This is a genomic window from Caulobacter sp. BE264 (assembly GCF_031457805.1).
Classification (GTDB): domain Bacteria; phylum Pseudomonadota; class Alphaproteobacteria; order Caulobacterales; family Caulobacteraceae; genus Caulobacter.
In genome coordinates this window covers 559,065-606,914 of sequence record NZ_JAVDXI010000002.1, presented here as the reverse complement: position 1 = coordinate 606,914, position 47,850 = coordinate 559,065, and the positions used below count along the sequence as shown (strand labels likewise).

Here is a 47,850-nt window from a genome sequence, read left to right as displayed (position 1 = left end):
CCCCAGCGGGGGAGGTGTCCGCGCAGCGGGCGGTGGGGGAAGTGCTGGAACGCCGGCCTCTTCCCCCTCCGTCGTCTCTTCGAGCCGACACCTCCCCCGCTGGGGGGAGGATTTCGCACACGCCGCCGCTTCACGCGATCGCTCGCTGAAGTCATGGAAAGGGCTGCGGAGCGCCGGACATCCGTCTGGAGTGTGTGTGGTGTGTACCGTTTCGACGAAGCCGAACGCTCCGCGCAGCCGTTATCCGCCAGCGTCCCGTCAGGTGGCCCTGTTCAGGCCTTACCGGGACCCGCGCCACCGGTTTCCCGGGCGCGCGACGGTCACTAAACGATCTGCGCCATGGGATTGCACATGGGTACAAACTCCCTCTCAACTACGAAGAGGTTCATGCTCACGTTGCGGCGCTGGAGGCAGCTAACGTCGAATTTACAGGCCATTTCGCTTCGAGTCTTAAGATTGCTCGGGAGCTCGGTTACGACGAACTCTTTGGATTGATGCATGAGTAAACAAAGCATCTATTGTTAGATTTATAATTTACATTGGATGATGCCGGTAGCGAAAATCTAATCATTTGAGGATCAATAAGTGCCCTGCCAATCTCTCGGCGAGACTGCCGGCCAATTCTGGCAATCCTCGGAATCTACTAGATTGTGCACAAAGGCACGAATATCCGTTCGATTGCCCCGCGAACGGAGATAGGTGTCGTGATTATCTTGGTCGCAGAGGCCCATGAGAGGTCCTGCGTTTCATACGGGAGCACCGGCAATGGCCTACACGTTAGATCAACTAACCGCTGCCTACCGGGCCGCCAACAATGGCGTGCAGCCCGACACAGCTGCTTCGGTCGAGCTGCAGGTGATCGCCCACAGATTGCTGACCGGCTGGATCACAGACCAGACCGCCATGTCCTATGTGATCAACAGCGCCGACAACGATGTTTCCGTCGCGGTCCAAGTCTACCAGTTCTTCACCGCCAAAACCCCGACCAAGGCCGGCCTCGACTATCTGGTCAACTCTCCCGCCAACCCAAACGACCTGAACGACCCCTATTACGCGAAGTTCGGACTGGAAGACCGCTACATCAATTTCGCGCTCAACCTCGGCGTTTTGGGTGAAGGCGCCGCCCACTTCAGCGCCGTCTATGGCGGTCTGACCTTCGACGCCTTCGTCACCGCCGCCTACCAGGCCATAATCGGCTCCAGCTACGCCATCGCCGCCGGAATCAACCCCGCCGCCGCCATCGCAGACATCACCAGCCGCAAGGCCAATTTCGAAGCTATCGCCCGTCAGGCCGGCGTGATTGGCGCCACCTCCACTGCGGCCCAGGTCGACATCGCCGTCAAGGCGGCGCTGGTCGGCTATCTGATGGGCGAGGGGGTAAAGGCCGACGTGGGCCTGTACGCCGCCGGCGCTAACAACTTCATCCACGCCCTCGTGACAGGCAACGCCCAGTACGGCGTCGACCTAACCACGGTTTATTCCTCGCTCGGCGGCGGCATGGGCAACAACCACGCCCCGCCGCCGCCGCCGCCGCCGCCGCCGCCCGAGGCGGTAAGCCAGTCTTACATCCTGACCACGGCCGCCGATACCATCACGGGCGGCGGCGCCGACGACACCTTCACCGCCTATATCTCCGCCGGCGGCCCGAACAGCACGCTCAATACGACCGACGTCCTCAAAGGCGGCGGTGGGGCCGACACATTGGTCCTGACAGTGGACGGGGCCGGCGCGGGCGCCTTCCCCGCAGCGACCATCACCGGCATCGAGGGGTTCAGGATCAACGAGACCGGCGGCACGGACGGCGTCTACGACTTCGCCGCTGTCTCTGCTGAGAACTCTGTGGTCAACAACAAGAGTACTGACGCCGTCACCTTCAACAACATCGGCACGGGCGCGTCGCTCAGCATCGTCGGCGACGGGGCGGTCACCAACGGGGCCACCACCTTCACCATGGCCGCGGCCACCGACACCGTAATCCTGAACCTGCAGGGCGGCCTGAAGGGCGGGGCCAACATCACTCGCAACCAGACAGGCGCGGCCACGGTGGTGATCAATTCCACCGGCGGCGCCAATGTCGTCGGCGTAATCGACCTCGACACAGCTACCGCACTGAGCGGCCTCACCATCAACGCCACGACCAACCTGACCGGCGCGCTCGCGGCTGACTACGCGGTCGCCTCCACCCTGACGGTAAATGGCGAGGGTCAGGTCGACCTCTCCGCCGCGACCCTCAGCACCAACTTCAGCCAGATCAGTTCCGCGGCGCAGACGGCGGGCGGTCTCATCGTGAAGGTCGGCGCGCTGACCAAGTTCACCGGCGGAACGGGGAACGACGGCGTTTATGTCGACGCCCTGGTCTATAACAACCCGGCGATCACCGCCGTTGGCGGCGGCGGAACCGACACAGTCCGTTTCACCGATCAAGCGGCACTGACCGCCACCACCGCCCTCTACCTCACCGGCTTCGAGGTCATCGCCCTGGCCGACGACGACGACGGCGCCCTCGACACCTTCGACGCCTCGCTGATGGCTGGGATCCAATCGTTCGTCCTAGGCGCCGACTCCGCCGGCGACGGCTATTCGGTGACGAACCTCAGCGTGGCCCAGGCGGGTGCGATCACCATCAGCGGCGCCCAGACCGTGGCCCCGACCCTTGCCCTGGCCAACGCTGCCGGCGGGACCGACGTGGTGTCCATCACTGTCAACGATGGCCTGGCGGCGGTGAACACCCTGAGCGTGGCCAACCTCAACATCGCTAGCGTCGAGACCGTCAACCTAGCCCTCACCGACAACCTGACGCTGTCCTCGATCGCCGGCCTGACGGGCTTCACCAAGCTCGCGGTCACCGGGGCAGGGGCGCTCAACCTGACGACCGGGGCCCTGGCGGTGAACCCCGCCACGACCATCGACGCCTCGGCGGCGACCGGGACTGTGACCATCAACGCGTCGGCCGCCACAGGCAACGGCCTGACCCTCAAAGGCTCGTCCACCCAGGCCAACACCCTCACCGGCACAACACAGGCGGACACCATCGTCGGGGGGGGAGGCGCCGACATCCTCACCGGTCGTGGAGGCAACGACACCCTCACAGGCGGAAATGGCGCCGACATTTTTGTCGTCACAAACCTTACGCAAGCGGCCAATGGCACGGACAGCTACACCGACTTCAACTTCGGGACCGCAACCACCGCCGTCGACCAGATTCGCGTCGACGTCACCTCCACCACCATCAGATTCGGCACCGCTAGCGGTGGCATCACCGCCGCCTCGGGTACGGAAATCCTAATCTTGGATGTTAACACGTACGCAAACGCCAACGCGGCCCAAACCGCGGCCCGTTCGCTCTTCGGCGACAACGACAACGTCGCCGAGGCCATCGTGATCTGGCAACTTGACGGTGGGGATCTACAACTGTCGACCTATACGGACTTCAGTGCAGACGCGACCGCCAACGGCACTTTGCAAACCCAGATGGTCACCTTCGTTGGCCTGACCCTGGCCAACGCCGCATCGCTGATCAACGCGGGCGACTTCAGTCTGATCTAATCCCCAGATCTCGGCTCTCCCGTCTAAGCGAAAGCCTGAACCCGCCCCTCAAGGGCGGGTTCAGCGTGCCATCAAGCTGGGCGCCTGCCATTACTTGGCCAAGCCCTCCAACACCGACGACATCGAAGCGGCCTTCCAGAAGCGCGAGGGCGACGCGGGCGCGATGATCGACGGTCGCGCGACGTCGATCAAGAATCTGGAGTGGGAACGGATCCACCAAACCTTGGTCGAGACCGAATTCAACATTTCCGAAGCGGCCCGCCGGCTTGGCATGGACCGGCCCACCCTCGCCCGGAAGCTCGAGAAGCCCCGCATCGCATGAGTGTGCTGACCGCAGGCGGTCCAAACGCCAACTGAGCGGAACCGGGGCGTCTCTTGAGACCGACCGGATCTGCGTCGCTGTCTGTGGATAGCGGGTTCGAGCGTGCTTGAGGTGCAGGCGGACGACTAAAGATGCCAGCAGCCCGGCACGCCGAATGTCTTCTTGCCGGAGCGAACGCAAGTTCTGCATTGGCGTATTCCGCCCCCCTCCCTCTACGGGGAAGGAGCGTCCGGTCTTACAGCCGCTTCTTCCGGAACGCCTCGGCCTGCTCGGCCCGCAGCTCGGCGCGCACCCGTTTGGGGGCGGTCTTGTCGACCGCCTCGCCCGGGGCTGTGAGGACCTCGTTGGCGAACTCCAGGTCCATCAGCTTCATGCGCTTGATCTCGTCGCGCAGGCGGGCGGCGGTCTCGAATTCGAGGTTGGCGGCGGCCTCGCGCATCTTGGCCTCCAGGTCCTTGAGCGCGGCCTTGAAGTTGTCGCCGCTGAACGGGCGGTCGTCGGTCTCGGACAGGCCCATCGGCACCAGCACGCGGTCGCCGCGCTCGTAGGGGCTGTTGAGGATGTCCTTGATGTCGCGCTTGACGCTCTCGGGCGTGATGCCGTGCTCGAGGTTGTAGGCGTGCTGCTTCTCGCGGCGGCGGGCGGTTTCGGCCATGGCCCGCTCCATCGAGCCGGTGACCCGGTCGGCGTAGAGGATGACCTTGCCGTCGACGTTCCGCGCGGCCCGGCCGATCGTCTGGATCAGGCTGGTCTCCGAGCGCAGGAAGCCTTCCTTGTCGGCGTCGAGAATGGCAACGAGGCCGCATTCGGGGATGTCGAGGCCTTCGCGCAGCAGGTTGATGCCGACCAGCACGTCGAAGTGGCCCAGGCGCAGGTCGCGGATGATCTCGATGCGCTCGATGGTGTCGACGTCGCTGTGCATGTAGCGGACGCGGATGCCCTGTTCGTTCAGGTACTCGGTCAGGTCCTCGGCCATCTTTTTCGTGAGGACGGTGACCAGGGTGCGGTAGCCCTTCTGGATGGTCTGGCGGATCTCGTCGACCACGTCGTCGACCTGGGAGGCGCCGTCCTTGGACACCGGGCGCACCTCGACCGGCGGGTCGATCAGGCCGGTGGGGCGGATGACCTGCTCGGCGAAGACGCCGCCGGCCCGCTCCAGCTCCCAGGCGGCCGGGGTGGCGCTGACATGGACCGACTGAGGCCGCATGGCGTCCCACTCCTCGAACTTGAGGGGGCGGTTATCCAGGGCCGAGGGCAGGCGGAACCCGTACTCCGCGAGCGTCCATTTGCGGTTGCGGTCGCCCTTGTACATGGCGCCGATCTGAGGAACCGTCTGGTGGCTCTCATCGGTGAAGAGCAGGGCGTTGTCGGGGATGTATTCGAAGAAGGTCGGCGGCGGCTCGCCGGGTTTGCGGCCCGACAGATAGCGGCTGTAGTTCTCGATGCCGGCGCACGAGCCGGTGGTCTCGATCATCTCCAGATCAAAGGTCGTGCGCTGCTCCAGGCGCTGGGCTTCGAGCAGCTTGCCGTTGGCGACCAGCCAGTCGAGGCGCTCCTTCAGCTCCTTCTTGATCTCGACAATGGCCTGCCGGAGCGTCGGGCGCGGGGTGACGTGGTGGCTGTTGGCGTAGACCTTGATCATCTCAAGGTCGGCGGTCTTCTTGCCGGTCAGGGTGTCGAACTCCGACAGGGCCTCGACCTCGTCGCCGAACATCGTCACGCGCCAGGCGCGGTCCTCGTAGTGGGCGGGGAAGATCTCGATGGTGTCGCCCCGGCGGCGGAACGTGCCGCGCTCGAAGGCCTGGTCGTTGCGCTTGTACTGCTGGGCGACGAGGTCGGCGATCAGCTGCTTTTCATCCACCCGCTGGCCGACCTCCAGGGTGAAGGTCATGGCGGTGTAGGTCTCGACCGAGCCGATGCCGTAGATGCACGACACCGAGGCCACGACGATGACGTCGTCGCGCTCCAGGATCGCCCGGGTGGCCGAGTGGCGCATCCGGTCGATCTGCTCGTTAATCGAGCTGTCCTTCTCGATATAGGTGTCGGTCCGGGGGACGTAGGCTTCGGGCTGATAGTAGTCGTAGTAGCTGACGAAGTACTCGACCGCATTCTCCGGGAAGAACGACTTCATCTCGCTGTAGAGCTGGGCGGCCAGGGTCTTGTTGGGGGCCAGGATCAGGGCCGGGCGCTGGGTGCGCGCGATGACCTGGGCCATGGTGAAGGTCTTGCCCGAGCCGGTGACGCCGAGCAGCACCTGGTCCTGGTCGCCGTTCTCGATGCCCTCCACCAGTTCGGCGATGGCGGTCGGCTGGTCGCCGGCGGGCTGGTAGTCGCTGACCAGCTTGAACTTGCGTCCGCCCTCGGACTTGTCGGGCCGCGAGGGGCGGTGCGGGGTCCACAGCGCCGGGATCGCGCCGCCCGGAACCGTGTCCAGCACGAAGGGCGTCGAGACGTCGGAGACGCCGGAGGTGTCGCGAGAAGGCATGGGCCCAAGTTAGGAGCGCGGGTCGTCGAACGCTAGAGCGTGACGCCGAAAGTGGAAGCCGGTTTCGGCGTTAGTCACGCTCTAAGTATATGATTTAGAGCCTTCTTATCGCTTCAAAACGATTCCGTTTTGAAGCGGAAGGCTCTATGGGCCTGCTGACGAGGAGTGGCAGCAGGCTGGCGGCAGACTCCGGCCCTACGCCGCCATGTTGGCGATGTGCTGGCGGTTGATGCGGATGACGCCCAGTTGCTCCAGCGACAGCAGCAGGCGCCACAGCTGCGACAGCTCCAGGCCGAGCGAGCGGCGCATGGCCGGGCTCTCCAGCGCCTTGAGGTTGATGGCCAGGCCCGCGCTGAGGCCGCTGCGCTCGCCGTCGTCGTCCTCCAGCGGTCCCATGCGCTCGACCAGGCCCCGGGCGACCAGGGCCTTGAGGCGGCGGCGGACGGTCTCGCTGGAGACGTTCAGCGCGGCGGCCACGCCCTCGATCGACACCGGGTGACGCTCGTCGCCGGCCTCGGGATCGCTCAGGCCGGCGCGCTGGCTGCTCGGCAGGTGCTGCAGGTTGGCGGCGGCGATCGTGTGGACGATCAGGAACTCCAGCGGGTCCAGATCCATGGCCCGTTGCCGGGCGTCGATCCAGTTGAGGACGAACGTCGTGGTCGTGCGGCGGACGGCGCGGGCGACATCGCTGGGGATCAACATGCGGGGCGTCTCCGAGGGGGGAAGGGCGAGCGGCTCACCAGGGGATGGGCTGGCCGTCATGGGCGAAGAAGCCGCCGCTCTGGGCGGACTCCAGCTGGGACAGCACCTTGAGCAGGCGCTGGGCGGCGTCGTCGGGGGTGAACAGGGTCTTGGGCGAGCGCGCGAACGGCGCGCTGAGATCGGTGGCGACGGTGCCGGGGTGCAGCGCCACGCAGACGGCGCGGGGGCGCTCGCGCTGCAGTTCCAGCGCCTGGCAGCGGATCATCATGTTCAGCGCCGCCTTGCTGGCCCGATAGGCGTGCCAGCCGCCCAGGCGGTTGTCGCCGATGCTGCCGACCCGCGCCGACAGGACACCGACGAGGCTCGGCTCGTCCTTGGGCAGCAGCGGGGTCAGGTGCTTGAGCGCCAGGCTCGGGATGACGGCGTTGACCTCGAACAGGCGCTGCATCGCCGCGGCGCTGACCGAGCGCATGCTCTTTTCCGGCGTCAGGTCGGTGTCGTGCAGCAGGCCCGTGGTGATGAGCAGCAGGCTGAGAGCCCCCCGCTCGCGGACCTGGCGGGCGAGTTCGGCCAGGGCGGTCTCGTCCAGCAGATCCAGCGCCAGGAACGGGGTGCGGGGATCCTCGGGCCAGTCGTCCGGGCGGGCGCGGCCGACGCCGATAACGGCGCTCCAGCCGGGTTCGGTCGCCAGACGCGCCACGAAGGCGCGGCCAAGACCGCCGCTGGCGCCCACGACGACGGCGAGACGTCCGCTCATGTCGGCGTGCTCGCCAGCAGGGCGCCGACCAGCAGCGACCCGCAGGCCACGATCGTCAGGGGAAGGCGCAGCTTGCGATACCAGTCGGGCAGGGTCTGGGCCGTCATGTCCCACACGCCCTGAGCCGCGAGCGCCAGGGCCAGTCCGAGGAGGCCGCCGGACACCATCGCGGGCGAGCCGGCCCCGGCCACCAGGGCCGCGACGCCGAAGCCGATGATCGGCGGGGCCATGGCGATCACCAGGGTGGCGACGTCCGCCCGCGCGCCCAGCGCGGCTTGCGCGGCCCGGACGCCGCCGAGAAAGGCCAGGATCGCGCCGGCGTAGGCGGCCTGGGCGATCCAGGCCGTCCCCGCGGGCAGCAGGCCGGCGAGAAACAGCAGCGGCGGGGCGACGAACGGGATCAGGCCCAGAGCGCCGAGCACGGTCATGGCCCTGGCGGCGCCGACGCCGGCGCGCGGTCCGCTATCGCTGCGGGGCTCGAGGATATGGATAGCGCCGTCCATGGGGCGTCTCCCTCGGTCAAACCTGATCGAGGGTTATTTAGTGTATCGAGTGGTATAAAGAAAGGGCGGCAAACCGCTTAAGGGTTTGCGCTGGCGTCTAGCGCCAGTCGGCGGCCGCCAAGACCGGCTCCGGCGGCTCGTCGGTCCCCCACACAGGCGGTGAGGTCGCGAAGGCGCGTAGGAACGCCCCGCAGGTGCTGGCGATCAGCTTTTCCAGGTTCATGGCGCGCAAGTGCGCGCCCTCCAGCTGGTCCTGGTGCAGGCAGGCCAGCAGCAGCGGGGAGACCAGTTGCAGCGCCGCCATGCGCGGATCGACATCGGCCCGCATCTCGCCGCGCGCGATGTGCAGTTGGAGGCGCGCCTCCAGGGCCTGCAAGGTCGGCTCGACGATATGCTCCAGGGCGGGGCGGCCGTAGTTGGAGTCCAGCAGGCCCTCGGCCAGGCTGAGCGCGAACACATCGCCCAGGCGCACGGTCTTCTCCGCACGCAGCGCGTCGACCAGGCTGCGGGCGTAGGTGTAGATGGAGGCCTCGAAGGGCAGGTCGCTGACGCGCTGGGCGTCGAGGCCGATGCGCCCGCGGCGCAGGCACTCCTCCAGCACCGCCTCGATCACCGCGCGGCGGTCGCCGAAGTAATGGCGCAGGGTCGGCGGCGTCACCTCGGCGGCGGCGGCGAGGTCGCGAAAGCTCGCGCGCTCGCCCCCACGCGCCATCAGGTGGAGCGTCATCTTCTCCAACAAGTCGCGGCGCTTGGCCTCGTGGTCGAGGTCCCTGGCGCCCTTGGTTCTGGACAAGGTGATCGTCCCCTTTCGGCGGGAAGATACGTTCGGCGCCGCAGCCGCGCAAACCTTGGCCCCCTCGAAGCGGTGGAGTAGGGGGCGGTCAGTTGAACAGGCTGACGACCCAGCTCTGCTGGCTGTTGGCGATCGACAGCGCCTGTGCGGCGAGGCTGGCCGAGGCCTCCAGCGCCTGCAGGCGGGCGGACTCGCGCGCCAGATCCGCATCGACCAGATTGCCGACGCCCGTCGACAGCGTGTCGCTCATCAGGCTGTTCTGGACCATCAGTCCGGCGAAGGCTTGCTGCCGTCCGCCGAAATACAGGCCCGCCGCGCGCGTGGTGTTCAGAGCCTGCTCGACCACCTCCAGGATCCCGCCGACATTGGTCCAGTCGATGGTGTCCAGGTCCAACGCCTCGGCCGTCAGCGGCTGCGAGGTGACAAGCTCGGTCCCGCCGTTGGGGTCCGACGCGAAGTCGTAGCCGGTCGCCGAAGAGGTGGTGACGTCGGGCACGGTAAAGCTGGTGGTGGTCGTCGTTGGCCGCACGCTGGCCAGGGGCTGAAGCGCGATCGCATCGACCGCCCACGCCGTGCCGGCCAGACTTCCCGCCTCGTTGAAGCGAAACTCGATGTCGCGGCCGCTGATGGGGCTGTAGTCGAAGCTGAGGATCGAGCGGCCTGACACGGCCGTCCCGGCCCCCACCGTCGCGCCGCCGCCCACATAGGCCTGGCCCGTGGCCGCCCGCCGCGCGCCGCCCTGCCAGATCTCGAGGACGTCCGGCACCCCGTAGGCGTCCAGATAGAGGTCGATACGGCCCGGCGCGGCGCCGCCGTCGCGGAGGAAGGTCTGGGCGGCCACGCCCGAGGCGTTGACGAAGGCGCCCCCCAGGCTGGCCGGGGTCGCCGCCGTGGTCACGGGGTTGTAGGTGGTCTGGCTGTAGGTCACCGAGCCGGTGGTCAGGTTGTCGGCCAACGGCCGCTTGCCGTCGAAGACCGCCTGCAGGGCGACGCGGTTGATCTGGCTGACCAGCATCTTCACGTCAGCGACCAGGGTTTGCTGGGACGGCTCATCGAGAGACGGATCGCGCAGCGCCAACGCCTTCTCACGGGCCAGCACCAGGAAGTCGTGGATCTGCTCTACGCCGGCCGCCGCGACATCCAGAAGCGAGGCGCCTCGCGCCAGGCTGTCATTGACGACCTGGAAGCTGCGCGCCTCGGTCGCCATACGCTTGGATATGCTCCAGGTCGCGCCGTTGTCGCGCGGCGAGTCGATGCGTCGACCGGTCGAGACGCGGTTCCCCGCGCTCGCAAGCCGCGCATCCGCTTCGGACAAGGCCGCAGCGCCGCGCAAGGCGTTCAGACTGACGCCGCCCCCGACCAAATCGCAATTCCCCCGTGAGGCTCGCGTTCCCTCGGCCTCCAAGGTTGTTTTTGCGATGGGCGAGGTTTACGCGGCCTTAACGTCGTATCATCGTTCGTCGACCTTCGGGATGGACGCCGCCGGTCAAGGTTACGGCCGCTCGGCCGGGCGTGAGACCCCCGAGGCTTGATCGCGGACGCGGCGTTCCTTGAGCGCCGCGTCCGCATCCGGCGTGTCAGGTCTTCGCCGGCCGTTTCAGGGCCCGGTAGGCCTCGACGGGCAAGCCGCCGACGCCCCAGTTTTCAAGCGCGATCTCGTCGATGACGACGAAGGTGGTGCTCGGGTCCTTATCCAGCACATCGCTCAGAAGCGTGGTCACGCCTTCGATCAGGCGGGCCTTCTGCTCGGCGGTGACGCCTTCACGCGTCACCTGGATGTTCACAAAGGGCATGGGCTCATCCTTTCTCGATAATCTGGAAGACCTTGGCGATGATCCGCCAGCGGCCGTCCTCTCGCACGAGGGTCAAGAGGTCGACGAAGTCGCGCGCGCCCAGCGTGCAGCGCACCCGAGCGGCGGCGGCGTTGTCGCCGGCGAAGGCGATCTCGTCGATGATGTCCCGACGCGGATCGGCCGAGGCCGCCGGCGGGGTGCGTTCGCGCACCACCTCGAAATAGGTGGGCATGTCGCGATAGAGCGGCGGGGTCTCGTCGGCGGTCGCGTAGATCGCGCGCGGATGAAAGACCTCCGCAAGCAGGTCGACGTCGCAGGCGTAGAGCGCGTCGAAGTACTTCTGGAGAACGTCCTGGACGCCGGCGAAGTCGCTCATGCGGCCTCTCCGGCGGGCAGGAGACCCTCTTCGACCAGCGCGCTGCGGACGGCCGGACGCGCCTGGACCTGGTCGACGAACCGCGCCGTATAGGGCCAGCCCGCCAGGGAGACGCCGATGAAGCGCGTCCAGTTCAGGACCACGAAGAGATAGGCGTCGGCGACGGTGAAGCCTTCGCCCAGCAGATAGCGCCGGCCGTCGGCCAGCTGGCGCTCGACGTCGTCGAGGCGTCGACCCAGATGGGCCTGGGCCTGGGCCTTCTCGTCAGCGCTCATCGCCCGTCCCGAGAACCAGGGCGCGAAGGCCTTGTGCAGCTCCGAAGATGTAAAGGCCAACCACTCCTGCAGCCGGACGCGCTGCAGGCCGCCCGCCGGCGGCGCCAAGGCCCGCTCCGGCGCGAGGTCGGCCAGGTACTGCAGGATGGCCGGGTTCTCGGTGATCACGACGCCCGGGCTGATCTCCAGCGCCGGGACATGGCCCTTGGGATTGATCTGCTTGTAGTCCGCGCCGGTGGCGGTGGTTCCCTTGGCCGTGTCGACGGGAACGGCCGCGAACGGCAGCCCCAGCTCGATCAGGGTGATACGGGCGGCCAGCGAACAGGCGCCGGGCTTGAAGTAGAGTTGCATGGCGACGTCTCCAGTTTGAGTGCCGCCGCGCACCTATGGACACAGGTCACCCTTGCCAACCTGGTTTCCAAGGGTTACCGCGTTTTGACGTTTCCCGGCGGTAACCGAAAGTCCTGCATGGTCCTGAAAGTCCGCAAGAACCGCAGCACGCCGCCGCCCGAGCCCTGCGCCCTCACGGAATGCATGGCCGTGATCGCCGGGGCCTGGGCGCCGAATGTGATCTGGCATCTGCGCGCCGGCCCAAGGCGGTTCAGCGAGCTGCGGGCCGACATTCCGCCGGTGTCGGCCAAGGTGCTGTCCCAGCGCCTGAAGGAACTGGAGGCCAAGGGCGTGCTGTCGCGGACCATCCAGCCGACCTCGCCGCCGTCGGTGGAGTATGCGCTCACGCCGCTGGGCGAGGGCCTCGTCCCGGCGCTGGAGGCCATCGTGGCGGTGGGGCATAAGCTCAAGGCGGTGCGCGCGGGCGCATAGGCGCCTGCGTCAAAAAGCGACATCTCCGCGACCCCGCGCGAAGGGGGCCGCGAACCCCAAATCAAGTACTAAGGCTACCGACGCGAAGTTTGGGGTGCGATCGCAGCGATGGACATGTCTGCAACGGCTCGGGAGATCGCGCGGGTTCGGGCGCTTCTGGATCTGGGCATCCTGGACACGCCGCCTGAGCCGGAGTTCGACGACATCGTCTATGCGGCGCAGGAGGCCTGCCAGGCGCCGATCGTCGTCGTGTCGCTGATTGATGACCATCGCCAGTGGTTCAAGGCCCGACTCGGGATCGAGGTCTGCGAGACCGAGCGGGATGTCTCGTTCTGCGCCCACGCTGTGGCGCAGGCCAGCACGCTGCTCGTGCCGGATGTGACGCTGGACGCGCGCTTCAAGCACAATCGGTTCGTGACCGGTCCGGAGCAGGTCCGCAGCTATGCGGGCGCGCCGATCATCACCGAGCAGGGCGTCGCTATCGGCGCGGTCGGGGTGATCGATCAACGACCGCGCGACTGGACGGCGAAGGAGGTACAGGCTCTCGAACGTCTGGCGCGGATCACCGCGCGCCTGATCGAGATGCGCGCGCGCTGCGAACTCGCGGACGTCCAGGCGCAGCAACTGCTGGACCTGGCGGCCGAGGGCGTGCAGTTCCGGACGATCTTCGCAGCCATGCGCGAAGGGGTCGTGCTCCAGGACCGGACCAGCACGATCCTGCGGCATAACCCCGCCGCCGCCACGCTTCTGGGACTGACCCACGACCAGTTGCTGGGCAAGAGCTCGATCGACAATGACTGGCGGATTGTCGACGCCTCGGGGGCGCCGCTGCCGGTCGAGGCTCAGCCCTCGATGGTATGCCTCGCCACGGGCGAGCCGGTCCTGAACTTTGTTCTGGGGGTGCATCTTCCGGACAACACGCTGCGCTGGCTCAGCGTCAATTCGCTGCCGATCTTCGACAAGGTCGATGAGCCGCCGACCCTGACGGTGACGTCGTTCATCGATGTCACCGAGCTGCGCGCCAGAGAGACCGAGCTGCGTGAGGCGCTTGAGCTGGCCGAGCGCGCCAGTCAAGTCAAATCCCAGTTCGTCGCCAATGTCAGCCACGAGATCCGCACGCCGCTAAATGGCGTGATCGCCCTGGCCTCGGCCTTGCGGCAAAGCGAGCTGAACGATCGCCAGCGGGAGATGGTCGAGATCATCGTCGAGTCCGGGACGACCCTGGAGTCGATCCTCAGCGCGCTGCTGGACCTGGCCAAGATCGAGGCCGAGCGCATGGAGCTGGAGATCGTCCCCTTCGGGATCGAGGACCTGGTGCGCTCGTCGACCGACCTTTTCAAGATCAAGGCTGACAACAAGGGGCTCGGGTTCGACGTTACGGTTTCAGCGCCGCCCGGCGCGCGCTATTGCGGGGACGCCCAGAAGATCCGTCAGATCCTCTGGAATCTGCTGGCCAACGCCATCAAGTTCACCGACGCGGGCGCCATCGGGGTCAGCGTAGAGGTCGAGGGTTCAGACGCGGCCGCACAGACGCTGCTCATCGAGGTGCGCGACACGGGCGTGGGTCTCTCGCCGGACATGGAGCGCGTGCTGTTCGAGCCCTTTATCCAGGGCGACGCTTCGGTGACGCGCCGGTTCGGCGGCACAGGCCTTGGCCTGACGATCTGTCGCGCGCTGGCCCGGATGATGGGCGGCGACATCGAGGCGGTCGCCGGGGCAGAACGGGGCAGCGTGTTCCGGGTCCGACTACCGGTGGCCGCCGCCGAGCCGGAGGTTTCGCCGTCGAGCGAGGGCGAGGCGGATCTCGCCGCCGCCATGAAGATCCTGCTCGTCGAGGACAATCCCAACAACCGCCGGGTGGTCGAGCTCTTGCTGGAGCCGACCGGCGCGGAGCTGGTGATGGCCGAGAACGGCGCGGAAGCGCTGACCCTCCTGGCCGCCCAGGGTTTCGACCTGATCCTGATGGACATGCAGATGCCGGTGATGGACGGCCTGACGGCGACGCGCGAGATTCGCCGCCTGGAAGCGGGCGCAGGCGAGGGGGGCGGGCCCACCCCGATTGTGATGATGACGGCCAACGCCTCGCGCGAACACCGCGAGGCCGCCTTCGCCGCCGGCGCTGATGGGTTCATCACCAAGCCGGTGACGCCGGCCACCCTCTACGCCGGCATCAACACGGCGCTGACGGTGGCGGCCTGAGCCGGGTCAGCGCGGGTCCAGGCTGAGCAGATAGGCCTTGAGGTCGGCGCGCTGGTCGTCGTCGAACTTGACCTGCGGCATGCGCGGGTGAGTCTGGGGCGAGCCCTCTTCCGGCGGGGATGCGGGCGACAGCATGCCTTCCGACAGCACCTGGTCCAGGCGGCCCGGCGGATAGCGCAGATAGAGCTTGGCGAACGCCGGGGCGCCGGGGAGGGGGCTCTTCAGGTCGCTCACGGCGTGGCAGGCGCCGCAGTGGCGCTGGGCCAGCTTCTGACCGTTGACCGCCGAGGCCTGGGCGTTTGCGGTGCTCGCCGCGATCAGGAGGCCCCCCGCGAGAAGGGGGGCGGCGGCGAGTTTGGCGGTCTTGCGCGGCATGGACGAAGCTCCTGTTCGCGCCCAGCCTACGGCAATCCTGGCGATCGGGCAGCGAGTAAGAACACCTACCGGCACGGTTCGGTGACCGCGGTTCGTTCGGCGTTGACTCGCTCAATTACTGTGTGACATACAGTGTGCGTCACACACCATGTGATGCACACTATGTGGCGCACACCGAATGCCGACCGATACGGACATCTTTGAATCGCTCCGCCAGGAGCTGCGGCGAGGGACCCTGATCCTCGCCGTGCTCGCCCAGCTGCGGGAGGAGCGCTACGGCTACAGCCTGCGTCAGGCCCTCTCGACCGTGGGCGTGGAGATCGACGAAGGCGCGCTCTATCCGATGCTGCGGCGGCTGGAGGCCCAAGGGCTGCTGGCCAGCGAGTGGCGCGAGGAAGACAAGCGCAAGAAGCGTTTCTATCAGCTGTCGAGCGAGGGGAGGGCTGTGCTGGTCCGCCTGGCCGACGAATGGCGCGCGATCAACGCCGCCCTGGAGCCTCTGTTGTGACAGCGGCCACTCTCACCAAAGGACCCCATGACATGAGCGATCTGATCGATCGTTACCTCGGCGCTGTCGCCGCCCTGCTGCCCAAGGCCTCGCGCCAGGACATCGTCGCTGAGCTGCGCGACCTGATCGTCAACCGCATCGAGGAGCGCGAGGCGGCGCTGGGCCGTCCGCTGGACAAGCGCGAGACCGAAGCCCTGCTGCGCGAGATCGGTCATCCGATCGCCGTGGCCGGCCGATATGGCTCGCGCACCGCCCTGATCGGGCCGGAGATCTATCCGTTCTGGCTGTTCGGCGTGAAGGTCCTCTTGGCGGTGGCGGCCCTGGCGGCGGTGATCCCGGCGGGCGTGGCCCTGCTGACGGCGCACGGCGACGCGCGTCTGGTGATGCGAACGGTCACGGACTTCATCCCCACGGCCCTGACCCTGATCGGCGCGGCGACCCTGATCGGCGCCGCCGTCGAGCGCGGCTGGATCGGGACCGAGGGCTTCCGCAACTGGAAGGTCAGCGATCTGCCGCGGGTCCCCAAGTCCAAGGAGTGGTTCTTCAAGAGCCGCTTCGATGGCCTGTTCGAGCTGGTGGCGACATTGCTGTTCATCGGCTGGTGGACAGGTGTTGTGGCGTTCCCCGTGAGCAATGTCATCACGACGCGCGGCGGCGAGGCGTTCCTGCAGATCTCGCCGGTTTTCCAGCAACTTCACATGCCGATTCTGGTCCTGGCGGTCGTGCAGGTGGTTTCGTCGCTGTTTCTGGTCGCCAAGCCTGGCTGGACGGCGGCTCGCAACCTCGCGGAGATTGTCGGTGCGTTGGGCGGCTTGGCTCTGGTCTGGGCGCTGTGGCCTGCTCAGCCTCTCGTCACGGTTCTGGCGCCCGCCGCCAATGAAGCGGGGCTGGAGAACCTTCAGCGCAGTTTGGACCTCACCTTCCAGGTGATCCTATGGGCCACCGCCGCCATCAATCTGAGCAAGGTCGTTGTCCATGCTTGGCGCCTGATCCGGGGGCGCTGACCAGGGACCCGCGGGGGCTCGCCAGAGTCCCCGCGCGGGCCTGTCTCGTTAACCTTGTGTCCGCGTCGAGTAACGATAAGTCCCGCCTGAGAATCCGGCAGGTTCGGCTGAACACAAGCGGTGCAAGGCTTTCGCGACGACAAAAAAACGCCGATCGGACTTGTCCAGCTTTTCGCGAGGATTCAAGGCGTTAACGATTGGACTGTGCGACGGTTGCGCGCAGATGCGATGTCGTGGACCCTCCAGTGCTTGCGAGTCGGTCACGGATACGTCATAAGCCGCTACAAGTAGGACCTTGGCCACAGCGTGATACGGCCAGTCCTCCGCTTCGGAAGAGTCTCCGCCAGTGATTTTCGCGGGGTTTCCGGGGCGCTTTTGTCGGGGAGCCGGAGGCTCTCGCCGCGCAGGACACGAGTTTTGTATATCAAGTCGCAGACGCGCGCGGACGCGCGCGGGCTGGTCGGCGCCGTATTGGTGGGATCCATCACGGGTCTCGCCCTGGGCGGCGTTTACCTTCTGGGTGGCCTGGCTCAATCGGCCTCCACCCACGCCCGCGTCGCCCGATTGGCGGAAGGCGCTTCGGGGGACTTCTCCGAGGCGGCGATGCTCAGCGCTTCTACGCGTATGGACCCCGGCGCGCTCGCCGTGGCCAAGCGTCACGATCCCTATCTCTTCGCCGCCGTCGATCAGCGTGATCGTCAGTCGGCGATGCTGGCCGCTCGCCTGGAAGGCGCTGGATCGGCCCTGCTGCCCGGCCAGAGCGGCCGCACCGGCCCGCTGATGCTGCGCGCCAGCTTCGGCACGATGTTCAACGGCGGCGGCGCGGGTCCGTTCCAGCTGGGCAACGCCCTGCAGAGCTCACGCGAGCTCGAATGCCTGGCGCAGGCCGTCTATTACGAAGCCCGTGGCGAGACCCCCAGCGGCCAGGCGGCCGTGGCCCAGGTGGTGCTCAACCGCGTGCGTCACCCGGCCTTCCCGAAGTCGATCTGCGGCGTCGTGTTCCAGGGCGCCTATAACCGCACGGGCTGCCAGTTCAGCTTCGCCTGCGACGGCTCGATGCGCCGCGCCCGCGACATCGGCGCCTGGAGCCGGGCCCGCAAGGTCGCCACGCGCGTCGTGGCGGGCACGATCGAGAGCCCGGTCGGTTCGGCCACCCACTTCCACACCGTGCATGTGTCGCCGGGCTGGGGGCCGCGCCTGCAGCGCGTGACCCAGGTGGGCATGCACATCTTCTATCGCTTCGGTCGCCGCAGCGGTGTTTCCACCCAGTCGCCGACCGTCGACGACATCGCGCCGTCCGAGATCGCCAGCCTGACCGCCGACGGTCATGGCCCGGTGGCCTATACGAGCCTCGCGCGTCTGGAGACGCCGAACGGCGCGCCGGGCGTTGGTGGTCCGATCGGCCCGGTCAGCGAGCCGGCCTCCGCGCCGGCCGCCGCCAAGGCGCCGGCTCTGACGCCGGTCAAGGCGCCCGTCAGCGACAAGCCGGCGATGGACGGCCTGAAGGCTACAGTAGGGGCCGCGAGCGGAGCTGCTTCCTGACGCTGCCGGGCATGTGGCTGCTGGCGAAGCGCATCTGCTTGGCCCGCTTGCCCACCAGGTAGTGCAGGGCCTTGCCGTGGGCGGCCTCCCAGACCACCTGGGCGGCGTCCTCGACAGGATAGACCTCCAGGCCGCCGGCCTTCAGCGACTCTGACATCGACTTGTTGGAGCCGTCCGAGGCCGCGTTCAGGATCGGCGTCTCGACGAACCACGGCATGACGCAGGCCACGCTGACGCCATAGGCGGCGTATTCGACGTCCAACGCCTCTGACAGGCCCCGCACCGCGAACTTGGTGGCCGAATAGACCGCCAGCTTCGGCGAGCCATAAAGGCCCGCGCACGAGGCCACATTGATCAGCCGTCCGCCGGCCGCCTTCAGCAGCGGCAGACCCGCGCGGGCGCCGTTGATCACGCCCTTGATATTGATGTCGATCTGGATGTCGCAGTCGGCGTCCGACATCTCGCTCAGCATGCCAAAGCGCGCGACGCCGGCGTTGTTCAAGAGGGCGTCGGCCTTGCCGCCGGTCTCGCGGCCGAATTCGCCGAGGGCGTTTTCCCAGCCCTCGCGGTCGCGGACGTCGAGGGGATGGATCGAGCCGTTCTCCGGGCCGATCGCCAGCAGGGCGGCCTTGAGCCCCGCCTTGTCAATGTCCGACAGGCCGACGAACCAGCCTTCCTTGGCGAAGCGTTTGGCGCAGGCCAGGCCGATGCCGCTGGCCGCGCCCGTGATGAAGATGCTCTTGCGACCGTTCGCCGGCATGGACCCCTCCCGTATCATTGTTATCAATGATCAGATGCCGAACGGGCGGAGGGGTCAAGTGTCGTGGAGCAGTTCCTCCCCCGCGATGCGGGGGAGGTGGCCCAGAGGGTCGGAGGGGGCGAGCTGGAAGGTCGCCGCACTGGCCCCCTCAGTCGCTCCGCGACAGCTCCCCCGCATCGCGGGGGAGCCTCTGGTCGCGCGCCGATCAGTCCGTCTGGTCGTCGATCTCGGCGTCCGGGCCATTCTTCTTGATCGACTCGATGGCGTTCTTGGCCGAGGCCTTGGACGCGTAGCCTTCGGTCCAGAAGATGGTTTCGCTGTTGTAGGTGAAATAGGCGACGAACTCGCCGGCCTTGTTCTTCTTGATCACGAACTTATGGGCCATGGCGCTTCTCCTTTTGAAAGCCTGGACGTCGTCGGCCCCACCCGACGGATCAAGCGTCGCCTTGCCGAGGCCGCCGTGTCAATCGCGCTCTTGTCACGTTCGGGTCCGGCCGCCGATGATGCGGGCTCCCTGTTCTCAGAGTCTCCGTCCATGTCGCACGATCGTCTCGACCAGCTTTCCATGGATCTGCTGGGCAAGTCCTACGAGGACCTCAACGACGTCCAGAAGCGGGTGATCGACCTGATCCTGGCCGAGCAGCCGTCGGACCCGCGGGCGGTGTTCGACGAGGGCACCTTCTGGACGCGCCTGGCCGACAAGGTCGCGGCCATCGGCGGCTCCTGGAGCTTCATCGGCGGGTTCGCCCTGGCCCTGCTGCTGTGGATCGGGCTGAACGTGGCTCTCAAGCCGATGCATCTGGCGTTCGACCCCTATCCGTTCATCTTCCTGAACCTGCTGCTCTCGACCGTGGCGGCGATCCAGGCGCCCGTGATCATGATGAGCCAGAACCGCCAGGCGGCGAAGGATCGCCTGACCGCCGAGCACGACTATGCCGTGAACCTGCGGGCCGAGCTCGAAATCATGCGGGTGATCGACAGGGTCGACGCCTTGCGCAGCGACGAGCTGATGATCCTGTGCCGCGAGCACGCCCAGCGCCTGGCGCAGCTGCAGGAGGAGGTGGCGATCCTGCGGGCGGAGCGGGGCGGGTGAGCCTGACCCTCGCCACCGCCCAGTTCGCCGTCAGCGCCGACATCGACGCCAACCTGGCCGCGATAGAGCGTCTGATGCGCCAGGCTCGGGCGGACGGCGCGGATGCTGTCCATTTTCCGGAAGCGGCCCTGTCTGGCTATGCGGGCGTCGATTTTGCGAGCTTCGAGGGCTTCGACTGGGCGCGTCTGGAGGCGGCGACCCGCCGGGTCATGGCGTTGGCGGGCGAGCTTGGGCTCTGGACGATCCTCGGCTCGGCCCATCCGCTGTCCGAAGGGCGCAAGCCGCACAACTGCGCCTATGTCATCGACGCCTCGGGCGCCCTCGTCGACCGCTACGACAAGCGGTTCTGCGCCGGCGACGTTGCGGGGCTGACCGGGGATCTGGCCCACTACACGCCGGGCGACCATTTCGCGGTCTTCGAGATCAACGGCCTGCGCTGCGGCGTGCTGATCTGCCACGACTACCGCTATCCCGAGCTCTATCGCGCCTATCACCGGCGGGGCGTGCGGCTGATGTTCCACGGCTTCCACGCGGGCGGGCTGTCGGTCGAGCGGTTCGCGGCGATGCAGGCCGACGTCGGCCGCCATCACCTGACGGGCGGGACCACCCTGCCGGCGATCACCATGCCGGCGGGCATGATCGCCAGCGCCTCGAACAACAACCTCTGGATCAGCTGTCCGAACTCGGCGGCGCCGAAAAGCTGCTGGCCGTCGTTCGTGGTCCGCCCGGACGGGGTGATCACCGGGGCGCTGGAGCCCGAGACCGAAGGGGTGCTGCTGTCGGTGATCGACCCCGACGCGGCGATCTACGACAGCACCGTCGCCTGGCGCGACCGGGCCATCGACGGGGTGCTGCACTCGGGCGAGGTGGCGGACGATCCGAGGTCGAGGGACCGGACGGGGCTTTAGGGACGCCAAATTTGATCCCCCTCTCATGGAGAGAGGGATCTAGATAGCCCGCGCCCGCCGCAACGCCTGGGGCGGTTGGCCGAACGCGCGGATGAACGCCCGGCGCATGCGCTCGGGATCGCCAAAGCCCGTCTCCAGGGCCACGTCCTCGACCTGCAGCGGCTGGCTGTCCAGCAAGGCGCGGGCGGCCTCGACGCGCAGGCGTTCGACGGCCTTGGCCGGGGTGACGCCGGTCTCCTGGGCGAACAGGCGGGCGAAGTTGCGGGGACTCATGGCGGCGCGGTCGGCCAGTTGCTCGACGGTCAGCGGCTCGGCCAGGTTCTGGCGGGCCCAGGACAGCAGGGCGTCAAAGCGGCCGGGGCGCAGGTCGATCAGGGCCGAGTGCTGCGACTGGCCGCCGGGACGGTGGTGATAGACGACCAACTGCTGGGCCGTACGGCGGGCCACGGCCTCGCCTTCGTCGGCGCCGATCAGGGCTAGGGACAGGTCGATGCCGGCGGTGATGCCGGCCGAGCTCCACACCGACCCGTCCTGGATCCAGATGCGGTCGGGCTCGAGCCTGATGTTCGGGTAGCGGCGCTGGAAGTCCTTGGTCCGGCTCCAGTGGGTGGTGGCGCGTTTGCCGTCCAGGAGGCCAGCTTCCGCCAGGACATAGGTTCCCGAACAGACGCTGGCGACGCGGCGGGCTTGCCGACCGGCCTCGCGGACGAAGGCCAGGGTATGGGGGCAACTGGCGGGAACCTTCACAGCGTCGCCGCCCGCGACGAGCAGGGTGTCGAGCGGCGGCGCCTCGGCCAGAGCCTTGGTCTGCACGACCATGCCCGAGGTGCTGGGGATCAAACCGCCGCGCAGCGACAGAAAGTGCAGGCTGTAGGCGCCCGGCGACAGCCGTCCGGCGATCTCGAACGCCGCGATCGGGCCGGTGGCGTCCAGCAGCTGGAAGCCGGGATAGACGAGGAAGCCGATCGCGCGGGGCATGTCGGAGGGCTCTGGCTGAAATCGCGGGAACTATGTCATTTCCGCCAGCGCCTCGTCGAGTCATCTTCGCGCTAGAATGTGACGGAGACCATCGCATGAGCCAGACCCTGCAGATCGTGATCGCCCTTTTTCCCGGTGTCACGCACCTGGACTTCACCGGCCCGCACCAGGTGCTGTGCCGCCTGCCCGGCGCCAAGGTCACGGTGGCCAGCCTCGCCGGCGGCGAGATCGAGGCCGACGGCCTGGTCTTCGCCCGCCTGCCCAAGCTGTCGGACATCGAGACCTGTGACGTGCTGATCGTGCCGGGCGGGTTTGGCACGACCCAGGCGATGGGCGATCCCGACTTTATCGCGGAGATCCGCCGGTTGGCGGATGGCGCGAAATACGTCTGTTCGGTCTGCACCGGTTCGCTGGTGCTGGGGGCGGCGGGGCTGCTGAAGGGCAAGCGCGCGGCCTGCCACTGGGCCTGGCGCGACCAGCTGGCGCTGTTCGGCGCGATCCCCGACGCCTCGCGGGTGGCGCGGGACGGGCGCTACATCACCGGCGGCGGGGTGACGGCGGGCATCGACTTCGCCCTGACCCTGATCGCCGAACTGGCCGGGGATGAGGTGGCGCAGGGCATCCAGCTGGCCGTCGAGTATGCGCCGGCCCCGCCATTTAACGCGGGGCGGCCAGAGACCGCGCCGCCGCAGGTGCTGGAACGGATCACCGCGCTCTACGGCAAGGGGATGGAGGAGCGGATCGCGGCGGCGAAGGCGGCGGCGGGGGTGCTGTGAGTTCCCTCTTCCAAAGGGAGAGGGAGGGGCCCGCCGCGAAGCGGTGGGAGGGTGAGGGGTTACGAGGTTTGACGGCGTGCCGGCGCTCCGTCAGACGCCGCACCCCCTCACCCCAACCCTCTCCCCATGGGAGAGGGGGTTTCACCCCACCTGCACCCCGGTCATCGAGATCGCCGCGAACACATCGTCGGTGAAGAAGCTCACCGGCTCGCCCGGCGTCTGGGCGCCCAGCACATAGAGCAGCGGCAGGTAGTGTTCGGCGCTGTTGATCGACGCCTCGGCGTCGGAGCCAAGGCCGCGCCAGTCGATCAAGGGATCGTGGTCGCCGGCCAGGATCAGGCGTTTGGCGGTCTCGTTGAAGCGGTCGGCCCAGGGCGGCGCTTCGGGGCGGCGGAAGTCGGCGGCGCGCAGGTTGTGGACGATGTCGCCGCTGCCCATGATCAGCACGCCCTCGTCACGCAGCGGGGCCAGGCGCCGGCCGGCCTCATAGTGCCAACGGTCGCTCTGGCCGCGATCCAGGCTCAGCTGGATGACGGGAATGTCCGCCTGCGGATACATCGGGGCCAGCACGCCCCAGGCGCCGTGGTCGAGCCCGCGCGTCGGATGCTGGACCACGGTGTCGGGCGCCAGCAGGTCCGCCACCCGCGCGGCCAGGGCCGGGTCGCCCGGCGCGCCATAGCGCACGTCAAACAGGGCCTGCGGGAAGCCGAAGAAGTCGTGGATCGTCTCGGGCGCCGCCGAGGCGCTGACCGCCGAGGCGCCGCGCGTCTCCCAATGGGCGCTGACCATCAGGATGGCCTTGGGGCGCGGCAGTTCGGCGCCCAGCCGCGCCCAGTCGCGGCTCCAGGCGTTCTCCTCGATGGCGTTCATCGGCGAGCCGTGGCCGACGAACAGGGCGGGCATGCGGGACATGGCGATCCGGCCTTATCAGAAACAGTATAGGTTACAGATAGTGGCCGCGACGCCATGGCGCAAGATGACGTTCGGGTGACGGCTTCCGCCCCCGGACGCGCTTTGCTATGCGGCGACCGTGACCGCCGCGCCGCCCCAGATTCCCTCAGACGGGACCCCTGTTCCAACCGAGCCGACGGCTCAGTCGGTCAGCCATGCGCCGGTGCGGGAAAACGTTCGCGGCGGGGCTCTGGATTTCCTGCGTTTCCTCGCCTCGCTGCTGATCGTCGTCTACCACTATGGCGCCGAGAGCCCGATGCGGATCGAGCGCTTCGCCCAGGTGTTCTCGCGCGGCTTTTTGGCCACCGACTTCTTTCTCATCTTGTCGGGCTATGTGCTGGGCCGGGCCTATGGCGCCTCGACCCTGAGCGGGCGCCTCAGCACGCCGCAGTTCTGGGTGCGCCGCGCCGCGCGGGTGTGGCCGGGGCATCTGGCGGTGCTGGCCATGCTGGCGGTGCTGGTCCTCGTGCTGAACGCCGTCGGCACCGACGCCCACAAGCCCAGCCGCTTCGCCTGGGACCAGTTGGTTCCGCAGGCCCTGCTGATCCACGCCTGGGGCTTCCCCAGCGATGGTTGGAACCTGCCCAGCTGGAGCCTGTCGGCGCTGATCGTCTGCTACGCCCTGTTTCCCAGCTTCTGGCGCGCGGTCAGCAAGATCCGCCACGCCTGGCTGTTGCCGCTGCTGGGCCTCGTCATCCTGGCCGCCTTCGAGGTGCTGGCCGAGACCGTGTTCGACCAGGGGCTGGCGGACCTGCGGTTCCAGTTCGGGGTGGTGCGGGCCCTGCCGCTGTTCATCCTGGGCGTCTGCCTGGCGCGCACGGTCGACATGCGCTGGCCCTCGGAAGGCGCGGCGTACGGCCTGCTGTGGGGCGGGGTGGCCTTACTCGTGATCACCCAGCCGCTGGACCGCTACGCCCTGCCGGACCCGCTGCTGTTCGACGCGCCCTCGCTGCTGGCCATCGCCATGATCGTGCTGGGCGCCGGCCGCCTGCCGGTCAAGCGTCCGCAGACGTGGATCGAGGAGGGCGCCAAGCTGTCCTTCGCCCTGTTCATCACCCACATCTTCGTCGGGGTGATCTACTGGAGCGCCGTGCACAAGCTGATCGACACCGTGCCGATCGGCATCGGCTGGCAGTGGCTGATGTGGCTGGCCGGCTTCCCGCTGGCCTATGGCGGGGCGTGGCTGTTCCACCGCTATATCGACCAGCCGCTGCAGGACCGCATCCAGCCGCTGCTGCGGCGATAGGGTCTTTCTCCTGGTGTCATCCCGGCCGGAGCGCTTCGCGCGTAGAGCCGGGAAACAGGGGCGGCGCGCACTGAGTTTCTTCTCCCCCTGGGTCCCGGGTCGGCTGCGCCGCCCGGGATGACGCGGTTTCTAGTGCTACCGGTGGCTGGGAGCATCCAAGGTCAGGCCCGACCCGTAACAGCGTTATCGATCCCCGTTGGAGACGCACATGCTGGCCCTGATGCTCGCCCTTTCGCTGCAAGCGGCGACCCCGCCGGGTCCGCTCGCCGGCGACTGGGTCGTTGACCTGTCGGCCACGCCTGCCGAGCCATACTTCAAGGGCATGACGCTGAAGCTCGAGGCCGACGGTACGGTGACCGGCAGCTTCTATGACAGCGAGATCCTGGCCGGTCGCTGGAAGACAGCCGGCGGCCGCACCTGCGCCAGCTTCCGCACCACCGACGGCGCGGGGCCCTACCACACCAGCGTCTGCCAGGGCGCGAGCGGGCTTGAGGGCCAGACCTGGGCCGAGCACCGCAACTTCGTCTTCCTGTGGCGCGCCAAGCCGGCGACGGCCGAGGACCGCAAGGCGATGTGGTGGTGACGGAGGGGACGCTTTCCTAGAACGCCCCCGTTCGTTAAGTCACCCAGCCATGACCAGACTGATCCCCCTGCAAGGCGTCGAGAATTTCCGTGACTTCGGCGACTACGCCGCAGGCGAAGGACGGTTGAAGAAGGGCGTCCTGTTTCGCGCCGCCCACCAGGCCGAAGCCACCGACGAGGACCTCGCGCACCTGGCCTCGCTGGGCATCGCCGCCCTGGTGGACCTGCGCCGGCCCAACGAGCGCGAGCGCGCGCCGTCGCGGCGCTGGGACGGCTTTTCGGCGACCGTGATCGACAACGACCTGGGCATGACCGGCGAGGATCCCTGGCACACCTTCCTCAAGGAGTCGGATCTCTCCCTGGAGTCGATCCACGCCTACATGGACGAGTACTACCGCCGCGCCCCGTTCAAGGAACGGCACCTGGACCTCTTCAGCCGCTATTTCCAGGCTGTGGCCAAGGGGGAGGGCGCGGTGCTGATCCACTGCGCGGCGGGCAAGGACCGCACCGGCATCCTGGCGGCCCTGACGCATCACATCGCCGGCGTGTCCGACGACGACGTCATCGACGACTACCTGCTGACCAACGATCCGACCCGTTTCGAGCGGCGCGGCCACATCTTCCAGAAGAACATCTTCGAGATGACCGGCAAGCGTCCGACCGAGGCGGCCATGCGGGCGGCCATGGGTGTGGAGGCTCGCTACCTGGCGGCTGCGTTTGCGGCGATCAACGAGCAGTACGGCTCGCTGGACGGTTATCTCGAAAACGCCGTGGGCCTGGACGCGACGACGCGCGAGGCGGTGGCGGCGCATATCCTGCTGTAAACGACCGGGCGGCCGCCCTCGCCCTTCGACAAGCTCAGGGTGAGGGCGACTGTTGGCGCCGGTTTGCACAAAATCCTCATCCTGAGCTTGTCGAAGGACGAGGATTTCCGTCCCGCGCGTCGCCCTCCCTGAATCGGGAAACCCCAATCGGTAAGGTGACAAACGCCCGTTTAACCGCCAACCTCGCCTGACGGTCCCGCCAGAGGACCGCTCTTGGGGGTTAGGGTATGAGCGAGTTGGCGGGAACGCCTCCGGGCCTGAGCGATGTCGCCGGCGCGGAGGGCAGGGAAGACGTTCTCACGCCACCGCCGACCGGCAAGCTGTCCAAGGGGGCGCTGAGCTGGATCCTGCACCAGGGCACGCGCGACCCCTATGTGATCCTGGTCACCATCTATGTGTTCGCGCCGTACTTCTCGCGGGTGCTGATCGGCGATCCGGTCAAGGGCCAGGCGACGGTCGCCGACATCTCCACCACCTATGGCCTGCTGACCGCGCTCTTGGCCCCGATCCTGGGGGCCTCGATCGAGCGCTACGGGCCGCGCAAGCCGCTGATGGCGCTGGGCCTGGCGATCATGGTCCCGCTGCTGATGGCCCTGTGGTGGGCGACGCCGGGCGGCTTGCCGGTGGGGCTGATCGGCCTGTTCCTGATCATCCTGGGCGTCATCTACAACTGCGGCGACGTGCTGCAGAATTCGCTCCTGTCGCGCGCCGCCGAGAAGGGCCAGGAGCCGGTGCTGTCGGGCCTGGGCTATGCGGTCGCCAACGGCCTGTCGGTGGCGCTGCTGATCTTCGTCATGTGGGCCTTCGTGCTGCCTGGCCAGGTGTCGTGGTCGTTCGTGCCGAGCGCGCCGCTGTTTGGCCTCAGCCAGACCGCTCACGAGCCCAGCCGCATCGTTGGGCCGCTGGCCGGCGCGGTCATGCTGCTCGGCGCCATCCCGTTCTTCCTGTGGACGCGCGACGCCCCGCGCACTGGCCTGCCGTTCGTCGCCGCCCTGAAGGAAGGTTTCAAGCTGATCCTCGACACCTTCGGCAATCTGAAAGGCCACGCCGACGTCGCCAAGTTCCTGGGCGCGCGGATGCTCTATTGCGACGGCATGACCGCGCTCCTGATCTTCGGTGGCCTGTTCGCGGCGGGCCTGATGAAGTGGGGCGAGCTGGAGATGCTGGCCTACGGCGTCTCGCTGTCGATCTTCGGCGTGCTGGGCGGGCTGCTCGCGCCTTGGCTGGACCGCGTGCTGGGCCCGCGCCGCGCCATCCAGCTGGAGGTCGGGGCCTGTATCCTGATCCTGGTGGCCATGCTGGGCATGACCCGCGAGCAGATTCTCTATTTCTGGCCTTGGGACGCCAGCCAGGGCGTGCTGTGGAATGGGCCGATGTTCCGCACCCTGCCCGAGGTGATCTATCTGGGCCTTGGCCTGCTGATCGCCGTCTTCGTCACCGCCCAGTACGCCTCGAGCCGCACCCTGCTGGTGCGCCTGGCGCCGCCCGACCGGATGGCCGCCTTCTTTGGCCTGTTCTCGCTGTCGGGCACGGCCACCATGTGGGTCGGCTCGCTGCTGGTGGCCCTGGCCACCAAGGTCTTCGAAAGCCAGGTAGCGGGCTTCATCCCGATCGCGGGTCTGTTGGCGCTGGGGCTGCTGGGCTTGTTCACCGTGAAGGGCGGCGGACGGGAAGCGTGAGGATCGTGTTGGTGGGACCCGCACTGGCCTCGACCCGTCGACCCCGCTATCACCCTGCCCATGCGGCATGTCGCTCTCCTCACCGCTCCCTGGCGCGAGCCGGTCTGGGCGTTGGCGCCCTTCCGGGACGAGCCTTTCGCCTGCGCGCTGGTCACCGGCGGGGCGGGGCGGTGGTCGTATCTGCTGCGCGCGCCCGACGCGACGCTGAGCCTGTCGGCCGCCGACAGCGCCGACCCCTTCGCCGCCTTGGCCGCCTTGGTCGGTTCCCGCCAGCCCACCCATCCTGAAGGTCCGCCGTTCCAGGGCGGCGTCGTGGGCCTAGGGGCCTATGAGCTGGGCGACCGGGTCGAGGCCCTGGGGCTGGCGCGCACCGATTGGCCCGACCTGACCCTCGCCCGCTACCCGGCCCTGCTGGCCTTCGACCATCACGCCCGTCAGGTGCTGGCGGTCGGTCGGGGTGAAAGCGAGGCGGAGGCCAAGGCGCGCGCCGCTGAGGCTTTGACTTGGCTGGAGGCTCCCGCGCCCGAGCGCGCGACTCCCGCCGGTCCCCTTTGCTCGGACCTGATCGCCAGCGACGCCGGCGCCTACGAGGCCGCCGTGGCGCAGGTGGTCGACCGAATCCTGAGCGGCGAGATCTTCCAGGCCAACATCGCCCGCGCCTGGACCGGGCGGCTGGCGGCCGGCGTCGATCCGTTCGACCTGTTTGTGCGCCTGCGCGCGCAGAGCCCCGCGCCGTTCTCGGCCTATTGGCGCCTGCCCGGCCGGGCCTTGGTGTCCAACTCGCCGGAGCGGTTCCTGAAGCTGGACTCGTCCGGCGCCATCCAGACCCAGCCGATCAAGGGCACGCGCCCGCGCGGCGGCGACGCCGCCGAGGACCGCGCCCTGGCCGCCGCGCTGCTGGCCAGCGACAAGGACCGGGCCGAGAACCTGATGATCGTGGACTTGATGCGCAACGACCTGGCGCGGGTGTCGCCGGCGGGCAGCGTCCGCGCGCCGGAGCTGTTCAAGGTCGAGAGCTTCGCCAACGTGCATCACCTGGTCTCGACGGTCACGGCGCGGCTGGCGCCGGGCAAGGGCGTCGCCGACCTGTTGCGGGCCAGTTTCCCGCCGGGCTCGATCACCGGTGCGCCCAAGGTGCAGGCCATGAAGGTGATCGCCGAGCTTGAGCCGCCGCGCGGACCCTATTGCGGCAGCCTGTTCTGGGCCGGGGTCGACGGGGCGTTCGACTCCAGCGTCCTGATCCGCACCGTCGGCCTCGTCGAAGGCGGCGAAGGCTGGCGGCTGGAGGCGCGGGCGGGGGCGGGGATCGTCGCCGACAGCGAGCCGCTCGGCGAGCGCCTGGAAACCGAGGCCAAGATCGCGGCCCTGCATAAGGCCCTGACCCAATGACCACGCCGGACGCTATCCCTCTGAACGACCGTGGCCTGCTGCTGGGCGATGGGCTGTTCGAGACGATGCTGGCCCGTGATGGGGTGATCGCGCATCTGTCCGCGCATCTTGATCGTATGGCCACCAGCTGCGCCGTCTTGGGTCTGCCGTTCGATCGTGACGCGGCGGAACGCGCGGCCCGGGCCGCCGCGCCGGCGCAAGACCGGTTCGCGATCCGCCTGACCCTGACCGCCGGCTCAGGCGGGCGGGGCCTGGATCGACCGGACGCGCCGGTTGTTCGCCTCTTCGCCACCGCCGCGCCGTCAAGCCCCGTGATCGGTCCCGCGACCCTGGTCGTGGCGAACACGCGTCGCAACGAAGGTTCGCCCGCCTCGCGCCTGAAGACTCTGTCCTATCTCGACAACGTCCTGGCCCGGGCCGAGGCCCGGGCAGCCGGCGCCGACGAGGCGGTGATGCTGAACAATCGTGGCGAGATCGCCTGCGCTGCGGCGGCGAACCTCTTCTGGCTGGCGGACGGGCGGCTGTTCACCCCGCGCCTGGACTGCGGCGTCCTGGCGGGGATCACCCGCGCGCGGTTGTTGGCGATCGAACCTGTGGAGGAGGTGGCGGTCGGGGTCGAGGCTCTTGATCGTGCCGAGGCCGTGGTCCTGACCAACAGCCTGATCGGCGTACGGCCGGTGTTGCGGCTCGGTGACCGCCTGCTGCCCGAGCATGCGCTGGCGGCGCGGCTGAACGCGATCCTCGAAATCTAGCTCGAGGCCGACCAGATCACCGTGTCCACCTTGCGGGGGCGCAGATAGAAGGTCCGCTGGAAGGTGATATCCCGGGGCATCACCAGCTTGATCGGCGAGGCGTAGGCGTAGCTGGCGCGGGCCATGATCACGCTCTGGCTGGCGGGCAGCACGCCCACAGGAACTGTCAGAACCGTGCCCTGGGCGGGGCAGGTGGACATGCCGCTGGCGGAGGCCCGCGACCAGGCGACGGTGTCCTTCCCGGTCGCGTCCGAGGTGATGCTGGCGACGCACATCTTCAGCGCGCTGGTGGGGAAGGGCGCCATGATGATCGAGCCAATCGTGAAGACATCGGTCATCTTGGTGGGGCCGGTCTGGCTGCTCTGGGCCACCAGGTCGCCGATCTGCGAGGCGATGTTCGAGAGCCGCCGCTGGGCCATCATCGCCTGGGTCACCTCGGCGAGGCCGCAGTACATGATGATCATCACGGGCGCGATCAGGGCGAACTCGACGGCGGAGACGCCGCGCTTGTCGCGCCAGAAGCCAGAGAGGGGGCGGCGACGGCTCATTGCTCGTACGGCTCGTTGGTGAACGAGGTAGCGGCGTAGATGATCCGGTTGCCGTTCGAGCTCTGCAGTCCGGTGTTCATCATCGGCGTGATCAGGGGCCAGGTGTAGTAGGCGCGGATCAGAACGATGGAGCCCGAGGCGCCGGGGTTCCAGTTCATCGTGGTCGGCACCGTGGTGTTCACAGCCGTGGTCTTGCCCGTCGAGTAGTCGGTGAAGGTGCTCACATCGACCTGCAGCGCGGTCGAACACTTGGAGCCCAGCCAGCTCATGCGGTCGCAGACAGCGGTTTTGAACGCCGTCGCGCCCGTGCCGGCGGTCTGGACCTGTCCGGTGCGGATGGTGCGGCCCGCGTCGATCACGGCGTTCTCGAGCGTGATGGAGACCAGGAAGACCAGGCCCAGCTCGATGATCGCGAACAGCAGCATCAGGAAGGGGATGGCCACGAGGGCGAACTCGACGGCCGTCGCGCCTTCGTCGGCGCGCGCGAAGCGGCCGGCCGAGCGGGCCAGCCGGAGACGTGCGCGGGCGAGAAGAGAGCGTGGGGCCATGCGGCGAGCAATCCTGCTTTCACCGGCAAGCTAGCGGAACGATCCTAACTACAGGTTAGGACGCGCGCGTATGTGAGGGCCTACGGCGTTCCCTGGCTCAGGCGCGTGCACTGGGAGGCGCACGCGTAGTTGCTGGCCGTGGCTCCGCGATAGACGGTGACGCCGCCGCCGCCGTTCTCGGAGACCACCACCTGGCGATCAGCGAGGGCGCGGCCGCCGGCGCCGAAGGCCAGCAGGCTGGTTACGCCGGGGCGCTTGCCCAGCACCACCAGGGTGCGATCGTTGACGACGCTGACATCGGCGATGCTGGGATCGCCGACCACGATGTCGCGAACGGGACCCGTGAGGCTCACATAGGACGCCTGGCCTGCGGAGACCGGCAGGTCGACCGACACGGCGGAGGGGGCGGTCGTCGCCGAAACCTTCTCGACCGGCAGGGCCTGAGCCCACGCAGAGGTCCCCGAAAGGGTCGCGAGGGCGGCGATGACGAGGGCGAGACGACGCATGAGGGTTTCCGATCCCGGATCCGAACGAGCCCCAAGATCATTTTTATTGGTCAACAAAAGACTAAAATTCCCGAACGTGCGGCCAAGCGTCGCTTGAGAAAGTCCTTGAATCAAAAGGGCTTGGCCGCGCTCGCGGCGTGCATGGTTAAGAACAAATAACGGTAAATACAAATAAACCAAAAGAAAATCGCCGGAAACTATTCGCTGTTTACTGGCCATTAAGTGCAGTCGGCGAAATTGATCGTGTTTTCGGGGGTGAGCAAGTCGAACGGCTTGAGAGCCTCAAATCAACTAGCTCTGGTTTAGGAGACCAAGTCATGACCAAGTTCGTCACTCGCTTCCTGAAGGATGAATCGGGCGCCACGGCCATCGAATACGGCCTGATCGTCGCCCTGATCGCCGTTGTCATCGTGACCGCCGTCACGACCCTCGGCACCAAGCTGAACCTCGCCTTCACGAAGGCCGGCACCGCGGTGTCGACGGCGGCTGGCACCTAAGCCACCCGCGTCACGCTCGAAAAGAAGAGGGTCGAGGCTCCTGCCTCGGCCCTTTTCTTTATTCCGGACCAGGCCTGATCCGCTCTGCGCGGTTGGTTTCCCGCGATTTAACCATCAAGCCACACCAAGACTTCATGGCTGGATCTTAAGCTCCAGACTGTCTGTTTCATCTCGGAGACTGCGTTCATGACGCGCCTGCTGAAAGCCTTTATTCAAGACGAGTCCGGCGCCACCGCCATCGAGTACGGGCTGATCGTCGCCCTGATCGCCGTGGTGATCGTGACCGCCGTTACGACGCTTGGCGACAAGTTGAACCTCGCCTTCACGAAGGCCGGCACCGCGGTCTCGACCGCTGCGGGCACCTAACGGCGCTCGACACGCCTCGAAAACACGGGCCGCGACGCCAGGCGTCGCGGCCTTTTTTACGTCCTGCGGGAAACCATTGCTTCACGGGTGCGACCCCAGAATGGGGGTGAACGCAACAAGGCCCACCGTCTCCATGCAGGCTCTCCAGATCCCGCTGCTACTGGTCTTTCCGGCCCTGGCCATTGTCGGGGCGCTGAAGGACCTGACGAGCTACACGATCCCCAACTGGATCTCGCTGGCCCTGATCGCCGCCTTTGTTCCCGCCGCTATGGTCAGCGGTGCGCCGCTCGCGCAGATCGGCCTGTGCCTGGCCGTGGGTCTCGGCGCGCTGGTGCTGGGCATGGGAATGTTCGCCGCCGGCTGGATCGGCGGCGGCGACGGCAAGCTGTTCGCCGTCTGCGCCCTGTGGCTGGGCTGGCCGGCGGCCTTGCCGTTCATGCTCTATACGGGCCTCGCAGGCGGAGCCTTGACGTTCGCCATCCTGGCGCTGCGCTCGGGCTGGCTGGCCCCGGCCGTGGCGGGCGGACCCGCCTGGCTGCGCAAATTGGGGACGACGGGCGGGGACCTGCCCTATGGCGTGGCCATCGCCGTCGGCGCCTTGGCGGCCTTCCCGCAAGGGGCTCTGGCCCAGGGAATCCTGGGTTGAGCCGCGCTCAAAGCTGACTCCTGGCGTGACAGCCTGTCGCGCGATCGATCGACTCCCCAAGCAAAACTTTTAGCGGGCGTTAACCATGTGCCGGCCACCATGGAGCGTGGCCAGAAAGGCTGACTGACGAATCGTGCGCGCTCGCCGGACCGGCGGCCGTGCGGCTCACCCTAGAGTTCCAGCCTGCTCATGAGCCCCGTTCGCCTATTGATCGTCCTGATCGCCGCGGTGTCCGCCATCGGCCTGGCCGTGGTGCTGCAGCGCGCCCTGGGCGGCGCGCCGGCCAAGCCGACCGGACTGGTCGAGGGCCCGGGCGCGCCCGCTGCGCAGGGCAAGCCCATGACCCAGGTCCTGGTCGCCAAGCGCGACCTGCCCGTCGGCACGCGCCTGGTCGCCACCGATGTGGGCTGGCAGGCCTGGCCCAGTGATTCGATCAACGCCGCCTTCATCACCAATGGCGCCGCGCCCGCCTCGCCAGACGGCAAGGTCGAGGCGGCCAAGGCGGCCGTCGCCGCCACCGCCGACCAGATGATCGGCGGCGATCCGGCCAAGGTGGTCGAGGGCGCGATCGTCCGCGACCCGATCCTGGTCGGCGAGCCCATCACCCCCCGCAAGATCGTGCGGGGCGGCGAGGGCGGCTACCTCTCCGTGGTCCTGACCCCCGGCAAGCGCGCCATGTCGGTGTCTGTGACGTCCGACACCGCCGTCGGCGGCTTCATTCTGCCCGGCGACCGTGTCGACGTGCTGTCGACCCGCGACGCGCCCGCCGCCGGCGAAGCAGGCGGCAAGGTGATGATCGCCGAAACCGTGCTGCAGAACATTCGCGTCCTGGCCCTCGACCAGGCCACGGCCGCCGAGAAGGACGCCAAGTCGATCGTGGCGGCCACCGCCACCCTCGAGGTCGGTCCCGTCGAGGCCGAGACCCTGGCCCGCGCCAAGGCCGGCGGCCCGATCACCCTGGCCCTGCGCGCCTATACCGACATGGGCGGTCCGTCGGGCGTGACCCGACCGGTCGCCGGCGACGACTCGACCGTCCGCATCAATCGCGGCGGCCAGACCACCAGCGTGGCGGTGCGCCCATGAGCCGCCCGGTGATCGCTTCTCTCGTGAAAGCTCCCATGTCCGCTTCGCGTCGTTTCTTGACGGTCTCCGCCGCCGGCCTGCTGGCCCTGGCGCCGGCCGCGCCGGTCTTCGCCGATGGCCCCATCGGCGGATCGCACACCTATCGGCCGCCCGCGCGTGTCACCCGCGCGCCCGTCGCGCCGCCCGCGCCGGTGATGATGCGCGCCGAGGATCAGGTTGCGCGCATCGTCATGACCGCCGACCAGACCGCCGCCACCCTGGAGCTGGCCAAGGGCAAGTCGGCCATCGTCGAGCTGCCCAGCGAGGTCCGAGACCTGCTGGTCACCAATCCGCAGATCGCCGACGCCGTGCTGCGCGACAAGCGCCGCATCTACATCGTCGGCCTGGCCGAAGGCACGACCGACGCGGCCTTCTTCGACGCGGCCGGCCGCCGGATCCTGTCGCTGAGCATCCGGGTCAGCCAGCCGGTCGACCAGCTGGCCGCCACGCTGGGCAAGATCATGCCCGAGGCCAAGATCACCGTCTCGCCGATCCGCGACAGCGTGGTGCTCAGCGGCGTGGTCCGCAGCGCTGCGGAAGCCGAGGGCGCCGGCCGGATCGCCGCCCAGTTCGTGGGGTCGGCGGACAAGGTGCTGAACATGATCAGCGTCGCGGGCAAGGACCAGGTGATGCTGCAGGTCCGCATCGTCGAGGTGCAGCGCAACGTCATCAAGCAGCTGGGCGTCGACCTGAACGCCGTCATCGGCCAGCTGGGCGAGACCCAGTACACCTTCGGCATGGCGCCCAGCTACGGCGTCAACGGCAGCCTGCTGGGCGGCGTGACGGGCGGCTACAAGGCCGACACCACAAAGCAGCCGCAGGTGATGCGGTACAACCCCATCACCGACGCCTACGACCTTCCGGCGGTGGATCGCGAGAGCGACATCGCCACGATCCAGAACACCGCCGGCAGCGCGGGCCTGAACTCGGCCAAGGGCATGATCCAGGCGTTCGAGCGCGTGGGTCTGGTGCGCACCCTGGCCGAGCCGAACCTGGCGGCGGTCTCGGGCGAGGCCGGTCACTTCCTGGTCGGCGGCGAGTTCCCTGTCCCGACGGGCAGCGACCAGAGCGGCAAGGTGACGATCGAGTTCAAGCCCTATGGCGTCGGGCTTGGCTACACGCCGGTGGTGCTGTCGGGCGGGCGTATCTCGCTGAAGCTGTCGACCGAGGTGTCGGAGCTGACCAGCCTGGGGGCCTTCACCCTGAGCGCGGGCACCAACACCGCCCTGACCGTTCCAGGCCTGTCGGTGCGGCGCGTCGAAAGCACGGTCGAGCTGCCCTCGGGCGGGTCGCTGATGCTGGCGGGCCTGCTGCAGCAGACCACCAAGGAGACGATCGACTCGCTGCCGGGCATGACCAGCATGCCGATCCTGGGCTCGCTGTTCCGGTCGCGTGACTTCCTGAACAACCAGACCGAACTGGTTGTCATCATCACCCCCTACATCATCGACCCCACCAAGCCTCAGAACCTGCAGACGCCGGCCGACGGGCTGCGCTTCGCTGGCGACATGAGCACGGTGCTGCTGGGACGGTTGAACAAGGTGGTCAAGGCGCCGGCCGGCGCCAATGCGGGGCGCGCCTACCAGGGCCCCGTTGGCTATGTGATCGAGTAGGACGCCGCCATGACGCTTCGCCTTCCCGTCAAGTCCGTCCTCTTCGGCGCCGCCCTGCTCGGCTTGGCCGCCTGCGCCTCGACGCCGCCCGACCAGGGCCCCAGCAAGCTGGCCGCCACCGAAACCCAGCAGTGGATGGACCGTATCAAGGTCGACGCCGCGCCGGACGACATCCTGCTGAAGCCGCACGCCTCGGGCCTGTCGGCCAACCAGTCGGCGGCTCTGGAAGCGCTGGTCTCCCGCTGGCTGGAGGCCGAGGCTCGCGAACTGGTCGTCACCGCGCCGCACACCGCCGGCGCCATGGCCATCCAGATCCGCGACCGCCTGGCCGCCCTGGGCGCCGGCTCGCGCGTGCGGATCGTCGGCGTTGATCCGGCCGCTGCGGAAGAGGGCGCGATCCGCGTCGGTTTTGTTCGCTATGAAGCCCAACCGATCAAGTGCGGTCAGCGCTGGGAGAACCTCGCGGCGACGCGCGACAACACGGTGCACGAGAACTTCGGCTGCGCCATGGCCGCCAACATCGCCGCCCAAGTCGCCAATCCCGAGGACCTGATCCGGCCGCGCGACATGACCCCGGCTGATGCGGGCCGCCGCGACACCGTCCTGGGCAAGTACCGCCGGGGCGAGGTGACCAGCTCGGCCAAGGACGAGCAGGCCAGCGGCGCCGTCTCGAAGGCGATCCAGTAATGCGGCCGACCGAAAACGATCCGTTCGATCTGGGCTTCGACGCCGCCGACGAGTTCACCACCGGCGCGAGCGATCCCTGGCGCTCGTCGGCCCCGTCGCTGACGCCGGCCGGCGGGTTCGAGGACCCGTTCGCCGACTTCCCGCCGGCCCGACCGCGCGAGGACGCCGCCCCGCCGACCCGATCGTCGCAAGCCGCTCCGCTGACCACGCGGCCCACGCCGCAGGCGCGCCCCGTCCAGCCCGCTGCGCCGGTGACGAGCGCCAGCGACGATGACGATCGCGATCTGGACGTGCCCTCCAGCACATCGTCCGGACCCGCGCCGACCTACAATGAGCCGATCGCCGACAGCGGCCTGGGTGACGCGGTGATCCCGCGCATCACCATCCACGCCTTCTGCGCCCGGCCCGAAACCGCGGCCCTGATCGAGAAGGCGGCCGCCGATCGTCGGATGTCGCGGGCCGCCACGATCGTGCGCGACGGCGGTCTGGAGGCGGCCGTCGACTACTACCAGAACCAGCCGACCCCCTCGCTGGTCATGGTCGAGACCCTGGATGGCGCCCAGCGCCTGCTGCACCTGCTCGACAGCCTGGCCCAGGTCTGCGACCCGGGCACCAAGGTCGTCGTCGTCGGCCAGACCAACGACATCGCCCTCTATCGCGAACTGATGCGCCGGGGCGTCAGCGAGTACCTGACCCAGCCGCTGGGTCCGCTGCAGGTGATCCGCGCCGTCGGGGCGCTGTACGCCGATCCGGCCGCGCCGTTCACCGGTCGCCAGATCGCCTTCGTGGGCGCCAAGGGCGGGGTAGGGGCCTCGACCCTGGCGCACAACTTCGCCTGGGCCATGGCCGAGAAGATGCAGACGGCGACCGTGCTGGTCGATCTGGATCTGGCCTTCGGCACCGCTGGCCTCGACTTCAACCAGGATCCGCTGCAGGGCGTGCTCGACGCGCTCAGTCAGCCCGACCGTCTGGACCCGGTGCTGATGGACCGGATGATGGTGCGCTGCGCCGACCGTCTGTCGCTGTTCGCCGCGCCCGCCTCGCTGGACGACGACTACGAGTTCGGCGCCGACGCCTTCGAGGAAGTCACCCAGAAGATCCGTGGCGCGGCTCCCTTCGTGGTCCTGGACCTGCCGCACGTCTGGAACGCCTGGAGCCGACGGGTGCTGATCGGTTCGGATGAGCTGGTCGTGGTGGCCACGCCCGATCTGGCCAGCTTGCGCAACGCCAAGAACATCATCGACCTGGTCAAGGGCTCGCGGCCCAACGATGCGCCGCCACGCCTCGTCCTCAACCAGGTGGGCGTGCCCGGTCGTCCGGAGATCCCGGTCAAGGATTTCGGCGAGGCGCTGGGCGTGCAGCCGTCGCTGGTGCTGCCGTTCGATCCCAAGCCCTACGGCCAGGCCGCCAATAACGGTCAGATGCTGGCCGAGGTGGCGCCCAAGTCCAAGGCCGCCGAGGGTCTGGAGCACCTGGCGCGCCTGATCAGCCGGCGTGAGCCGCCGCCGGCGCAGAAGACCTCGCTGTTCTCGGGCCTATTCAAGAAGAAGTAGATGTTCGGTAAGCGCGACCCGTCAGCCTCCGGCGATTCCAAGGCGCCGCCCCCCGCTCCGGCGGGCGGGGCGGCCATCGCCACGCGGCCGCAACGTGTCGAGCCGGTCGCCGCGCCGGAACCCAAGGCCCCTGCGCCGAAGGTCAGCGGCCCCGCGCCCAAGGCCACGGCCGGGCTGGAACAGCTGCGCGCCGCCCAGGGCCAGCCGCAGACCGCTCATATCGTTCGTGAGCAAAGCGACTACTACCACGCCACCAAGACCACGATCTTCAACGCGCTGCTGAACACGATCGACCTTAGCCAGCTGGCCCAGCTCGATGTGAAGCAGGCGGGCGAGGAGATCCGCGACATCGTCGCCGAGCTGGTGGCGATCAAGAACGTCTCGATGTCGGTGGCCGAACAGGAGCACCTGGTCCAGGACATCATCAACGACGTCCTCGGCTATGGCCCGCTGGAGCCGCTGCTCAGCCGCGACGACATCGCCGACATCATGGTCAACGGCGCGCACCGGGTGTTCATCGAAGTGGGCGGCAAGGTCCAGCTGACCAATGTCCGCTTCCGCGACAACCTGCAGCTGATGAATATCTGCCAGCGGATCGTCAGCCAGGTCGGCCGCCGGGTCGACGAAAGCTCGCCGATCTGCGACGCCCGCCTTCCCGACGGCAGCCGCGTCAACGTGATCGCGCCCCCCTTGGCGCTGGATGGTCCCACCCTGACCATCCGGAAGTTCAAGAAAGACAAGCTGACCATGAAGAACCTGGTGGAGTTCAACTCCATCAGCCCGGAAGGGGCGCGGGTTCTCGGGGTCATCGGCGCCTGCCGCTGCAACATCGTCATCTCGGGCGGCACCGGCTCGGGCAAGACGACGCTGCTCAACACCATGACCGCGTTCATCGACCCCACCGAGCGGGTCGTGACCTGCGAAGACGCGGCCGAACTGCAGCTGCAACAGCCGCACGTGGTGCGTCTGGAAACCCGTCCGCCCAATCTCGAGGGCAGCGGCGCGGTGACCATGCGCGATCTGGTCAAGAACTGTCTGCGGATGCGTCCCGAACGCATCATCGTCGGCGAAGTCCGCGGGCCAGAGGCGTTCGACCTCCTGCAGGCTATGAACACAGGCCACGACGGCTCGATGGGCACGCTGCACGCCAACAGCCCGCGCGAGGCGATCAGCCGGATCGAGAGCATGATCACCATGGGCGGCTATGGCCTGCCCTCCAAGACCATCAAGGAGATGATCGTCGGCTCGGTCGACGTGATCATCCAGGCCGCCCGCCTGCGCGACGGCAGCCGCCGCATCACCCACATCACCGAGGTCGTGGGCCTGGAAGGCGACGTGATCGTCACCCAGGACCTGTTCGTCTACGAGATTACCGGCGAGGACGAGAACGGCAAGGTCGTGGGCAAGCACCGCTCGACCGGTATCGCCCGTCCGCGCTTCTGGGACCGCGCCCGCTACTACGGCCTGGAGCGCGAGCTCGCCGAAGCGCTGGACGCGGCGGAGTAGGCGATGCTGTTCGTCCTGGCCGGCATTCTGGGCTTCATCACCATCGCGGGCCTGGGCTTTGCGTTCGCGGGCGGCGACAGCGCCTCGGCCAAGGCGGCCAAGCGCGCCCAGATCATCGCCAAGGGCGGCGAGCGCCAGGCCAATGTCCGGGCCAAGGCCGCCGCCAACACGCCCGACGCCCGCCGTCAGGCCATTCTCAAGGCGCTGAAAGACCAGGAGCGCAAGCAGAAGAAGGCCTCGCTCAGCATCGGCGCCCGCCTGCAGGCGGCGGGTCTGGGCGACAATGTCAGGATGTTCTGGATCGTCAGCGGGGTCCTGGGCCTGTTCGTGGCCATGATCATCCTGCTGCTGGGCCAGTCGCCGCTGGTGGCGCTGGGCGCGGGCTTCGCCGCCGGCGCCGGGCTGCCGCGCTGGGTGCTCGGGTTCCTCATCAAGGGCCGCACCCAGAAGTTCACCGAGGCCTTCGCCGACGCCGTCGACATCATCGTGCGCGGCATCAAGTCGGGCCTGCCGGTCCACGACTGCCTGAAGATCATCGGCAAGGAATGCCCTGAGCCCCTGGCTGGCGAGTTCCGCACCCTGACCGAGAACATCGCCATGGGCGTGCCGATGGATGCGGCCCTGGAGAAGATGTACGAGCGCATGCCCACCAACGAGCTGCGCTTCTTTTCGATCGTGCTGGCCATCCAGCAGAAGACGGGCGGCAACCTGGCCGAGGCCTTGAGCAACCTCTCCACCGTGCTGCGCGCGCGCAAGCTGATGAAGGAGAAGATCAAGGCGCTGTCGGCCGAAGCCGTGGCCTCGGCCTTCATCATCGGCTGCCTGCCGCCGGGCGTCGTCACCCTGATCAGCGTCACCTCGCCGGCCTACATGGCCCCGATGTTCACCGACCCGCGCGGCCACCTGATGCTGCTGGCCAGCGCCGTCTGGATGAGCATCGGCATCTTCGTGATGCGCAACATGATCAACTTCAAGTTCTGAGGGGGAGGGCCGGATGTCGCTTGTCGAAACTCTGACCAACCCCTCGAACATCCTGACGGCCTTCATCGCCGTGGTCGTGTTCGCCACCATCATCACCCTGGCCTCGCCGGTGATGCGCGACAACAACCTGGAAGGCCGGCTCAAGTCGGTGGCCAATCGCCGCGAGGAGCTGCGTCGGCGCTCCCGCCAGTCGATCGCCACACGCACCGGCGGGACGGCCGGTGGCAGCCTGCGCCACCAGGACGAGGGCCTCTACAAGAACGTGGTCGACCGCCTGCAGCTGTCGCGCCTGCTGGAGGATCCCAAGGTGGTGGAAAAGCTGGCCCAGGCCGGCTTTCGCGGTCCCAAGCCCGTCAGCACCTTCTACTTCTTCCGCTTCGCCATGCCGTTCGCCTTCGCGGCGGGCGCGGCCTTCTATCTGTATCTGATCAACGACTTTGGTCTGCTGCCGATCCAGAAGATGTGCGCCTGCGTGGCGTTCCTGGCCTTCGGCTACTACGCGCCCAACGTTTACATCACCAATGTCGCCCAGAAGCGTCGCGAGTCGATCGTGGCGGCCTTTCCCGACGCGCTGGACCTACTGCTGATCTGCGTCGAAAGCGGCATGTCGATCGAAGCCGCCATCCAGAAGGTCGGGGCCGAGGTCGGCTCGTCGTCGATGGAGCTGGCCGAGGAGCTCAGCCTGCTCACGGCCGAGCTGTCCTACCTGCCCGAGCGCCGCGTGGCCTATGAGAACCTCGCCCGCCGCACCAACCACCCCGGCATCAAGTCGGTGGCCACCGCGATGATCCAGGCCGAGCGCTACGGCACCCCGCTGGGCACCGCCTTGCGGGTCATGGCCAAGGAAAACCGCGAGCTGCGCCTGTCGGCGGCCGAAAAGAAGGCCGCGGCCCTGCCGGCCCAGCTGACCGTGCCGATGATCCTGTTCTTCCTGCCGGTGCTGTTCGTCATGATCCTGGGCCCGGCGATCATGAAGGTTCAGGACGCCTTCAAGTAGCGTCCCTGGCGCCGGTCTTGCGCTGTCTCAACCGTTCAGTGTCGGTTTGGGACAGGTGCGATGGATTATCAGGGCAAGGGGCCTCCGGTTCGCGTGTTCGCGGAGGAGGAAAAGGGCGGCGCGGCGCTTGAGATGGCGCTGCTGCTGGGTCTTGCGGCGTTCTTCGCCTTCACGCTGAAGCACGTTATGGCGACGCCGCTGCTGACCACCTTCACCAAGGCCACCCAGGTGATCAGCCAGGCCTTGGCGGGGTAGGGGCGCTTAACGCCCGCCGCCGGCCCGCATGGCGTCCCAGCTCCGCGTCTGGCCGGCCTGGCCGACGGCGGCGCGTAGATAGGACAGGTTGTTGGCGACCTGCTCGGGCGGCAGGTCGGCGCGGACCAGCTTCTCGGCTTCCGGCAAACGGCCCTGCAGCCCGACCACCAGGGCCAGATTCTGGCGCACCTGGATGGTCGCCGACGGCAGGGCGACGGCGCGACGGAGTTGGGCTTCAGCCCCAGCCAGGTCGCCCTTGGCGGCCAGATGCATCGCATAGTTGGCCAGCGGGGTGGCTTCGTTGGCGCCCAGCGTGATCGCCTGTCGGTGCGCGGCTTCGGCTTCCTCGTCCCGCTCGGCCTGCTCGTAGGCGACGCCCAGCAGGGTCAGCGGACGCCAGTCCTTGGGCGACAGCGCGGCGACCTTGCGGGCGGGCTCGATCGCATAGAAGCCCTGGCCTCGGGCGATGTGGGCGCGCGCCAGTTCCAGCAGCAGCGCAGCGTCATCGGGATGGGCGATCAGGCCCTTGGTCGCGGCGATGACGGCCTCATCGGCCCGGCCCAGGGCGCGCAGCGACCTGGCCAGGCCCGCGCCGGCCTCGGCGTCGCCCGGATCGACCTCGAACTCGGCGCCCCAGAAGGCGGCCTGGGCCAGCGGGTCCAGACGGCGCGCCTCGGCCCGCTGTTGCGGCGAGGCCTTCACCGGCGCCGGCGCGGCCTTGGCCGTCTTGCCGGCGTCGGCCTTGGGCGGATCGGCGGCGAAGACCGGGGGCGCCAGGACCAGGGCCATGGGGGCGAGAACGGTTGCGATGAGCGCGCGCTTGCGACACATGAAGACAAGTCTCCAGAAGGTGCGCGCATCATCCCGCGCGGGCCTCAAGGAATCGTTAAGCATAGTTTTTAAGGGTTTCGCCGATGACCGACGCCGCGCATCCGATCCTCGCCCAGGCTGTCGGCCGGGCGATCCCGGTGCATCCCGTGGTCGAGTCCGAGGTCGAGGCGTTTCTGGCGAAAAAGCGCGCGCCGGTAAGGACTTATGCGGCCGCCAACAAGTTCGCGGGCAAGGCCGGCCAAGTGCTTGCGATCCCTGGCGCCAGCGGGGCGATCGAGCAGGTGCTGATGGGCGTGGGCGCAGGCCGCGCCGATCTGTCGCTGCTGCGGGGTCTGGCGGGCAAGCTGCCGGCCGGCGATTACGTCCTCTCGCGTCTGCCCAAGGGGCTGGACGGCGAGCAGGCGGCCCTGGCCTTCGCGCTCGGGACCTATCGCTTTGATCGCTACAAGAAGCGCGGCGAGCCGATCCCGCGTCTGGTGGCCCCCAAGGGTGTCGACGTCGCCTTCGTCACCGCCCTGGCCCACGCCTGCGCCCTGTGCCGCGACATGGTCAACACCCCGGCCAACGACATGGGCCCGCTGCAGATCGAAACGATCGCTGGCGAGATCGCCGAGAAGTACGGCGCGACCCTTTCGGTCGTGCGCGGCGATGACCTGCTGAAGGAAAACTATCCGGCCGTCCACGCCGTGGGCCGCGCCGCCGTGGACGCCCGCAGTCCCCGCATGATCGAGGTGGCCTGGGGCGATCCGTCCCACCCGGTGCTGGCCCTGGTGGGCAAGGGCGTGGTGTTCGACACCGGCGGCCTCGACATCAAGCCCTCGTCGGGCATGCGCCTGATGAAGAAGGACATGGGCGGCGCCGCCCACGCCCTGGCGCTGGGGCGCATGGTCATGGAAGCGCGCCTGCCCGTGCGTCTGGTGATCCTCCTGCCGGTCGTCGAGAACGCCATCGCTGGCGACGCCATGCGGCCGGGCGACGTGCTGCAGACCCGCGCGGGCCTGACCGTCGAGGTCGGCAACACCGACGCCGAGGGCCGGCTGATCCTGGCCGACGCCCTGACCCGGGCCGCTGAGCTGAAGCCTGCCCTGACCCTGGACTTCGCCACCCTGACCGGCGCGGCGCGGGTGGCCATGGGGCCGTTCGTGATCCCGTTCTGGACCGCCGACGACACCCTGGCCGGCCAGATCGAGACCGCCTCTCGCAAGGTGTCCGACCCGCTGTGGCGCCTGCCCCTGACCGAGGCCTATCGCGACGCGCTGGACAGCGACATCGCCGACCTGAAGAACGACCCCGACGGCTGGGCCCAGGCGGGCGCGACCACGGCGGCGCTGTTCCTGCAGCGCTTCGCCCCGAGCGAAGGAAGCTGGGCGCACTTCGACGTCTTCGCCTGGAACCCGAAGGGCCGCCCCGGCTATCCGGTGGGCGCCGAGGTCCAGGCCATCCGCGCGGCCTTCGCCATGCTGCAAGCCAGGTTCGCCCGATGAGCGCGCCCGACCGCCGCCTTACCCTGGTCCGCGATGGCGTGGCGGACCGCCGCCTGGAGGGCCTCGTCGCCGCCGACCGCTTCGCCGACGTCACGCCGATGCAGGTCAGTTCGCCGATCGCCAGCCTGCGCAAGGCGCCGGAGCCGAACGCCGAGCAGGAAGACCAGCTGGTCTTCGGCGAGCTGTTCGACGTGCTGTTCGAGGTCGGCGATTTCGCCTTCGGCCAGGCCCGGCGCGACCGCTATGTCGGCTATGTGCTGCTGGAGGCCCTGTCGGCGCCGGTGCTGACGCCGGATCATCGCATCGCCGCGCCGCGCACCTACGCTTTCGCCGAGCCGGACATCAAGTCGGCCATCGTCGGGCTCTACAGCCTGAACGCTCTGGTCACAGTCGAGGCGCGGGAAGGGCGGTTTGCGAAGGGCGCGCGGTCGGGCTGGTTCGTCGAGCATCACCTAGCGCCGGTCGGCCGCTTCGAGACCGACTATGTCGCCGTCGCCGAGCGCTTCCTGCATGCGCCCTATCAGTGGGGCGGCCGGGAGAGCCTGGGCCTGGACTGCTCGGCCCTGGTGCAGCAGGCCCTCTACGCCTGCGGCCGGGCCTGTCCGCGCGACACCGACATGCAGCGGGACTTCTTCCCGGAGATCGCCGAGGCCGACCGCCGACGCGGCGACCTGGTGTTCTGGAAGGGGCACGTGGCGATCCTGCTGGACGCCGACACTATCCTGCACGCCAACGCCCACCACATGGCCACCGCGATCGAGCCGTTGGCCGAGGCGATCGCGCGGATCGCAGCGACGCCAACGGGCGGGGTGCTGGGGTATCGGCGGGTCTAGCGGGGAGGGGGCGCTAAGCCCTCGCCCTTCGACAAGCTCAGGGTGAGGGCGACTGTCAGCGTCGCCTGGCACAAAATCCTCATCCTGAGCTTGTCGAAGGACGAGGATTTCCATGCGCATGAGCGCCCGCGCTAAGCGCGGACACAAGCAAACAAAAAGGCCGCGGCGCTTTCGCGTCGCGGCCTCTTCGTATCGGATGTCGAAGAGCCTTTAGGCCTTCGGCGCGGCCGGAGCGGCGGCGGCCGGGGCGGCCGGGGTCGCGGCGGCGCCGGCGGCGGGCGCAGCGCCCTCGGCGGCCGGAGCAGCGCCTTCAGCAGCCGGAGCGGCGGCGTCGGCCGGAGCGGCGACGGGACGCGGCGGCGGAACCGGCAGCTTGCTGCCCAGGCTGTGCATGTAGGCGATCATCGCCACGCGATCTTCGGACTTCTTGAGGCCGACGAACGTCATGTTCGTGCCGGGCACGTACTTGCCCGGAGCCTTCAGGAACTCATACAGGTGATCGTAGTCCCAGATCGGGGTCTTGGCGGCGAAGTCCTTCATGCCGGTCGAGTAGTTGAACCCGGCGTGAGCGGCCGGCTTGCGACCCACCACGTCCCACAGGCCAGGGCCGGTGCCGTTGGCGTTCGAAGCGTCGAACTTGTGGCAGGCGGCGCACTTGGCCGCGACAGCCTGGCCGGCGGCCACGTTGGCGGGGGTCAGGACGGCGTTCCAGTCCGGCAGGGTCTCAACCGCCGCCGCGCCGCCTTCGGCGCCTTCTTCCTGGACCGCGATCTCGTAGCCGGCCTTCTCGACTTCGTGCTTGGCGAAGACGATCGAGGACGCTTCCCGCAGACCGAAAATAACGAGGCCGGTCAGCAGCACGCCGCCAGCGATCTTGTTGAACGTCAGGTCGCTCATTTCAGCCTTGTCAGCCTCTTATCGGCCCGTCGAACGGCGGGCTTGAAACCCGCGCGCCGGAATCACAAGGACGAGTCTCCAGCGCGCGTCATGTTGCGCTCGCGTCTCTTACACGCTACCGCCCCTCGCGCAACAGGGCGGCGGAGATTTGAACCGATGAACCCCCTCATTCTGATCCCGGCTCGGATGGCCGCGACCCGCCTGCCGGGCAAGCCCCTGGCCGATATCGGCGGGGTTCCGATGATCGTGCGCGTCCTGCGCCAGGGCCTCGAAGCGGGTATTGGTCCCGTCGCGGTGGCTGCCGGCGACCCGGAAATCGTCGAGGCGGTTCAAAAGGCTGGCGGAACCGCCGTGCTGACCGACCCGGATCTGCCGTCGGGTTCGGACCGGATTCTGGCGGCGTTGGCGCAGCTGGATCCGGGGTTCGAGCACGACGTGGTGATCAACCTGCAGGGCGACATGCCCTTCGTCGACCCGGCCGTGCTGTCCGACTGCGCCCGAATACTTAAGGAGTTCGGCGACGCCGATATCGCCACCGTCGTGGCGCCTGAGTCCTCGCCCGCCGACCGCGCCAACCCGGACGTGGTCAAGGCCGTGCTGGCCATGGAAGAGGACGGCCAAAGCGGCCGGGCCCTCTATTTCACCCGCTCCACCCTCTATGGCGACGCGCCCGTCTGGCGCCACATCGGCATCTACGGCTATCGCCGCGAGGCGCTCGAGGCCTTCAACGCCGCCGCGCCCTCGCCGCTGGAAAAGCGCGAAAAGCTGGAGCAGCTGCGCGCCATGGAGCTGGGCCTGACCATCCGGGCTGCGGTGGCCAAGACCGCCCCGATCTCCGTCGACAGTCCGTCCGACCTCGAAGCCGCCCGTCGGCAGGCTGGGAACCAAGCATGAGCATCCTCAAGAAGATCGCCTTCCAGGGCGAGCCCGGCGCCAACAGCCACGAGGCGTGCCGCACCTACTTCCCCGACTACGAGGCCTATCCCTGCAAGACCTTTGAAGAGGCCTTTGAGGCCATCAAGTCGGGGATTGCGCAGCTGGGCATGATTCCGATCGAGAACTCGATCGCCGGCCGCGTGGCCGACGTTCACCACCTGCTGCCGGCCTCGGGCCTGAAAATCATCGGCGAGCGGTTCAAGCCGATCCGCTTCCAGCTGATGGCCAACAAGGGCGTCAAGCTGGAGGACATCAAGGTCGTCAGCTCGATGCCAATCGCGCTGAGCCAGTGCCGCAATAGCCTCAAGCGCCTGGGCGTCGAGACCGAGGCCGCCGGTGACACCGCCGGCGCGGCCAAGGCCCTCGCCCTCAAGCCCAACCCGACCCACGCCGCCGTCGCCCCCGCCCTGGCCGCCGAGATCTACGGCCTCGACATCCTGGCCCGCGACATCGAGGACGAGCGCCACAACACCACGCGCTTCCTGGTGATGACCGCCGACAAGGCCCCGGCCGCGCCGGACTTCACCCACCGCTGCGTGACCAGCTTCGTCTTCCGCGTCCGCAACCTGCCCGCCGCGCTCTACAAGGCGCTGGGGGGCTTTGCGACCAACGGCGTCAACATGACCAAGCTGGAAAGCTACATGGAGGGCGGGAACTTCACGGCGACCTTCTTCTACGCCGAGGTCGACGGCCGTCCCGAGGACCGTAACCTGGCCCTGGCCCTGGACGAACTGAAGTTCTTCTCCGAGCGCTTCGAGATCCTGGGCGTGTATCCGGCCGATCCGTTCCGGGATCGGGGGGCGTAGCGCCCCTCAAAGGTCCACAATATCGTGTCATCCCGGTCGCAGCGAAGCCGGGGTTGTCGCCTCAGAGGCCGTCCTCGCCCTTCGACAGGCTCAGGGTGAGGACGACTGTTCGCCTAGGTTCGCCCAAAATCCTCATCCTGAGCTTGTCGAAGGACGAGGATTTCCCCCAGCAGCAGCCGCCTACCCCGGCAGCCGGATCAGCGCCCGCAGGCCGCCCAGCGCCGAGCGGGACAGCACCAGATCCCCGCCCAGGCCCCGGGCCATGTCGCGGGCGATGGCCAGCCCCAAGCCCACGCCC

General features: G+C 68.1%; 49 protein-coding genes and 7 pseudogenes (1 of these 56 cut by a window edge). 32 read left to right on the top strand and 24 right to left on the bottom strand.

Features of this window, described 5'->3' with window-relative positions; all coding sequences use genetic code 11:
- Positions 1–196: 196 nt before the first annotated feature.
- The 3 genes and pseudogenes from J2X45_RS08200 to J2X45_RS08190 form a co-directional block, all read left to right on the top strand.
- Positions 197–291 (top strand): annotated as a pseudogene (locus J2X45_RS08200) (hypothetical protein); the annotation flags it as partial.
- 474 nt (positions 292–765) lie between these two features.
- Positions 766–3,546, top strand: coding sequence for a hypothetical protein (locus J2X45_RS08195; RefSeq protein ID WP_310213552.1), 2,781 nt, complete (start codon positions 766–768; stop codon positions 3,544–3,546).
- Positions 3,547–3,613: 67 nt separating this feature from the next.
- Positions 3,614–3,868, top strand: a pseudogene (locus tag J2X45_RS08190) (response regulator transcription factor); the annotation flags it as partial.
- 235 nt (positions 3,869–4,103) lie between these two features.
- Here the strand turns inward: J2X45_RS08190 and uvrB are convergent.
- The 9 genes from uvrB to J2X45_RS08145 form a co-directional block, all read right to left on the bottom strand.
- A complete protein-coding gene (gene uvrB, locus J2X45_RS08185; protein WP_310213551.1) occupies positions 4,104–6,353 on the bottom strand; it encodes an excinuclease ABC subunit UvrB in 2,250 nt (749 codons plus the stop codon).
- Positions 6,354–6,548: 195 nt separating this feature from the next.
- Positions 6,549–7,115, bottom strand: a complete 567-nt coding sequence (locus J2X45_RS08180) for a DeoR family transcriptional regulator (protein WP_310213549.1) — start codon at positions 7,113–7,115, stop codon at positions 6,549–6,551.
- Complete coding sequence (locus J2X45_RS08175) at positions 7,090–7,812, bottom strand: SDR family NAD(P)-dependent oxidoreductase (protein WP_310213547.1); 723 nt, start codon at positions 7,810–7,812, stop codon at positions 7,090–7,092. The genes J2X45_RS08180 and J2X45_RS08175 overlap by 26 nt, the downstream gene beginning before the upstream one ends.
- The gene (locus J2X45_RS08170) at positions 7,809–8,315 is read right to left on the bottom strand and encodes a DUF3429 domain-containing protein (protein WP_310213542.1); all 507 of its coding nucleotides are present in this window, start codon (positions 8,313–8,315) and stop codon (positions 7,809–7,811) included. The genes J2X45_RS08175 and J2X45_RS08170 overlap by 4 nt, the downstream gene beginning before the upstream one ends.
- A 97-nt stretch (positions 8,316–8,412) precedes the next feature.
- The gene (locus J2X45_RS08165; RefSeq protein WP_310213621.1) at positions 8,413–9,114 is read right to left on the bottom strand and encodes a TetR family transcriptional regulator; all 702 of its coding nucleotides are present in this window, start codon (positions 9,112–9,114) and stop codon (positions 8,413–8,415) included.
- A gap of 82 nt (positions 9,115–9,196) precedes the next feature.
- Positions 9,197–10,471, bottom strand: coding sequence for a flagellin (locus tag J2X45_RS08160; RefSeq protein ID WP_310213539.1), 1,275 nt, complete (start codon positions 10,469–10,471; stop codon positions 9,197–9,199).
- A gap of 214 nt (positions 10,472–10,685) precedes the next feature.
- Positions 10,686–10,901, bottom strand: a complete 216-nt coding sequence (locus J2X45_RS08155; RefSeq protein ID WP_310213536.1) for a 4-oxalocrotonate tautomerase family protein — start codon at positions 10,899–10,901, stop codon at positions 10,686–10,688.
- 4 nt (positions 10,902–10,905) lie between these two features.
- The gene (locus J2X45_RS08150; protein WP_310213533.1) at positions 10,906–11,277 is read right to left on the bottom strand and encodes a nuclear transport factor 2 family protein; all 372 of its coding nucleotides are present in this window, start codon (positions 11,275–11,277) and stop codon (positions 10,906–10,908) included.
- A complete protein-coding gene (locus J2X45_RS08145) occupies positions 11,274–11,903 on the bottom strand; it encodes a glutathione S-transferase C-terminal domain-containing protein (protein ID WP_310213530.1) in 630 nt (209 codons plus the stop codon). Before J2X45_RS08145 ends, J2X45_RS08150 begins: the two co-directional genes overlap by 4 nt.
- A gap of 117 nt (positions 11,904–12,020) precedes the next feature.
- On the opposite strand from J2X45_RS08145, the gene J2X45_RS08140 reads away from it, so the two are divergent.
- Together J2X45_RS08140 and J2X45_RS08135 are read left to right on the top strand one after the other, a co-directional pair.
- Positions 12,021–12,374: a helix-turn-helix domain-containing protein gene (locus tag J2X45_RS08140; RefSeq protein ID WP_310213527.1), complete on the top strand. Its 354-nt coding sequence runs from the start codon at positions 12,021–12,023 to the stop codon at positions 12,372–12,374.
- Between the two features lie 108 nt (positions 12,375–12,482).
- Positions 12,483–14,573, top strand: coding sequence for a response regulator (locus J2X45_RS08135; protein ID WP_310213525.1), 2,091 nt, complete (start codon positions 12,483–12,485; stop codon positions 14,571–14,573).
- A 6-nt stretch (positions 14,574–14,579) separates the two neighbouring features.
- Here the strand turns inward: J2X45_RS08135 and J2X45_RS08130 are convergent, their stop codons facing one another.
- A complete protein-coding gene (locus tag J2X45_RS08130) occupies positions 14,580–14,948 on the bottom strand; it encodes a cytochrome c (protein ID WP_310213522.1) in 369 nt (122 codons plus the stop codon).
- A 178-nt stretch (positions 14,949–15,126) separates the two neighbouring features.
- Between J2X45_RS08130 and J2X45_RS08125 the strand changes: the two genes are divergently transcribed.
- The 3 genes from J2X45_RS08125 (at position 15,127) to J2X45_RS08115 (ending at position 18,002) form a co-directional block, all read left to right on the top strand.
- A complete protein-coding gene (locus J2X45_RS08125; protein ID WP_310213519.1) occupies positions 15,127–15,456 on the top strand; it encodes a PadR family transcriptional regulator in 330 nt (109 codons plus the stop codon).
- Between the two features lie 32 nt (positions 15,457–15,488).
- Positions 15,489–16,460 (top strand): hypothetical protein, encoded by a 972-nt coding sequence (locus tag J2X45_RS08120; RefSeq protein ID WP_310213515.1) that lies wholly within the window; start codon positions 15,489–15,491, stop codon positions 16,458–16,460.
- A gap of 417 nt (positions 16,461–16,877) precedes the next feature.
- The gene (locus J2X45_RS08115) at positions 16,878–18,002 is read left to right on the top strand and encodes a cell wall hydrolase (protein ID WP_310213513.1); all 1,125 of its coding nucleotides are present in this window, start codon (positions 16,878–16,880) and stop codon (positions 18,000–18,002) included.
- Here J2X45_RS08115 and J2X45_RS08110 read toward each other — a convergent pair.
- Positions 17,968–18,789 carry an SDR family oxidoreductase gene (locus tag J2X45_RS08110; protein WP_310213511.1) on the bottom strand — a complete coding sequence of 274 codons (822 nt, stop codon included), beginning with the start codon at positions 18,787–18,789 and terminating at the stop codon, positions 17,968–17,970. The genes J2X45_RS08115 and J2X45_RS08110 overlap by 35 nt on opposite strands.
- 178 nt (positions 18,790–18,967) lie before the next feature.
- Positions 18,968–19,147: a YegP family protein gene (locus J2X45_RS08105; RefSeq protein ID WP_096050390.1), complete on the bottom strand. Its 180-nt coding sequence runs from the start codon at positions 19,145–19,147 to the stop codon at positions 18,968–18,970.
- Positions 19,148–19,297: 150 nt separating this feature from the next.
- Between J2X45_RS08105 and J2X45_RS08100 the strand changes: the two genes are divergently transcribed.
- Entirely contained in the window at positions 19,298–19,855 is a 558-nt protein-coding gene (locus J2X45_RS08100; RefSeq protein ID WP_310213504.1) for a DUF1003 domain-containing protein, read from the top strand.
- A complete protein-coding gene (locus tag J2X45_RS08095) occupies positions 19,852–20,763 on the top strand; it encodes a carbon-nitrogen hydrolase family protein (protein ID WP_310213501.1) in 912 nt (303 codons plus the stop codon). Before J2X45_RS08100 ends, J2X45_RS08095 begins: the two co-directional genes overlap by 4 nt.
- 39 nt (positions 20,764–20,802) lie before the next feature.
- Here the strand turns inward: J2X45_RS08095 and J2X45_RS08090 are convergent, their stop codons facing one another.
- Positions 20,803–21,741 (bottom strand): GlxA family transcriptional regulator, encoded by a 939-nt coding sequence (locus tag J2X45_RS08090; RefSeq protein ID WP_310213499.1) that lies wholly within the window; start codon positions 21,739–21,741, stop codon positions 20,803–20,805.
- A 95-nt stretch (positions 21,742–21,836) separates the two neighbouring features.
- Here J2X45_RS08090 and J2X45_RS08085 point away from each other — a divergent pair, with 95 nt between their 5' ends.
- Entirely contained in the window at positions 21,837–22,517 is a 681-nt protein-coding gene (locus J2X45_RS08085) for a DJ-1/PfpI family protein (RefSeq protein WP_310213497.1), read from the top strand.
- A gap of 3 nt (positions 22,518–22,520) precedes the next feature.
- Here J2X45_RS08085 and J2X45_RS08080 read toward each other — a convergent pair.
- Both J2X45_RS08080 and ygiD read right to left on the bottom strand, forming a co-directional pair.
- Positions 22,521–22,628: pseudogene (locus J2X45_RS08080) on the bottom strand (hypothetical protein); the annotation flags it as partial.
- 30 nt (positions 22,629–22,658) lie between these two features.
- Positions 22,659–23,429, bottom strand: a complete 771-nt coding sequence (gene ygiD, locus J2X45_RS08075; protein ID WP_310213495.1) for a 4,5-DOPA dioxygenase extradiol — start codon at positions 23,427–23,429, stop codon at positions 22,659–22,661.
- A 118-nt stretch (positions 23,430–23,547) separates the two neighbouring features.
- On the opposite strand from ygiD, the gene J2X45_RS08070 reads away from it, so the two are divergent.
- From J2X45_RS08070 to J2X45_RS08060, 3 genes are all read left to right on the top strand, one after another.
- On the top strand, positions 23,548–24,714 hold the full coding sequence (locus J2X45_RS08070; RefSeq protein WP_310213493.1) for an acyltransferase: 1,167 nt from the start codon (positions 23,548–23,550) through the stop codon (positions 24,712–24,714).
- A gap of 196 nt (positions 24,715–24,910) precedes the next feature.
- Positions 24,911–25,297, top strand: a complete 387-nt coding sequence (locus J2X45_RS08065; RefSeq protein ID WP_310213491.1) for a hypothetical protein — start codon at positions 24,911–24,913, stop codon at positions 25,295–25,297.
- 49 nt (positions 25,298–25,346) lie between these two features.
- The gene (locus J2X45_RS08060) at positions 25,347–26,120 is read left to right on the top strand and encodes a tyrosine-protein phosphatase (protein ID WP_310213490.1); all 774 of its coding nucleotides are present in this window, start codon (positions 25,347–25,349) and stop codon (positions 26,118–26,120) included.
- 12 nt (positions 26,121–26,132) lie between these two features.
- Here the strand turns inward: J2X45_RS08060 and J2X45_RS08055 are convergent.
- A pseudogene (locus J2X45_RS08055) lies at positions 26,133–26,267 on the bottom strand (hypothetical protein); the annotation flags it as partial.
- 80 nt (positions 26,268–26,347) lie between these two features.
- On the opposite strand from J2X45_RS08055, the gene J2X45_RS08050 reads away from it, so the two are divergent.
- The 3 genes and pseudogenes from J2X45_RS08050 to J2X45_RS08040 all read left to right on the top strand — a co-directional run bounded on the left by J2X45_RS08050 (position 26,348) and on the right by J2X45_RS08040 (position 29,940).
- Positions 26,348–27,799: an MFS transporter gene (locus J2X45_RS08050; protein ID WP_310213487.1), complete on the top strand. Its 1,452-nt coding sequence runs from the start codon at positions 26,348–26,350 to the stop codon at positions 27,797–27,799.
- Positions 27,796–29,188 (top strand): annotated as a pseudogene (gene pabB, locus J2X45_RS08045) (aminodeoxychorismate synthase, component I). The gene J2X45_RS08050 and the pseudogene pabB overlap by 4 nt, the downstream one beginning before the upstream one ends.
- Entirely contained in the window at positions 29,185–29,940 is a 756-nt protein-coding gene (locus tag J2X45_RS08040) for an aminotransferase class IV (RefSeq protein ID WP_310213484.1), read from the top strand. The pseudogene pabB and the gene J2X45_RS08040 overlap by 4 nt, the downstream one beginning before the upstream one ends.
- Here the strand turns inward: J2X45_RS08040 and J2X45_RS08035 are convergent.
- The 3 genes from J2X45_RS08035 to J2X45_RS08025 form a co-directional block, all read right to left on the bottom strand.
- Entirely contained in the window at positions 29,937–30,488 is a 552-nt protein-coding gene (locus tag J2X45_RS08035) for a pilus assembly protein (RefSeq protein WP_310213481.1), read from the bottom strand. The two genes, J2X45_RS08040 and J2X45_RS08035, sit on opposite strands and share 4 nt — an antisense overlap.
- A complete protein-coding gene (locus J2X45_RS08030; RefSeq protein WP_310213478.1) occupies positions 30,485–31,036 on the bottom strand; it encodes a pilus assembly protein in 552 nt (183 codons plus the stop codon). The genes J2X45_RS08035 and J2X45_RS08030 overlap by 4 nt, the downstream gene beginning before the upstream one ends.
- A gap of 80 nt (positions 31,037–31,116) precedes the next feature.
- Positions 31,117–31,542, bottom strand: coding sequence for a pilus assembly protein N-terminal domain-containing protein (locus J2X45_RS08025; protein WP_310213476.1), 426 nt, complete (start codon positions 31,540–31,542; stop codon positions 31,117–31,119).
- Positions 31,543–31,859: 317 nt separating this feature from the next.
- Here J2X45_RS08025 and J2X45_RS08020 point away from each other — a divergent pair, with 317 nt between their 5' ends.
- The 11 genes from J2X45_RS08020 to J2X45_RS07970 all read left to right on the top strand — a co-directional run bounded on the left by J2X45_RS08020 (position 31,860) and on the right by J2X45_RS07970 (position 41,765).
- Positions 31,860–32,039, top strand: coding sequence for a Flp family type IVb pilin (locus tag J2X45_RS08020; protein ID WP_062095805.1), 180 nt, complete (start codon positions 31,860–31,862; stop codon positions 32,037–32,039).
- A 186-nt stretch (positions 32,040–32,225) separates the two neighbouring features.
- Entirely contained in the window at positions 32,226–32,405 is a 180-nt protein-coding gene (locus J2X45_RS08015) for a Flp family type IVb pilin (RefSeq protein ID WP_310213473.1), read from the top strand.
- 133 nt (positions 32,406–32,538) lie between these two features.
- Positions 32,539–33,051, top strand: a complete 513-nt coding sequence (locus J2X45_RS08010) for a prepilin peptidase (RefSeq protein ID WP_310213471.1) — start codon at positions 32,539–32,541, stop codon at positions 33,049–33,051.
- A 189-nt stretch (positions 33,052–33,240) separates the two neighbouring features.
- Entirely contained in the window at positions 33,241–34,134 is an 894-nt protein-coding gene (gene cpaB / locus J2X45_RS08005) for a Flp pilus assembly protein CpaB (RefSeq protein ID WP_310213469.1), read from the top strand.
- Positions 34,131–35,786: a type II and III secretion system protein family protein gene (locus tag J2X45_RS08000; protein WP_310213466.1), complete on the top strand. Its 1,656-nt coding sequence runs from the start codon at positions 34,131–34,133 to the stop codon at positions 35,784–35,786. Before cpaB ends, J2X45_RS08000 begins: the two co-directional genes overlap by 4 nt.
- Before the next feature lie 9 nt (positions 35,787–35,795).
- The gene (locus J2X45_RS07995; protein WP_310213462.1) at positions 35,796–36,473 is read left to right on the top strand and encodes a CpaD family pilus assembly protein; all 678 of its coding nucleotides are present in this window, start codon (positions 35,796–35,798) and stop codon (positions 36,471–36,473) included.
- Entirely contained in the window at positions 36,473–38,026 is a 1,554-nt protein-coding gene (cpaE, locus tag J2X45_RS07990; RefSeq protein ID WP_310213459.1) for a pilus assembly protein CpaE, read from the top strand. Before J2X45_RS07995 ends, cpaE begins: the two co-directional genes overlap by 1 nt.
- On the top strand, positions 38,027–39,532 hold the full coding sequence (locus tag J2X45_RS07985) for a CpaF family protein (RefSeq protein ID WP_310213456.1): 1,506 nt from the start codon (positions 38,027–38,029) through the stop codon (positions 39,530–39,532). It begins immediately after the preceding gene.
- A gap of 3 nt (positions 39,533–39,535) precedes the next feature.
- Positions 39,536–40,513 (top strand): type II secretion system F family protein, encoded by a 978-nt coding sequence (locus J2X45_RS07980; protein WP_310213453.1) that lies wholly within the window; start codon positions 39,536–39,538, stop codon positions 40,511–40,513.
- Positions 40,514–40,526: 13 nt separating this feature from the next.
- Complete coding sequence (locus J2X45_RS07975) at positions 40,527–41,510, top strand: type II secretion system F family protein (protein ID WP_310213452.1); 984 nt, start codon at positions 40,527–40,529, stop codon at positions 41,508–41,510.
- Between the two features lie 60 nt (positions 41,511–41,570).
- Complete coding sequence (locus tag J2X45_RS07970) at positions 41,571–41,765, top strand: hypothetical protein (RefSeq protein WP_310213449.1); 195 nt, start codon at positions 41,571–41,573, stop codon at positions 41,763–41,765.
- Positions 41,766–41,771: 6 nt separating this feature from the next.
- Here the strand turns inward: J2X45_RS07970 and J2X45_RS07965 are convergent, their stop codons facing one another.
- Positions 41,772–42,596 (bottom strand): tetratricopeptide repeat protein, encoded by an 825-nt coding sequence (locus J2X45_RS07965; protein ID WP_310213446.1) that lies wholly within the window; start codon positions 42,594–42,596, stop codon positions 41,772–41,774.
- Positions 42,597–42,679: 83 nt separating this feature from the next.
- On the opposite strand from J2X45_RS07965, the gene J2X45_RS07960 reads away from it, so the two are divergent.
- Positions 42,680–44,080 carry a M17 family metallopeptidase gene (locus tag J2X45_RS07960; RefSeq protein WP_310213444.1) on the top strand — a complete coding sequence of 467 codons (1,401 nt, stop codon included), beginning with the start codon at positions 42,680–42,682 and terminating at the stop codon, positions 44,078–44,080.
- A complete protein-coding gene (locus tag J2X45_RS07955) occupies positions 44,077–44,913 on the top strand; it encodes an NlpC/P60 family protein (RefSeq protein WP_310213440.1) in 837 nt (278 codons plus the stop codon). The genes J2X45_RS07960 and J2X45_RS07955 overlap by 4 nt, the downstream gene beginning before the upstream one ends.
- Before the next feature lie 18 nt (positions 44,914–44,931).
- On the opposite strand, the pseudogene J2X45_RS07950 reads toward J2X45_RS07955, so the two are convergent.
- Both J2X45_RS07950 and J2X45_RS07945 read right to left on the bottom strand, forming a co-directional pair.
- A pseudogene (locus J2X45_RS07950) lies at positions 44,932–45,033 on the bottom strand (hypothetical protein); the annotation flags it as partial.
- 90 nt (positions 45,034–45,123) lie between these two features.
- Positions 45,124–45,810 (bottom strand): cytochrome c family protein, encoded by a 687-nt coding sequence (locus J2X45_RS07945; RefSeq protein WP_310213438.1) that lies wholly within the window; start codon positions 45,808–45,810, stop codon positions 45,124–45,126.
- A gap of 156 nt (positions 45,811–45,966) precedes the next feature.
- Here J2X45_RS07945 and J2X45_RS07940 point away from each other — a divergent pair, with 156 nt between their 5' ends.
- Both J2X45_RS07940 and J2X45_RS07935 read left to right on the top strand, forming a co-directional pair.
- Complete coding sequence (locus J2X45_RS07940; RefSeq protein WP_310213435.1) at positions 45,967–46,704, top strand: 3-deoxy-manno-octulosonate cytidylyltransferase; 738 nt, start codon at positions 45,967–45,969, stop codon at positions 46,702–46,704.
- Positions 46,701–47,552 carry a prephenate dehydratase gene (locus J2X45_RS07935; RefSeq protein WP_310213431.1) on the top strand — a complete coding sequence of 284 codons (852 nt, stop codon included), beginning with the start codon at positions 46,701–46,703 and terminating at the stop codon, positions 47,550–47,552. Before J2X45_RS07940 ends, J2X45_RS07935 begins: the two co-directional genes overlap by 4 nt.
- A gap of 59 nt (positions 47,553–47,611) precedes the next feature.
- On the opposite strand, the pseudogene J2X45_RS07930 reads toward J2X45_RS07935, so the two are convergent.
- A pseudogene (locus J2X45_RS07930) lies at positions 47,612–47,728 on the bottom strand (hypothetical protein); the annotation flags it as partial.
- A 4-nt stretch (positions 47,729–47,732) separates the two neighbouring features.
- On the bottom strand, positions 47,733–47,850 hold the end of the coding sequence (locus tag J2X45_RS07925; RefSeq protein ID WP_310213429.1) for an ATP-binding protein. It continues 1,220 nt past the right edge of the window; 118 of the gene's 1,338 nt are visible here — the last part of the coding sequence; its start codon lies off the right edge, out of view; its stop codon occupies positions 47,733–47,735.

Excerpts from the sequence above, each read along its gene's own strand:
- J2X45_RS08195 (WP_310213552.1), top strand. The coding sequence starts at position 766 with ATGGCCTACACGTTAGATCAACTAACCGCTGCCTACCGGGCCGCCAAC.
- uvrB (WP_310213551.1), bottom strand. The coding sequence starts at position 6,353 with ATGCCTTCTCGCGACACCTCCGGCGTCTCCGACGTCTCGACGCCCTTC.
- J2X45_RS08180 (WP_310213549.1), bottom strand. The coding sequence starts at position 7,115 with ATGACGGCCAGCCCATCCCCTGGTGAGCCGCTCGCCCTTCCCCCCTCG.
- J2X45_RS08175 (WP_310213547.1), bottom strand. The coding sequence starts at position 7,812 with ATGAGCGGACGTCTCGCCGTCGTCGTGGGCGCCAGCGGCGGTCTTGGC.
- J2X45_RS08170 (WP_310213542.1), bottom strand. The coding sequence starts at position 8,315 with ATGGACGGCGCTATCCATATCCTCGAGCCCCGCAGCGATAGCGGACCG.
- J2X45_RS08155 (WP_310213536.1), bottom strand. The coding sequence starts at position 10,901 with ATGCCCTTTGTGAACATCCAGGTGACGCGTGAAGGCGTCACCGCCGAG.
- J2X45_RS08150 (WP_310213533.1), bottom strand. The coding sequence starts at position 11,277 with ATGAGCGACTTCGCCGGCGTCCAGGACGTTCTCCAGAAGTACTTCGAC.
- J2X45_RS08145 (WP_310213530.1), bottom strand. The coding sequence starts at position 11,903 with ATGCAACTCTACTTCAAGCCCGGCGCCTGTTCGCTGGCCGCCCGTATC.
- J2X45_RS08140 (WP_310213527.1), top strand. The coding sequence starts at position 12,021 with ATGGTCCTGAAAGTCCGCAAGAACCGCAGCACGCCGCCGCCCGAGCCC.
- J2X45_RS08135 (WP_310213525.1), top strand. The coding sequence starts at position 12,483 with ATGGACATGTCTGCAACGGCTCGGGAGATCGCGCGGGTTCGGGCGCTT.
- J2X45_RS08130 (WP_310213522.1), bottom strand. The coding sequence starts at position 14,948 with ATGCCGCGCAAGACCGCCAAACTCGCCGCCGCCCCCCTTCTCGCGGGG.
- J2X45_RS08125 (WP_310213519.1), top strand. The coding sequence starts at position 15,127 with ATGCCGACCGATACGGACATCTTTGAATCGCTCCGCCAGGAGCTGCGG.
- J2X45_RS08120 (WP_310213515.1), top strand. The coding sequence starts at position 15,489 with ATGAGCGATCTGATCGATCGTTACCTCGGCGCTGTCGCCGCCCTGCTG.
- J2X45_RS08105 (WP_096050390.1), bottom strand. The coding sequence starts at position 19,147 with ATGGCCCATAAGTTCGTGATCAAGAAGAACAAGGCCGGCGAGTTCGTC.
- J2X45_RS08100 (WP_310213504.1), top strand. The coding sequence starts at position 19,298 with ATGTCGCACGATCGTCTCGACCAGCTTTCCATGGATCTGCTGGGCAAG.
- J2X45_RS08090 (WP_310213499.1), bottom strand. The coding sequence starts at position 21,741 with ATGCCCCGCGCGATCGGCTTCCTCGTCTATCCCGGCTTCCAGCTGCTG.
- J2X45_RS08085 (WP_310213497.1), top strand. The coding sequence starts at position 21,837 with ATGAGCCAGACCCTGCAGATCGTGATCGCCCTTTTTCCCGGTGTCACG.
- ygiD (WP_310213495.1), bottom strand. The coding sequence starts at position 23,429 with ATGTCCCGCATGCCCGCCCTGTTCGTCGGCCACGGCTCGCCGATGAAC.
- J2X45_RS08060 (WP_310213490.1), top strand. The coding sequence starts at position 25,347 with ATGACCAGACTGATCCCCCTGCAAGGCGTCGAGAATTTCCGTGACTTC.
- J2X45_RS08050 (WP_310213487.1), top strand. The coding sequence starts at position 26,348 with ATGAGCGAGTTGGCGGGAACGCCTCCGGGCCTGAGCGATGTCGCCGGC.
- J2X45_RS08040 (WP_310213484.1), top strand. The coding sequence starts at position 29,185 with ATGACCACGCCGGACGCTATCCCTCTGAACGACCGTGGCCTGCTGCTG.
- J2X45_RS08035 (WP_310213481.1), bottom strand. The coding sequence starts at position 30,488 with ATGAGCCGTCGCCGCCCCCTCTCTGGCTTCTGGCGCGACAAGCGCGGC.
- J2X45_RS08030 (WP_310213478.1), bottom strand. The coding sequence starts at position 31,036 with ATGGCCCCACGCTCTCTTCTCGCCCGCGCACGTCTCCGGCTGGCCCGC.
- J2X45_RS08025 (WP_310213476.1), bottom strand. The coding sequence starts at position 31,542 with ATGCGTCGTCTCGCCCTCGTCATCGCCGCCCTCGCGACCCTTTCGGGG.
- J2X45_RS08020 (WP_062095805.1), top strand. The coding sequence starts at position 31,860 with ATGACCAAGTTCGTCACTCGCTTCCTGAAGGATGAATCGGGCGCCACG.
- J2X45_RS08015 (WP_310213473.1), top strand. The coding sequence starts at position 32,226 with ATGACGCGCCTGCTGAAAGCCTTTATTCAAGACGAGTCCGGCGCCACC.
- J2X45_RS08010 (WP_310213471.1), top strand. The coding sequence starts at position 32,539 with ATGCAGGCTCTCCAGATCCCGCTGCTACTGGTCTTTCCGGCCCTGGCC.
- cpaB (WP_310213469.1), top strand. The coding sequence starts at position 33,241 with ATGAGCCCCGTTCGCCTATTGATCGTCCTGATCGCCGCGGTGTCCGCC.
- J2X45_RS08000 (WP_310213466.1), top strand. The coding sequence starts at position 34,131 with ATGAGCCGCCCGGTGATCGCTTCTCTCGTGAAAGCTCCCATGTCCGCT.
- J2X45_RS07995 (WP_310213462.1), top strand. The coding sequence starts at position 35,796 with ATGACGCTTCGCCTTCCCGTCAAGTCCGTCCTCTTCGGCGCCGCCCTG.
- cpaE (WP_310213459.1), top strand. The coding sequence starts at position 36,473 with ATGCGGCCGACCGAAAACGATCCGTTCGATCTGGGCTTCGACGCCGCC.
- J2X45_RS07985 (WP_310213456.1), top strand. The coding sequence starts at position 38,027 with ATGTTCGGTAAGCGCGACCCGTCAGCCTCCGGCGATTCCAAGGCGCCG.
- J2X45_RS07980 (WP_310213453.1), top strand. The coding sequence starts at position 39,536 with ATGCTGTTCGTCCTGGCCGGCATTCTGGGCTTCATCACCATCGCGGGC.
- J2X45_RS07975 (WP_310213452.1), top strand. The coding sequence starts at position 40,527 with ATGTCGCTTGTCGAAACTCTGACCAACCCCTCGAACATCCTGACGGCC.
- J2X45_RS07970 (WP_310213449.1), top strand. The coding sequence starts at position 41,571 with ATGGATTATCAGGGCAAGGGGCCTCCGGTTCGCGTGTTCGCGGAGGAG.
- J2X45_RS07965 (WP_310213446.1), bottom strand. The coding sequence starts at position 42,596 with ATGTGTCGCAAGCGCGCGCTCATCGCAACCGTTCTCGCCCCCATGGCC.
- J2X45_RS07960 (WP_310213444.1), top strand. The coding sequence starts at position 42,680 with ATGACCGACGCCGCGCATCCGATCCTCGCCCAGGCTGTCGGCCGGGCG.
- J2X45_RS07955 (WP_310213440.1), top strand. The coding sequence starts at position 44,077 with ATGAGCGCGCCCGACCGCCGCCTTACCCTGGTCCGCGATGGCGTGGCG.
- J2X45_RS07945 (WP_310213438.1), bottom strand. The coding sequence starts at position 45,810 with ATGAGCGACCTGACGTTCAACAAGATCGCTGGCGGCGTGCTGCTGACC.
- J2X45_RS07940 (WP_310213435.1), top strand. The coding sequence starts at position 45,967 with ATGAACCCCCTCATTCTGATCCCGGCTCGGATGGCCGCGACCCGCCTG.
- J2X45_RS07935 (WP_310213431.1), top strand. The coding sequence starts at position 46,701 with ATGAGCATCCTCAAGAAGATCGCCTTCCAGGGCGAGCCCGGCGCCAAC.